Genomic DNA, 56,888 nt, shown 5'->3' on the forward strand with positions numbered 1-56,888 from the left:
ATGCTCGCCACCCTGCGCCGCCGCAGTCTGCGACAAAAGGTTTTTGAACTACGCCTGGCCGGCCCGGGCTCGCGAAAAATACGACAACTACTGGAATACACCGTCACAATGGCGGCGTAAAACTGCAAAAGTCGAACTTAGGGGCTCTGATTTTGGCCCTAGTCCACGGCTATGACCACGGCTTCGGAGAGGCCGCTAAGAGCGACCTGACCGGAGCAATAATCGGCGCATGCATTGGAGCCCTCGCGGCTTGGCGATACGTTGATCGTAAACCGCCTTGACTGCAATAACGCACTGCCCCGCATTCTCTTGAAATTCTCAAACGGCATCACTACCAGGCTTCGGGTAGCGGATGATGCGCGCATCAATTTGATCGTGGCAGAATCGGTGGGAAGCCGAGGGCCGCGAGAATGAACAGGCAATATGCCACTGCTGCGACAAAGCCCAGCAGCGAGAAAAGCCGCGGTCGCTCTACAAGTAATCCGATGCCAAGGCCGAGTATCGTGCCCACAACGGGCAGCGCATACCATAGTGGCATGAGAATCACCGGACGATCGAACGGTCCCCGTGATTGGCGAACGCAAGAGGCTACAATTGCCGCGTCTATAGAGAGGCAGATGAATGCGGAGATCATCTGAGCCAGTCCGAACTGGAACCAGCGGCGGCGGGGCGGGGGCGTTACCATGCATTTGATTCTACCGTGATGGTGCGCGGGTGCGGGAAAGTGGTTGCGCCTACCAACCGTTGCATGAAGTCCACACGAGGTTGTGGATCCTGTGGTGATGTGCACGGCTGGGAAAGCCAGCCGTGGCACCCGGCACAGAGCGGATTGCTGTGCATGGAGATTACCGCACCGCATGCCGGTGGTCCGCCCGGCAGCTTGGCCGGTGGCTTCTCCGGCGGCCCGCAAAGTTGGGCCCGCCAAGTTGGGTTTGCCTCGAACGCCCCCCGCAACGTAGGCTTGAGGGCGCGGCGGAAGGGCCTGAAACACCGCTAGCCACGCCCCGGCACCTGCTGTGGTCGGCCGCACTTTTGATGACATACACCATGCTTGCCTCCTGCCCATGATTCGCGTCACTGTTCACAACAGCAAGCAGCAGCGGCAATTGTCGCACGCCAGCGGCCCGCTGGAGTTTGGCCGTGTGATGCAGGGGGACACAGCCCGCGTGATCGTGGACGATCCCTTTGTATCCCGTGATCAATTGCGCGTGACCGAGCGGCAGGGGCGGTTGCACGTCGAAAATATCAGCCGCCACACGCCCATCGAATTGGTGGGCAAGGGAAGCAGTATCGACGTGGGCACGACCGGCGAGTTCGATCTGCCGCTGGAAATGCGAATTGGTACGACACGGATCACCATCGAATTCGAGCAGGGCGGAAAGCAGGGGCCCGATTCGTGGCAGACGATTCTTAAACCGGCTCCGTTGGACAAGGCGGCCATCGTCGCGCCGTTGAACCTGGTTGACGCCCGCGAGCCGATTACACCCGAGCGGCTGACGCAATGGTTCGAGACGGTGATCTCGGTGCAACGTGCGGCCGCGGGCTCGGCGCAGTTCTATCAAGAGACGGCGCAGGCCGTGGTGGGGCTGATCGGCTTGGACGGGGCCCAAGTGTTGCTGCGGCGCGGCAACGATTGGGAAGTCATGGCCAACCACGCGCGGCGTGCGGGCAAACCGCTAGAGTACAGCCGCACGGCGCTTGCGCATGTTGTCGAAGAGCGGCGTACGTTCTATCGCACGCTGGACGTGGCCTCGACGCAGAGTCTGACCGGCATCGAATCGGTCGTGGTCTCGCCGATCGTCGACCCCTCGGGCGAGGTCGTCGGCGCGGTCTACGGCCAGCGCTATCGCAACCTGGGGAGCGAAGGGCCGGCCATTCATCCGTTGGAAGCGCAGTTGGTGCAATTGCTGGCGGCGGCGGTGGGGGCCGGACTGGCGCGGCAGCATCAAGAAGCCGAGGCGGCCCGCTCGCGCGTGCAGTTCGAGCAGTTCTTTTCGTCAGCACTGGCGAACCAATTGCAGGCCGATCCGACGATGCTGGAGGGGCGCGATTGCCAGATCTCGGTGTTGTTCAGCGATATCCGCGGCTTCTCGGGATTGTCAGAGAGATTGTCGCCGACGGCGACCTGCCAGTTGGTCGGCGACGTGATGGAAAGGTTGACCGCGCGGATCGTCGAGCATGGCGGTGTCGTGGTCGACTACATCGGCGATGGCCTGTTGGCGATGTGGAATGCCCCGGCGCCGCAAGCCGATCACGCCGTGCTGGCGTGCCGGGCGGCGCTGGCGATGCTCGACGAGTTGCCATCGCTCAACGAATCGTGGCAGCAGACGCTGGGTAAGCCGCTCGACCTGGGGCTGGGAGTCAACACCGGCGTCGCGCGGGTTGGCAACATCGGCAGCCGGCGACGTTTCAAATACGGTCCGCTGGGGCACACGGTCAACCTCGCCAGTCGACTGGAGGGGCTGACCAAGCATTTGGGTGTGAAAGCGCTGGTGAGCGAATCGACGTGGAAGGAGCTAGCCGGCTCCTTTGCCACCCGCCGGCTATGCCGAGTGCGCGTGGCGGGCATTGCCACGCCTCTCGATGTGTTCGAACTGCATTCGGCCGCGCCAGACGATCCGCGCTGGAAGCGGCAGTGCGAGGGCTACGAAGCGGCGCTTACGCAATTCGAGTCGCGACGCTGGGACGAGGCCTGCCGGACTCTGTACGCTCTGGTCGAAACTCAGGGCGATCGCTACGACATCCCCAGCCTGACGCTCATCGGTCGCGCGGTGGAATGCCTGAAAAGCCCCCCTGCGACATTCGAGCCGGTGCTCGACTTTGTTCAGAAGTAGCGGCCCGGAAATGCCAAAGCCGTCTTCTGCCACCGTGAGGACAGAATTCGAAAGAGATTCTTGCCACCGAGGGCACAGAGATCACCGAGGTGGAAGGATTTTATTTGCGCGTCGGCCGTATCGCGGTGTGCAACGCCATCTGTTGCTCCGTAATTTCTCTCTACCCTTTGGCCCTTTTTCCTTCTTCTTCTCTGAGTCCTCGGTGCCCTCGGTGGCAAATCGTATTCGCCGCAGGCGCTTTGGCCTTGTCGAGCAACTGCGGGAATTCTCTGTGTTCTACGGCAGCTCCTTCAGGTAGATGTTCTTGAAGTACAGCGTGTTGCCGTGGTTTTGCAGCTCGATCTGGCCGGTGGGGAAGAGTGGCTTGTCACGCTCCCAGAAGTTTTCCAGCACCACGTTGTCGGTGACCAACTCGCCGTTCAGCCAAACGCTGACTTTGTCGCCGACCATCTTGATGCGAAACGTGTTCCACTGGCCGACGGGTTTGTCGGCCTTCTTGGTGGGCTTTGAGGGATTCTTCTGGTTGTTGTAAAGGCCGCCCGAGCCTACGCCGTCCGCCACTTTCAAATCCGGATCCCAGATTTGCACTTGTGGCGTGCCGCGCAGGTAGATGCCGCTGTCGCCATCCTTGAGAATCTTCCAATCCAGCAGCAGCTCGAAGTTGCCGTAGTCCTTGGCCGTGCAGAGGCTGCGTCCCTTGCCATCGAAAACGAGCGCGCCGTCGGCAACGTTCCAGTGGGCCCGCATATCCTCGTCGGCCGCCTTTTGTGCGGCGGCCAATTCGCCGGCAGGCGCCTTGGCCTGCTTGGCGGGATTATCGAGCGGGCCAGCAGGCAGACCCTTCCAACCGGCCAGATCTTTGCCGTTGAACAAGGCGGTGAAGCCCGCGGGTGGTTGATTGTCGGCGGCCTGCGCCAACGAGGCCTGACAGCACAGTGCCCCGATAGCAATGAGGAGCGTGGGCAGAATGGAAAACTGTTGGGTGCGAGTCATGCGAAGAGTCCAAGACGATTTTTTGGCGGCCGACGCCGGCCCAGGCACGTGCTTAAGCGCGAGCGTACGACTCGAGGAATCGTGGGCCATCCTAAACGCGGCGCCGGCGGCGAGCAAGTTGGCGCTCGCAGGGCCCCGTTCCTTGGGGCGATTACACGTCGGCAGGCACCCCGCCTGTCGCGACGAGCACGCCGCGATGGCACGGCTTGCCAGTACAGGTCCCCAAGGCTTGGACATCCATTTAGTTGAAAGGACTTGAGGAACGGCTACAATCTCGGGCACTCTTGTGGCGAAGTGCGTCGGCGGTGGCTCTTAGGCATCGACTTTCATCTTTGACCCGCGGAGGTGCTCTGCTATGGCGGATCAACGACCCTTCTCCGGCGGCGGCAGCAATGTCAGCCGTCGCGCGTTCTTAAAAGGCTCTGGTGCCGCGGCGGCGGCCACGGCGCTGGCAACTGGCTCGGGCGTCGCCGAAGCGGCCGACGAAAAATCGAAACTCGTCGGCCCTGGCGCCACGCCGATCAAGTTGAACGTCAACGGCCGCGAGCGCGTATTGCCGGTCGAACCACGCACGACGTTGCTCGAGGCGTTGCGCTACAAGTTGAATCTCACTGGGGCCAAGCCGGTGAGCGTCGACGATTCCAGCGGCGCCAGCATGGTGATCATCAATGGCAAGCCGGCCAGTGCCAACACCGTGTTCGCAATCGCCTGCGTCGGCAAGAAAATTCAAACCGTCGAAAGCCTGGGCGGCGACAAACCGGACGCCGTGCCCGTCGCCTTCTTGCACAACGACGCCATGCAGTGCGGCTTTTGCACGCCGGGCTTTGTCGTGGCGGTGCGGGCCTTTTTGGACAAGAACCCTAAGGCGACCGAGAAGCAAATCCGCGAGGGGCTGAACAGCAATCTCTGCCGCTGCGGCACCTACGCCAATGTGATCATGGCCGCCGTCGAGGTGGTGAAGGGAGGCAAGCGTGGCTAAGAAATACAGCTGGCCCGAGCGGGGCACGGCCTCGCTGATCGGCAAACCGCACGATCGCATCGACGGCATGGCCAAGGCCACCGGCGTGGCGAAATACACCTACGATGTCGCGCCCGAGCGGATGTTGCTGGCCCGCGTCTTGGGTTGCCCGCACGCGCATTGCAAGATCAAGTCGATTGACCTAAGCGGCGCCGAGAAAGTGCCCGGCGTCGTCAAGGCCATGGCGATGAAGGTCGAAGGGAACGAAGTTCGTTGGGAAGGGGATCCCATCGCGGCCGTGGCGGGCGAAAGTGAAGCGGCCGTGGCCGAAGGACTGAAGGCGATCAAGGTCGAGTACGAAGCGCTCGATATCTTCGTCAAGGACGAGGATCTGGCCGCCGCAGAGGCCGCCAAGCGCACGGGCAAACCGGCCAAGAATACCCAGCTCGAAAAAGAAGCCCCGGACGACGCCGACGAAGAGAAATTCGCCGATGAAGAGATCGCCCGACTGCTGAAAGAGTCGGATGTGGTCGTGGAAGGGCATTACGGCATCGACGTCATTACGCACATGTGCTTGGAGCCTCATGGCGCCACGTGCCAATGGGATGGCGACAAGCTGAATGCGTATCTGTCGACGCAAAACGTCTCGGGCACGGCCGGCCAGTTCGCCACGCCGCTCGGTTTGACGGCCGGAGACGTGACCGTGATCTGCGATTTCATCGGCGGCGGCTTCGGCAGCAAGTTCCAGGTCGACAATTTCAACGTCACAGCGGCCAAGATCGCCAAGGAAGTCGGTCGGCCGGTGAAGCTGATGTTGGATCGCGATATCGAGCTGAAGACGGCCGGCTGCCGCCCCAGCGGATATATCAACGTCAAGATCGGCGCCGACAAGAACGGCGTGGTCAAGGTTTGGGATTCGGAACATTGGGGGACCTTTGGCGCTACGCTGGGGGGCGTGGACCAGGGCGTGATCCCGTACGTGTTCAATCCCAAGAATCGCCGCCGCCGCGCGATTCCGATCATCACCAACGCCAGTCCGTCGCGCGCCTGGCGCGCTCCCAATCATCCGCAGGGAAGCGCGATGACACAGGTCGCGTACGACGATATCGCGGGCAAGCTCGGCCTGGACAGCTACGACGTTTTCTTGCGCAATTTGCCGACCGTCTCGAACGAGAAGCAAGAAATCTACAAGGCCGAGATGGAGATCGCCGCCAAGCTGATGGATTGGAAGGCCAAGTGGCACGCGCACGGCAAAGGCCCTGCCAAGGGCTCGGTCGTGAGTGGCCTCGGGATGGCCATTCACACCTGGGGTGGTGGCGGTCAGCCGTCGAACACCAACATCACCATTCACCCCGACGGCGCCGTCGAAGCCACGCTCGGCAGCCAGGATCTGGGGACCGGCACGCGGACCGTGATCGCTTTGGTCACGGCCGAGACGTTCGGCCTGCCGCTCTCGGCCGTGAAGGTGAATATCGGCAGCTCGAAGTATCCGCCCAGCGCGGCCTCGGGCGGCAGCGTCACGATCGCCAGCGTCAGCGAATCGACCCGCCGCGCCGCGCAAGACGCGCTGCGACAGGTCAACGATTTGGTGGCCAAGAAGTTGGGCGTCGAGGCCGACACGCTCGTGGCCAAGGACGGCAAGATCTCGGTCGAGGGAGACGCCAAGAAATCGCTGTCGTGGAAAGACGCCTGCAGCTTGTTGGGCATGATGCCGCTAGAGGTGAAGGGAGAGTTCAAACGCCGCGACGATCAGGGGCTTTCCAGCTCGCAGGTCGGCGGCGTGCAGATGGCCGAAGTCGAAGTCGACAAGGACACCGGCGTCGTCCGCATGCGAAAGTTCGTCATGGTCCAGGATATGGGCCTGGTCATTAATCCCAAGACCGCCAAGAGCCAGATGTACGGCGCGGCGATCATGGGAATCTCTTATGCCCTTTTCGAGCAGCGGATCATGGACCCCACGACCGGCGTGTTTTTGAATGCCGAGATCGCTGACTACAAACTGCCGCGGCTGGGGGACATTGGCGAGATTGTCGTGGAAATCTACGAGCCCGATAGCGAATACAACCGCGGCGTCGTCGGATTGGGCGAGCCTCCGGTCATCAGCCCCGGAGCGACCATCTCGAACGCCGTCTGCAACGCATTGGGCGTGCGTGTGCCGGTTTTGCCTCTAACGCCTAAACGAGTCCTTGACGCTTTGGCGAAAGCGAGGAAAGTCTGATGAAAGCCTTTGAATACGCGGCACCGACTCATACGTTGGGCGTGCTGGAGCTATTGAGCGACGATGCCGAATCGACGGCGATATTGGCCGGCGGCACGGACCTTGTTCCGCTGATGGCCAAGATGATCGTCACGCCGCGGCGCGTCGTGAATATCACCGAAGTAGCGGGCCTGCGCGGTATCGAGGCCGACTCGCTGGGCGTTACGATCGGCGCAGTGACCTCGCTCGACGATTTGCTCGAATCGCCTGAGCTGGCCGAGTTTCCTGCGATTGGTCAGGCTATCGCGGGTATCAACAGCGTCACGTTGCAAGCTCAAGGGACGATCGGGGGCGAATTATTGCAGCGTCCGCAATGCTGGTATTTCCGTGGCGGTCATGGGCTGTTGGCAGATGACGGTCGTTGTGTCGAGGAGGGAGACAATCGCTATCACGCGATTTTTGCCAATGCCGGGCCGGCCAAATTCGTGTCGCCGTCGCGCATCGCGCCGGCATTGATCGCACTGAACGCGCGGGCCCGGATCGTGGGGCCTGGTGTCGAGGAAGAAACCATCATTCCGGTCGAAGCCTTGTTTCGCACGCCGCGCGACGAGCGGCAGCGAGAGCACGTGATCGGTCCAAATCAATTGCTGACGCATTTCCTGTTGCCGCGTGGCGAGCGGTCGGCCAATGCCACCTATGAGGTTCGCCAGACGGCTGGCCCCGATTTCCCCTTGGCCAGCGCCGCGGTAGCACTGTGGATCGAGGATGGCATCGTGCGCGACGCCAATATCGTGTTGGGACAGGTCGCGCCCACGCCTTGGGTATCGTACGCGGCCGTGCAAGCGCTCATCGGCCAGCCAGTAAACCTTGCCACTGCGACCGCGGCGGGCGAGGCAGCAGTCGAGGCTGCAACGCCACTTTCGGATAACGGCTATAAAGTGCAATTAGCCAGCGTCGCCGTACGCAGGGCCATCCTGCTGGCGGCCGGACAAGAGACCGGAGGCATCGACCTGGTAAGTGGCTAGAAGCCGTCGGCCGCGGTAACGGACACTATGGCGGACTGGTCGCAGCGCATCACGACCGTTGAACTTCCAGACGAGGATGATCTACATGGCAATCGAAAACTTACACACCCTGCCAGACGCGGAAGCGGGGCAGGCCTCTTGTCGGCACCTGCGCTCCAAAGGAATGTTCATCACCGGCTGCGCCAATCCGGCTGTCGAAGATGGCCAAGTCGGCGATGGTCATTGCTGGTGCAACCTCACGCAGCACGTGCTCGGCCCGGACGATGATTTCGTCGAGCGCCGCATCTGCACGTCGGGCCGGTCTTGCTTCGTCGCCACGATTTAAAGGTGCCACCGGACAACGCTCACGAGGTGCGTCCGGTTGATACTACGATCGTTGAGAAAACGCTCATTTAACCGGTTCGCCTCGGAATAGTTGCTAGAATTCGCGCTTCCGCTTGCTTCCTGCCTACGCCAGACCCTGCCTGGCCCAGAACGGCGCGTTCCACTGTCATGCAGCAAAACGCCTCGCGGTGAATTGCTGTTAGCCCACCGTTTTAGATCACGCCGCATTTTTCTCGGCGTAATTCTCAAAATCGCACTGTCACAAATTACGCTGTCACAGATTACTTTTTTCAAACTGTTGGGAGTGTCACCATGCATCGCACCCTGAGTTATGTCACTTGCTTCGCAATTCTTTTGATCAGTGCCGTTTCGACGGCGCAGGCCGATGAGCCGGCCTCGGTCGTGCCCGTTCCGCGTGACGCCAAGTGGCTCGAACGGCACACGCAAATCAACGACCGCGCCAAGCAAGGCAACGTCGACGTGATCTTTCTGGGAGATTCGATCACTCAGGGCTGGAACGACAATGCTGTCTGGAAGAAGTACTACGGCGATCGGCACGCGATGAACGCCGGCATCGGCGGCGACCAGACCCAACACGTGCTGTGGCGGCTCGACAACGGCAACATCGACGGCATCAAGCCTAAGGTGGCGGTGATCATGATCGGCACGAATAACTGCGGCAGTGGGGCCAAGCCGGAAGATATCGCCGCCGGCGTGAAGGCGATCGTCGCCAAGCTGCGCAGCAAATTGCCCGAGACTAAGATCCTGCTGTTGGGTATCTTTCCGCGCGATGAAAAGCCCGATGGCGCCAAGCGGCTGGTGAACAAACAGGCCAACCAGTTGTACCGCGACGTGGCGGACGGCAAGAACGTGGTCTATCTCGACATCGGCGATAAGTTTCTGGCGGCCGACGGCACGCTTCCCAAAGAGACCATGCCCGACTTCCTGCACTTGACCGAGAAGGGCTACGAAATCTGGGCCAGCTCGATCGAAGCCAAGCTGGCCGAGTTGCTCGGCGACAAGGCGAAGAGTTAGCTCAGCCGCGGGCGCGGCCGCATTTCGCGCATGGCGGCGCACCGTGCGGCGCACAGATGGCGTGCGTAGCTCGCGCTAGTGGCGGCCGAAGCGTTCGCTCAGGCTGAGGCGAAAGATGACGCGGAGCGCGGTCCAGGCTTCGTAGAGATTGATCTTCGACTGTCCCTTGACCCGGTCCACGAAGGTGATAGCGGTTTCGCCCAGGCGGCAGTCTAGGCGTTTCATGCGCCACAACATCTCCTCGTGGAACGAGTAGCCGCGCGAGATGAGCTGGCTGAAGTCGAGCTGCGCAAGCTTGGCCACGCGGTAGCAGCGAAAGCCTCCGCTGCAATCGCGGGTGCGCATACGGAGCAGCAGCCGGGTGTACCAATTGATGCTTTTGCTCATCATCCGCCGCCGTAACGGCCAACCCACGACGCCCCCGCCGGGCACGTAGCGCGAGCCGATCCCCACGTCGATCAGCTCCGCACCGTGGTCGTTCATCGACGCGCGCAGCGGCGCGATGTAGCGCGGATGATGGCTGAAGTCGGCGTCCATCGTGATCACGTAATCAAAGCTGTGCTCGATGGCATAGCGCAGGCCGGCGATGACGGCGCTGCCTTGTCCCAGTTTGCCCGGTCGGGCCAACAAATGCAGCCGTGCGAGGGTGGCGCTTTTTTCCCGCACCCAATTGCCCGTGCCGTCAGGCGAGTTATCGTCGACAACCAGCAATTCGACATCCGGCGCCGCGGCGAATATGGCGTCGACCAGCGCGGGAAGATTCTCGATTTCGTTGTAGGTCGTCAAGGCGACCAGAGTCCGCTGCGACATCGAACGCTCGGGGGTTCCGCGATTGGCAGGCCGCTCGGACTGCGTCTTAAAAAAGAGTACCACACGGCGAGCGACGGGTAGGGGCCGGGCCCTTGGTCGAACGAGACGCCCGCGAGCAAATCGGCCGCTCTGAGGGCGAAGTTTCAGGCCTGGTCCCGGGTGGAAAAGTGGGTTTATTCTAATTCGCGCGTGGGCGCCCGTCGATCCGCGCGTGAAGTGCCGCAGGAACGCGTGCGCCACCACCCAGGGGCGGCCCCTAATCGGGCGGAATAGTTGATGGGCACATCGATTTGCCCAGCGCGCAGCGCCACCGCAAGAGCAAAGGCGGGCGGCGTGCATCGGCACACGGCGGCTGCGCGTTACGCTTTCTTTTTTGCGATCGCCTTAAGCGCCGCCGACTCAGCTTTTTGCTTTGCTTCTAGCGCCGCGATCGCGGCAATCGTGCATGCGGGGCACTTCTTTTTCAAGAAGTTTTCCAGTCGCTGCTTCCCGTATCGCTCGTTCTTTTTGAACGTATAGGGGCTGCTATGCCCGCAGGCGCGCTTGATCTGCACCGTGCCTTCCACGGCTACCTCCCAACAATCCCGCCATCTATCCCCACCTTCTTATAGGCAAGCCAGGAAACAACAGCAAGCGGAATGGCCGTCGATGCGTCCCTTAACGCAAACTGGCTCATCCCTGGGTGCGCGGCCCTGCTCTCTCTGGTGCCGGCCAGGTAAATCCATTGCCTATCTCGCGAGCCCACCCTTCGGTATGAAACCCCGCGGCGGCATTAAGTTTCGCCCTGCCCCGCCGTCGGCAGCGGTCCTATAATCGACAATTACCCGCCCTCTCGGCAGAACTCTCGCGCCAGGTACGATGATCCGCCGCGTTCCTTCGATCCATCCGCCGGCCGTCCGCGATACGCTGCCGCCGACGACGGGCGTCACGTACGACACAGCTTTTTGGCTGTCGTATGTGGCCAATCTGGCGATCATGACTGGCCATAGCCTGCTGTTCCGTTATGCCGACGTGGTTTTCTTTTTCGGCGGCGGCGAGTTGCTGTTGGGATGGATTGTCGGCATCGGCATGGTCGGCAGCCTGGTCATGCGCGTGGCGCAGGGTGTGGGCATCGATCGCTACGGTCCTCGCAAGATGTGGCTGCTCTCGTCGTTACTCTTCATTGTGAGCTGCCTGGGACATTTGTTCGTTACGCAGGCCGAAGGGCCGCTGATTTTTCTGCTGCGTATTGGGTACAACTGCTCGATCGCCGGATTCTTTGGCGCCTCGATCACGTTCATTTCCGCCCGCGCGCCGCGCGCCCGCATGGCCGAAGTGGTGGGCATGCTGGGCACATCGGGATTCCTGGCGATGGTGCTGGGCACGGCCCTGGGAGACGCGCTGTTGGGCGGGGCACCCATGACCCTTTATGGGTTGCGGTTAATGTTCGTGCTGGCGGCGGCGCTCGGGGGCGTGAACATGCTTCTTTGCGCGCTGGCCACACGGCGCGAGAGCTTCCAGCCGCGCTCGCGGCATGTTTCGCCGTTCGGTCTGATGCGCCGGTATCATCCGGGCGCGGTATTGCTGGCCTCGGCGGCCACGGGCTTTGGCCTTAGTCTGCCGGGGACGTTTTTGCGCCCTTATGCAGAATCGATCGGCATCCCGGGCATTGCCCTGTTCTTTGCCGTCTATTGTCCCACGGCCTTCTGCTCGCGTTTTCTCGCGCGGGGGCTGCCGGCGCGGATCGGCAACCGGCGAGTGTTGTATCTGGGGCTGACGGCGATGGTGGCTGGGATGCTGCTGTTCACGGTAGCCACGAACCAGTGGCTGTTGTGCCTGCCGGCGGCTTTCTTGGGCGTGGCCCATGCGCTGCTGTTTCCGTCGGTCATCGCGGCCGGCACGGCTCCCTTTCCCATGCGGTATCGCGGGCTGGCGACGACGCTGGTGTTGGCGATGTTCGATCTGGGGACCTTCGTCGGCTCGCCGATCGCGGGAGCCATCCTGTCGTATTCGTTTTTGGTGGATCTGCCACCGTTTCCCACCATGTTCGTATCCGTGGCAGGCATGATCGGGGCCTGCGCGATCGCGTACGCGCTGTCGCGTCCGCGGGTGGCTTTGCCAGACACGCGCAGCGGAATCACGGTGCTGGGGCCGCCGGCAGGGCAGGCGGCGGGCCGGACGATTTCGCGTTAAGCCCATTGCTGCGTTGCTGCGTTACCTCCTGCGGCCAGCCGCGTCGGGAACCTGCATCGAACTCCGGGCGGCGGCTTGTCAAAGTTAAGGTGGAACGACTCGATTTGTTCGTTTTTATGATTTTTTATGTCTTTTGTATTGAGTTTGTTAATTTCTGTTGCTATAGATTATTGAGAAAGTGAAACCAGCATGGCCGACCGCCTGCCTGTCAGCAATGAATGCCCCTACTGCGGCACCGCGATGACCGTTACGCAGATGGCCTGCGGTGCCTGTCGGGTGGCGATCATCGCGGATTTTCCCATGTCGCGGATGGCCGGGCTGCCGATCGAGCATCAGCGGTTTATCGAGATGTTCGTGCTGGCCGGTGGCAATTTGAAAGAGATCGCCGAGCAGGTGGGGGTTTCGTATCCCACCATCCGTTCGCGGCTGGACAAAGTGATCGAAGCATTGCGGGGCGAGATCGCCAAAACCCAACGTGTACACGGCAACCTGTTGGATGCCGTCGACCAGGGGCAGACCACAGCGGCAGACGCTGCACGGCTCATCAAACGAATCTGACTGCGGAGGTATGGCTATGACGCAAGGCAGTCTCGGCCAGTCACGTGACGACGGTCCGCGCGGCAATAGCGGTTACGTCGAAGGATCGCGTGGCAGTGCAGGAAGTGGATCGTTCGATGAACAAGCGCGTCTCGACGATGCGATGCGGCGCGCGGATCAATTACTTGTCAGGTCGCTCAAGGACGACGAACGGCGTCGTCACCAGCGGCGATTGCTTCTTTTTTCGTTAGGAGGGGCTCTCATGTTGGCGACACTCTGTGCAATTGTGGCGGCCGTGGCGATCGATCGGCCGGTCGGTACGACAAACAACGATCAGGCTAAGACAGACCAGCAATTACAACTGGCCGCGGCTGCGCCCGATGCCGCGCCGGCCGAAAGTGCGGCCCCCGCGCCCAACCCCGAACAAGCGGCGCAGTTTTCTATGACCGGCTGGCAACTGTTTCAGAGTCAGAATTTCGCCGCCGCGCTCGGCAAATTCGAACAAGCCGTGAAACTCGATCCGCAGAACGCCGGAGCCTGGAACGGCTTGGGCTGGGCCAGCTTCAATTCCGGCGATCACGAGCGGGCCGAAAAAGCATTCCAACGTGTCATTAAAATGCAGCCGAAACATTCCGCGGCCCTGAACGGCCTGGGCCAATTGGCACTCCTGGAACGCAAATACGACAAGGCCGAGAAGTATCTGCTGAAGGCGGCTGCTTCGCCCGGCGCGTCGGCGGCCTGGTACGGCTTGACCCGCATCTATCTCCTGGAAGGGAAGTTCGATCAGGCAGCCAAGTGGGGGCGAAAAGCGGCTGCCGCGGATGGAGCGGACGAGACGTGCGAAGCGATGCTCAAAGCCGCCAAAGCGAAGAAGCTGTCCGACGAATTGCGTGCCGAGATCGAGCCGCCGGAAAGTGCTCCTATGCCGGTAGCGGCCGCGAAACCAGGTGTCGAGGGGACGGCCACGGTGGGGCGTGGCTGGCAATTGATGAATCAAGGTCGACGCGACGAGGCAAAGGCCGTCTTCGAGGCGATCCTCGCCAAAGCACCAAAGGATGCCAACGCACTGAACGGAATGGGCTGGCTGTTGCTCGGCGGCGGCGACGCATACGAGGCCAAGCCCTACTTCGAGCGAGCCCTGGCAGCCGATCCAAAAGCGGCCGGCTCGATGAATGGACTGGCGCGGGTGCTGATGAGCCAAGGAGACGACGACGGCGCAATCAAGATCTGGCAAGAGATGGTGGACAAGGTGCCCGGCCCACATGCCGGCACGTCGGGCCTGGCTGATGCCTATCTTGAAAAGGAAGAATTCCAGAAAGCAGTGCCGTTGTTGGAGCAGTTGGCCAAAGCCAACCCGAGCGACGGGCAACTGCAGAAAAAGCTGGCCCGCGCCAAGGCCGGCGGCAGCGAATAGCCACGATCCCAGCAGTCCGACCGTGATGGAACAACTTTCCAACCCTGCGAGACAAGTGGAGCACGTTCCCATGTCGTGGGGCAGACGAGGAGGATTGATCGCGGTCGGACTGCTGCTGGTTCTGAGCGTCGCTGTCACGCTTTTGTTTAAGGCGCGTCCCATAAGCACGAAGTGGCCGGCAGGGAGCGACGAAGAACGCTTTGCACGGGCCTTTGCGGCCCACGACCGCGAGCGGCGTCTCGACACGCTTAGCCAGGTGCTGCAAGTCGTGGGCATCGACATCGACGATCATGAAACGCCGCCTGTGGGCAAAGTCGCGCAAGAACTTCTCGTGCGCGACGGACCGAAGGCGATCCCGATACTGATCGGCGTGATCGACGCCGACAATTCCTACGACACGGTCTACAACGTTGGCTACCACGTGCTGCGCGGCCTGACGAACGTCGAGTACAGTCCGTTTCATGATGGCCCGTGGTGGCGGCGGTGGTGGGACTCGCACAAGCAGGATTTTCCCGCCGACGCGCAGGCGATTGGCATTCCCGAGTTCGACAAGTCGGACAACGGACGGGCCTATACGTCGTTTCCCGCAGATACGGACACGCTGCAGGGAAAGTTACGACTGGCGCCGGAAATTGTGCGCGAGTGGGCCGCGTTTCCGAAGACCGGCAAAATGCCGCGCGCTCGCGAGCAGGAATATGCCATGGCATTAGCTTCGCATCAGGACCCCCACGCAATCCCGTATTTGATCGGCCTGGGTAAGGTTAGTCGTCGCGGCGCCCAAGACTTTCAGAACTCGCTGGGCGAACTCATCATGGCCGGAAGCGAATTTGAAGAGGTGCCGCTAGGATCTGGAAAGTATCTCGACCGCGTGATGGGAAGGTCTTATCAAGAGCTCAGCGGAGACGTCGATTGGTGGCTGGCCTGGTGGCAGGACCATAAGAACGAATATTCGGCCGACGTCGCCGCGATCGAAATTCCCGATTACCAAACACCTTTATCGTTCGATTGGCAAGAGGCTCAGGCGGCGAGTCATGGCAACGATCCCGAGGTGCCACGGTAGCGGCGCGCCACCCAGGGGCGCGGAGCTGCGAGGAGCAATATTCTATGTCGTCAAGCGCAGGGGCCAAGGGACTGGTTGCCGGAACCTTGCTCGTTTGCGTGCTCGGTGGCGCGCTATTCTTCTGGATCGAACGGCAGGATACGAAGTGGCCCACCGGCAGCGATGAAGAGCGATTGGCGCGGGCCATGCTGGACTATGACCGCGCGATGCGTAGCGACTGGCTGAGCGTACAACTGCGCCGGTTCGAGTTGATCGACGAGGAGTTCGAATGGGTCACCGACGTCGCCGCTGAGATTTTCGCGCGCGACGGCGCGCGGGCCATCCCGCTATTGATCGGTGTGATCGAGGCCGATAACTCGTCGTCGACGCTATGTGGCATTGGTTACCACATGCTGGGCACAATGGCGAATGTCGAGCAAGACGCGTTTCACGATGGGGCCTGGTGGAGGCGTTGGTGGGAGCAGCACAAAGCCGAATACCCGGCCGACGTGCGCGCGATCCCGATTCCCCGGTTCGATAAATCGGACTTCGGCCGGCGGCGCAAGCCGTATCCCGACGACATTGACACGCTGCAAGCCAAGTTGCGGCTGGCTCCGGAGCTCGTTGCAGCGTGGAAGAGCTATAACGCCTCGGGCCGCGCCGGACCGCAGCCCGAGCCAGAAATCGGTGAATATGCAGCGGCGCTACGTGCGAACGACGATCCGCACGCCATTCCGTATTTGATCGGCTTGATTGCTGCCGTGCCGAGGAGCGACACGGCATATCGCGTGGGCTTCTTTGGTCTCGGCTACGACCCACGCCAGCCTTGGTCGCTCACGGATGTCGAATACGACGAATCGCATGACGCTGTTTGGTGGCTGCAATGGTGGCAGGAAAACAAGTACCAGTACCAGGCCGATGTGCAAGCGATCGCGATCCCCGATTTTCGGCGGCCGCTTTCATTCGCCTGGCACGAGTCCACTGACGATGACAAGTGGGATGAGTTGCACGATGTTCCCAGCATCGACACGACGGTGGCGGGCAATGACCAGATGCGCTACTTTCTGCACGGCCCTCGCGCCGCTGTCGAAGCGCCGAGCGCCGGATACAAACTGGTGGTCGCGATAACAGGCGGGAACGGCGGCCCAGCTTTTGCGCCGATGGTGCGGCGCTTGCTCAAGTACGCCATGAGCGAGGAGTTCATTGTCGCGGAGCCCGTCGCACTTCCACACAGAGGAGCCATAGTTTGGCCCACGCGCGGTCACTACATCGAGGAGATTGGCCCGCCGCTGTTTTTTAGCGAGGATTTTGTCGAAGCGGTGATCCAGGACATCGGCCGGCGGCACTCAATCGATCGTCGCTTCGTATTCACGCTGGCCTGGAATTCGAGCGTGCCGGCAGCGTTCGCGATTGCCATGCAAGAGTCAACGGCGGTAACCGGCTCCTATATTTCGTTGCTCGTATTACCTACCGAGTGGCCGGGATCGCTTGCCGCAGCGAAGGGGCGATCATTTCTGCTCACGCACACGTTGCGAGACAGCCAGGGCCGGTTTACCTGGTCGAAGCAGTCGCTGCAGCAACTTATCGACGCCGGCGCCATCGTGAAGTCGACCGACCATGGCGACCCGCGTGCTCGACTAGGTCTGGATTACGATCAAGTGCGCGAAGGTCTGCAATGGCTCGTCGGCCAGGCGGAAGTTCGCGCAGGGCAACTATCCGCGCCGTAGCTTGGCGAACAGTTGCGAGTATTCCTGCCGATACACGCGATCCGACGTCGGACGTGCGGCCGAGAGCAGCACTGGATCGTCTTCTTCGATGATGATCAGGTTGTCGTTGTCAGTATCGGCCCAGGCCACGGGGGCCGGAGGTTCGATGGGTTTGGCCGTTTGTACGTACGGCTCTAATAGCGCTGCCAACACGCGTCCCTCGGCAGAGTAAACGTGTGGCATTTGATCCCATACCGCCGCATGCGCCGAAGGGAACCGATCGACGATCACTTCCTCCTGGTCGAACCGCTCGGCGAATGGGTTGGTCGAATGGGCCACTTCGACGCTGGTCGCGCGACGCGGCGGCTCGCCTATTTCCAGCGACGCCAGGCGATCTTCCAGGGCGTCGAGCTGCTGCTCCGGATCTAGCGGCGCTGTTCGATCGAACGCGACCGCAGTATCCAATTCCTCAGCATCGTCGAGCGTAGCGGCACCGTCGAACCGCGCTAGCTCGTCTCGATCGGATTCAAGGTCGAGTTCGGATTCGTCCTGCACCGGCGCCAGCCGCAGGCCGATGTGCGGAGCATCCGAAGTTAGATCGACATCGTCGTCCAACTGCCCGAACTCGATCACAGCGTCTCCATGCGTGGCGGGCGCGGCGGCGCTCCAGGGGGTAGGCAACTGCTGCAGATCGGCCCAAGCTTCTTCGACTTCGCGTTCTCCCAATCGCTTGATGCCGCCGGCGCAGGCCAGCACCAAGGCGTGATCGCACACCTGGTTGATCAACCGCGGCACGCCGTCCGTCGCGCGGTAGATACCCTCCAGGGCGGGCTCGGAAAAAATCTGCTGCGCGCCGACTCCGGCTTTGGTCAGTTGCGCGCGAACGTATTCGAATGTCTCGCGACGATCGAGCGATTCCAGGTAACAACGCGCGGCGGTGCGCTGGCTGAACGATTCCAACTTCGGGCTGGCCAGGTGCTCTTCCAAAAGCGGGCTGCCGGCCATGACGAAGCGCACCCGCGGCTGCCCGCCGACGGTGACATTCGTGATCAGCCGGATTTCTTCCAGCACGCGGGCCGGCAGCGTGTGGGCCTCGTCGGCGATCAGCAGCATGCCGTCGCGCCGCGTCGCGGCGTGCGTCAAATGATCCACGAGCGCCAATCGCAGATCGCCATCGTCCAGACCACGGCAGGGCAATTGCAGCTCGAACAAAATCGCCTGCAGCAGAGCGCGCGGCGAATCAATGCGCGTGGTTCCCAACAGGGCCACTTCGTAGGCTTCGCCGAACTGATGTCGCAGCAACTGGCCAACGAGCGTTTTGCCCGTTCCCGACGGCCCGATCAGCACGCCCACCCCTTCGGCACGGTCGATGCAACGCACCAACGTGCGGCGGGCGGCCTCGATGGCGCGGGCCGGGAAGAATTGCTCGATTTGGGGCGCGGCCGCGAACGGGCGACGCGATAGCTGGAAAAAAGATTCGTACATCGCAGCTTGCCTTATCTTCCTCGGTCCGCCCTCTTGTTTGCACACCCCAACACGCACCGCCCCGGTGACGCCTTGGGCATAAGTACATTCGGCAGCGGCTCCCCTGCCGCTCCACGCGCGTCCGAGCATTCTGGTCATGCCCGCGGTTTCAGGGGCATGGTGAGAGGCGCATGCGGCCCTGACATGACGGATACGCCATGTGGACGTAGAATGACCAGAGCGCACGTATCGTCCACGTTTCGATCAACCCGCTGTCACCGGTTGCTATCACACCGATTGCTAGCATGTTTCGCATCAAGATCTGCGGCATCACACGACCCGAAGACGCCACGGCGGCCATCGACGCCGGCGCCGATGCGATCGGGCTGAACTTCTATCGCGCGAGCTCGCGCTTCGTCGAGGTGGGCGCCGCGAAGAAGATCATGGACGTCATCCGTGGGCGAGTGCTTGCCGTGGGTGTCTTTGTCGACGCACCGCCCGAGGAGGTGCATGCGATTACCAATGAGCTTAGGTTGGAACTCGTGCAGCTCAGTGGGAATGAAACTGCCAACCAAGTGAGCGAGCTGAAAGCACAGCTCGGCCAGACGCCTATCATGCAGGCCGTGCGCGTCGGTCCGCAGGGGGACCACGAGGTGCTAGCACATCTGGCCGCGTGCCGGGATCTTGGCTGCTTGCCACAGATGATTTTGTGGGATGCCTACGACGCCACACAGTTTGGCGGGACCGGGCGAGTGGCCGATTGGCAGTCCGCGGCCCGCTTCGCGGCCAGCGGGGGTTTTACTCCCTTGGTCCTAGCCGGCGGGCTGCGGCCCGATAACGTTGCCGAGGCGATTCGCACGGTCCGCCCCCAGGGCGTAGATACGGCCAGCGGCGTCGAAGTCCGGCCGGGTGTTAAGGACTTTGAGAAAATGCGGTCCTTCGTTGCAGCCGCGCGTGGCGCATTCGACAAGCAACGCGTGGCTGACTAAGATATCGCGGATTGCCGAACAGGCACTTCGCAAGCAAAACTCCCTTTGCATGCCCCTCACAAGGAGTATATCCGTGGCCCAGGTCGACACGCGGTTGCCGTTCAAAGTTGCAGACATGTCGCTGGCCGATTGGGGCCGCAAAGAGATCCAACTGGCCGAGAACGAGATGCCAGGCTTGATGGCGCTGCGCCACAAGTTCGGCAAGTCGAAGCCGCTAGCTGGCGCGCGGATCGCCGGCTGCCTGCACATGACCATCCAGACGGCCGTGCTGATCGAGACGTTGGTCGAGCTCGGCGCGCAGGTCACTTGGAGCAGCTGCAACATTTTCTCGACCCAAGACCACGCAGCCGCGGCCATCGCCAAGGCCGGCGTGCCGGTCTACGCCTGGAAGGGAATGAGCGCCGAGGAGTTCGATTGGTGCATCGAACAGACGTTGATCTTCCCAGACGGTCAGCCGCTGAACCTGATTCTGGACGACGGCGGCGACCTGACATGCATGGTTCACCAGAAGTATCCCGAAATGTTGGCGGCCATCCGTGGCCTGTCGGAAGAGACCACCACGGGAGTTCATCGTCTGTACCAGATGCACGCCCGCGGCGAGTTGAAGGTGCCCGCGATCAATGTCAACGACTCCGTCACGAAGAGCAAGTTCGACAACTTGTACGGCTGCCGCGAATCGCTGGCCGACGGCATCAAGCGGGCCACCGACGTGATGGTGGCGGGCAAGGTCGTCGTCATCGCCGGCTATGGTGACGTGGGCAAGGGTTGTGCCCGGGCCATGCAGTCGCTGGGCGCGCGGGTGATCATTACAGAGATCGACCCAATCAACGCCTTGCAGGCCGCGATGGAAGGTTACGAAGTAACGACCATGGACGACGCCGCCCCACGCGGCAATATCTTTGTCACGGCCACGGGCAACCGTGACGTGATCATGGGCGAGCATATGAAGGTCATGCCCAATGACGCCATCGTGTGCAACATTGGCCACTTCGACCTGGAAATCGACATGGCCTGGCTGAACGGCCAGAAGACCGTCAAAAAGATCGAGATCAAGCCGCAGGTCGACCGTTATACGTTCGCCGATGGGCATTCGATTCTGATCCTGGCCGAAGGCCGTTTGGTGAACTTGGGCTGTGCCACGGGGCACCCGTCATTCGTCATGTCGAACTCGTTCACCAACCAGGTTATGGCCCAATTGGCCCTCTGGACCGAGGCTGATAAGTTCGGCCTGGGCGTGCATGTGCTGCCCAAGAAGCTGGACGAAGAGGTGGCCCGGCTGCACCTGGACAAGCTGGGCGTGAAGCTCACCAAGCTGACGTCGAAGCAGTCCGAGTATATTGGCATCCCGACCGAAGGGCCGTTCAAACCGGACTACTACCGGTACTAAAAGCGAGAGCCGTCCAGGCCAGCATCGGCAACGACAAAGACTTGTCGGGCTGCCGCAAGGGCCCACAGGCGGACCGTTTGACAACTCGCCAGGGCTGCGGGATAACACCCGCAGCCCTGTTTTTTTTGAGCAGGCAAACCACCTTCAGCACGCGAAACCACTCTTTGCTGCCATGCCCGAAATTCAAGCTTTCCGCGGACTGCGTTATGACCTGGGACACGTTGGCTCGTTGAGCGAAGTCATCGCTCCGCCCTATGACGTGATTGGCCCGCAATTGCAGGACCAGCTTTACAAGCGGCATCCGGCCAACGTCGTGCGGTTGATCCTCAACCGGGACGAGCCGGGGGATGATGCGACGACCAGCCGCTACGCGCGGGCGGCCAAGTTCCTGAAGAACTGGCGCAGCGAGGGGATCCTTTCCACCGACCCCGATCCGGCCATCTATGTCTATCACCAGCAGTTCGACTATGCTGGCCGGACGCACACCCGGCGCGGGTTCATGGCCCGGATCAAGCTGCAACGTTTCGGGGAAGGGAACATCTATCCCCACGAAGAAACCATGTCCGGCCCTAAGCAGGACCGCCTGCTGCTGACCCGCGCCTGCAAGGCGAATTTGAGCCAGATATTTGGGCTCTATCCCGATCCGCAGAACGAGACCCAGCAGCTACTCGAAAATGCGATCGTGGCGGTGCCTCCGGTCGAGGCCACGGACCATTTGGGCGTCATTCACCGCATGTGGATGGTGACCGACGTAAACGTGATTTCGGCGGTCACCGCGTCGATCGGCCCGAAGCCGGTATTCATCGCCGACGGCCACCACCGTTACGAGACGGCCTGCAACTACCGCGACGAGTTGGCGGCCGCCGGCACGCTGACCGGCAATCATCCGGCCAACTCGGTGTTGATGATGTGCGTCGGCATGGAGGACCCCGGCATGGTGGTGCTTCCCACGCACCGGCTGTTCCGCGGCCTGCCGGCCATGAAGTCGACCGACCTGATCGCCAAGCTGGGAAATGCCTTTACCACGCGGGTTGCCGGCGAAGGGGGAGACCTGGCACCCACGATTTGGAGCGAGATCGAGGGGGAAGGAGATCAAGGAACGCTGGGCCTGTACGCGGCCGCCGACGACCGTTGGGTGCTGGCCCGAATCACTCCGGCCGGCCGTGAGCGATTGGCCAAAATCGCCCCCGAGCACAGCCAGCCCTGGCGGGACCTGGGCGTCAGCATTCTGCATCGCTTGGTGATCGACACGCTGCTGGCCGGCCCCGACCTGTCAAAGCCCCGCTACGTCCACCTGGTGGACGAGGTGGTCGAAGGGATCGAAACGGGCGAGTTTCCGTTGGCGGTCCTGGTCATGCCGGCCACGGTCGACGACATCCAGACGATCAGCCGGCACCAGGAACGGATGCCGGCCAAGAGCACCTATTTCTATCCCAAGCTGCTCAGCGGGCTGGTAATTAATCCGCTCGAGTAGCGGCCGGCCGCTGCTGGCGTGATTTCACCACAGAGGCACTGAGGCACGGAGATGCCGAGTCTTGTCTCGTGCCGGGGATCTCACGTTTCACGTGAAACAGGTTCGCGATGATTGCGCAGATGGCGTGTTTCACGTGAAACAGTCAGTGCAGGAGTTATGCGCAGTTTCACGTGAAACATCGCGCGTGGTGGAATCTGGACAGCCGGTCCTGATCGCCGTCTCCGCTATTCCGGCGCGGCATTGTCGTATTTAAAAACTCTGTGTCCTCGGTGGCAGAATTCTTACGTCGGCCAGCCTGACCTGGCGACAGGCACGGTTGGGCTATCCCTGGGCGGCGCGTCCCGATTAGAATTCTCCGCCCGGCTATGGATGGTCGGCGCGGCAAGCGAAGGGAGTCGCCCAGGTGAGCCGGATCCTCTGCGTGGCGAATCAGAAGGGGGGCGTCGGCAAGACGACCACCGCCGTGAACCTGGCCGACGCGCTGGCGCGTAGCGGCGCGCGCACACTATTGATCGATCTCGATCCACAGTGCAACGCCACCAGTGGGCTAGGAGTCGAGCCGGCGGAGCGGCATCCATTGGTCTCCACGGCACCCTTGCAAGAGTCGCTGCGCCCCACCTCGACCGCGGGGCTGGAAGTGTTGCCCGGCAGCCGCAACTTCCAAGATATCGAAACACTCAGCAAACACACCGAGAGTCAGGCCGCCACGTTGCGGCAGCACCTGGCGGGTGGGCTGACCGCCTACGACTATGTGCTGATCGATTGTCCCCCGTCGCTTGGCCAACTGACGCGCACTGCCCTGGCCAGCGCCAGCGAGGTGTTGATGCCCATCCAGTGCGAGTACTTCGCCATGGAAGGGCTGGCCCAGATGATCGACGTCATTCGCCAGGTGATGAGCGTTCATCCGCAAAGGCTTCAGTTCGGGGGCATCCTCTTGACGATGTATGACCACACGTTGGACCTGACGCACGAAGTCGACAACGAGGTGCGCGATTTTTTTGGCGAGATCGTATTTCAAACGGTGATCCCCCGCGACGTGGCCGTGGCCGAAGCGCCCAGCCACGGCCAATCGGTGCTGGATTATGCGCCGCGATCGCGAGGGGCCTGGGCTTACGCGGAACTGTGCATGGAGGTACTCGAGCGTGAGTAAAGAACGACGACTTGGACGTGGCCTGGAAGCTTTGCTCGGTCGCCCCTTGGAAAGCTACTCGGCGCGCGAGCCAGCTGCCGACGCCGCAACTCCCGCCGATGCTAGCACTGGCAGCAGCGCAGGCGAACAAGTCTTGGTACCGGTCAGCGTCTACGAGATCGATCGCAATCCTTACCAGCCGCGACATGATTTCAACGACGCCGACATTGACTCGTTGGCCGACAGTATCCAAGAACACGGCATGTTGCAGCCAATCGTGGTCCGCCGGCAAGGCGACCGTTTTCAACTAGTGGCGGGCGAGCGGCGCTTGCGGGCAGCCATCAAGGCCGGCCTGGCGCAGGTGGCTGTGCAGGTCCGCGAAGTCGATGATCGGCAGGCGGCCGAGTTGGCCATCGTCGAGAACCTGCAACGCAAGGATCTCAACCCTTTGGAAAAAGGGGGCTCGTTCCAACAGTATCTAGAGCGCTATGGCTGCACGCAGGAAGAGCTGGCCAAGCGACTGAAGATCGACCGCTCGACGGTGGCGAATCTGATCCGCCTGTTGGAGCTGCCCGAGGATGTGAAGTCCGCACTCCGCGCCGGCACGATCACCCAGGGACACGCGCGGGCGCTATTGCCCCTGTCCAGCGAGCGCGAGCAGATCGAATTATGCCAGCGCATTCAAAAGGAGGGTCTGAGCGTTCGCAGCGTCGAGGACCTGGTGCAACAGACCGTGCAGGCGGACGACGGACAGCACGCGCTGCGCCTGGTGACGGGCGAAGCGGAGGAACGCCCGGCCCGGCGACCACGCAGCCAGCACCTGGCGTCGCTCGAGCAAAAATTCCGCGCGGCTTTGGGCTCGAAGGTGGACGTCCGCGAGTCGTCCAAGGGACGCGGCCGGATCGTAATCCACTTTAAGAACCACGAAGAGTTCGAGCGCCTGAGTAAACAACTGTGCGACGCCAAGAAGGGTGCGCAGAGCCACGTGGGGTAGGTAATTTTCCTGGCGTCGCTATGCCAGTGCCACGGGTCCTCAGTTAACGTTCCGTTGGCTGCGGTGTGTCGCACGCCTGGCATGGAATCGCTCGCAGCATGCATCCCCTCGCGATTGCAGATAGAATAGGTCGCTGTGCGCGCGGTTAATATCCGCTACCGCGACGTGCGAGGGGGACGCATCATGTCACGAAGCGATTGCCGATGGGGCATGGGTTTTGTCGCGCTGGTCGTCGTGGGCGCTGGCGTATGTTTCGCGAACGCGGGCGACGATAAAGCCCTAGCTGGAAAGCCATCGTTCGCCGGTGCCAAAGCCGGCGAGGCGCGCGACGTTGCTGGCATCCAACTTTGCTGGTGCCCGCCGGGCAAGTTCTTAATGGGGAGCCCAGCGACCGAGCCGGAGCGACGTCCGGGCGAAGACCAGGTGGAAGTGACGCTCAGCCACGGTTTCTGGATTGGCAAGTACGAGGTCACTCAGGGCGAGTGGAAACGCGTGGTCGGTGAGTTTCCAGAAAAGCTCACGGCCGGCGAAGGGGACGAGTTTCCGGTCTACAGCGTCAACTTCGCCGAGGCCGAAAAATTCTGCCGCAAGCTCTCTGAGTTGGCCCATGCCTCGGGCGCGCTGCCGCAGGATTGGGAGTTCCGGCTTCCCACTGACGCCCAATGGGAATACGCTTGTCGCGCTGGGACGACAACGGCCACGTCGTTTGGCGATTCCCTCAGCAGCAAGCAAGCCAATTTTCAGGGGAAACCGTACAACGGCGCCGAGACGGGGCCGTCGCTCAAACGGGCTGCGGCGGTCGGGAGCTATCCGGCCAATGCCTGGGGTCTGCACGACATGCACGGCAACATCTTTGAGTGGTGCCGCGATTGGCATCACCTGAAATTGCCTGGCGGCGTGGATCCCGACCTCTACTTGGCACAAACCACGGCGCAGCGCAATCGAACGGGAAGCAAGTCACGGGTCCGTCGCGGCGGCTGCTGGGCCGACGAAGGATGGCCTTGCCGCTCGGCGTTCCGGCTGCGTTTCGAACCGGAACGGCGCGCAGACCACATCGGCTTTCGCGTCGTCGCCGTGCAGTTGTAGCGAGCGCCGCGCCCGGGTCACTGAGGCGGAGATGGAGATTGGGTCGGCTCGACAGTCTTCTTTTCCAGGGCACTCTTCATCGTGGCCAAGCCGCGCTCGAAGCCTTTGCCCAGCACGGCGTCCATGTCTGTGCACAGGCACATCAGCTTGCCGAAAAAATCGTTCGTGCCGGAGAGCTTCCAGGTGACTTTAGTATCCGGTTCGGCCAGTCCGTTGGGCACCGAGGCGAATCGGAACGCCATGCGCGCTTTGCCAGCAAAGGGCCTGATGAATTCCTGATCGACATCGACCGAGTCGTTCGGTTCCGATTCGACAATGGTCAAGCTCCCCGCGCCAATCTGTTCGTTGCCATCCCAGGTGAAGCTGGCCCCCTTGCCGGCCGAGGGGGTCGAGATGGTGGACTTTGCATTGGGATCGAGATCTTTCCAGGGACTCCAGGCGTCCCATTTTTGCAGATCGTTGACGCTGTCGAAGACCGCGGCCGGCGGCGCGGCGATCGTCGTCGATCGCTCGACCGAAAAATCGCTCGGTTGCACGCTGACGTAGATCACGAACAGGACGATGATGGCACAAAGTGCCACGAACGACAGCAGAATCTTTTTCCACATGAACCGACGGTCTCCCGAATCAATAGGTGCCAAAAGCCTGGGGCCAATCTACCCTGTCGTCCCGCCAGCGCCAGGGCATCGCGATCGCCGCGTCGTCTATATATCTAGAGGATATTCATCCACAGGTTTCACAGATTACGCGGAAAAATTCAGTGCTGTAACATCTTGGGCCGGTGCGTATAGCGCTTCGTACTCTCGCCCGAGGCGTGATGGGTTCATGTGGTCTGGTCTTATGATTTTGCGGCGGTTGCGGGAAACAGTTTCTCAATCCATGTTTGCCAGTGTGGTCCTTCATGGCGGGCGATTTCGGTCGCTTGGGCGCCGTAATAATAGCAGCTGACTTGTACGTAGACGGTCTCGCCGACCGTATTGACGATCAGTGAACAGGTTCCGGTCGTCGGCTCGTCGAGTCGCACCAGGGCGTAAAAATGATTTTTGCCGGCGCCCGTTTCTTGTACGATCCCGGCCGCGCGCGGCGCGTCGGCCGGCGCCCTCCAACGTTCTCCCGATTGTGCGCGGGTCAGGCCGAACGATTCGGTGAGCGTTTTCCACGCCTGCGATCGCGGGCCGGCGGCGACCGCCACTAGTGGTACGATCGCGCAGGACTGACCCGAGAAATGCGATAGATAGAGCCGCAAAATGCGGAAAAACGTCGGCCAGCCCTCTTCGACGTTTTCGAGTTGATCGTCCCAGTCGTCGCTGCTGGCGAAGAGGCTATGTACGACCCGGACGAGGCACACGCCCCCTGCGCGGGCTTCGACGAACCACTGCGTGGCCAATGCCGGCGCGCTTGGTCCCAGGTCCTGGCTGTCGGCGGCAAATTGCTCGGGCGGTTGCCAGGCGGTGATCGTGGCCAGTGAATCGAGATCCGGGCCGAAGTGTCCGACGACCTTGCCGCCGACGCGGCCTTGGACTTCGCTGGGTACGAACCAGGACGAGATGCCCGGCCCGGTCGCGATCGCCTGCCAAACTTGCTCGGGCGTGCCGGGGACTTCGATTTCGACTTGAACGGAACGACGCCCCGACGGTTCTTTGTGCAGGCTCATGACTGTTTCTCCTGCGGCAGTTTATTAGGAAGAGGATGCGCGACGACAATCAATCGATGGGCGCGACCGCCGGCGGACGACGCATCGTGGTAGCGCGCTACAAGTGTTGTCATGGTGGTGGTCAGATCGCGAGTGAAGGCGGCGCGCTCGGCGGCGCTGCGAAAGCGGATCTCGGTATCGATCGAGAGAGTCGCCAGGCGCTTGTTGGTCTCGCGCGCCCGCGCGATCAGGGCGCCGACTTCGCGCACGACCCGCGCCGCAAGCGCGATCAGATAACCGGCCGAGAGGCGATCGACGATACGACCGGGTTCGGTGGCCACTGGCCCCAGGGCCGTGGGCGAGACGAGATACGACGAGGCCGTGGCCACCAGCAATCGCTCGGTAAGACCTCCCCACTTGCGTTTTTCGGCCACGCGGACCAGGCCATGAGCTTCGAGCGTGCGCAAGTGGTAGTTGATCTTTTGACGCGCGATGCCGACGCGCGTGGCGAGCGTGGCCGCCGAGGCTGGCGTGCCCAGTTCGGCAAGCAGGCGTCCGCGGGTGGGGTCCAAGGCGGCCGACGCGGCGACCGGGTCGTCGATGATCTGCACGTCAAGCATGAGAGCGTTTGTCATGCCCCCAGTCTGCCATTGACAAATTTATTTGTCAACAAAGAAACGCTTATTCCGGCGGCTTTGTTCGAAAATCGTAGTGCCACAGAGTTGCGAAGCGCTGCTCGATTGTCGTGTTCTTTATCTGCGAGATTTGCGTCCTCTGTGGATCGAACTTGTGAGTGCAGCAGGGCAGGGCCTAGTCGCGAGCATTATGCTTGACATATTCCCATGCAGGAATAGACTTCGGAGATGCCACGAGCCGCCACCACCGCCGATGTGTTCAATGCCATTGCCGAGCCGCGCCGCCGCGAGATCATCGACCTGCTACGCAGCGGTCGCAGGCACGCCGTCGGCGATCTGGTGACGCGTTTGCAGATTCCGCAACCGGCCGTGTCGAAGCATCTCGGTGTGCTCCGCAAAGTTGGCATCGTGTCGGTGACCAAGCAGGGCCAGCAACGGCTCTATCAGCTCAACGCCAAGGAACTGAAACCCGTGCACGATTGGGTCAAGACGTACGAACGATTCTGGACGCACCAGCTCTCGCGCATCAAGCAAGCGGCTGAACGGAAAGCGCGCGAGTGATCGCGCGAACTTTTGAAAGCACCAAAGTCTCCTAGAGCATAATCATGGCAACGGTCGCTACCGAGCTGGGCATTTCATCGCTGGAAATCGTCCGCGACGAGATTATCTCTGCCCCAATCGAGATCGTGTTCGAAACGCTGCTCGAACACCTGGGTCCGCACATGGAGACCGGCCCAGGCAATGCGCTGCCGATGAAGCTCGAGGCGTGGCCCAGCGGGCGCTGGTATCGCGACCTGGGGAACAACGCGGGGCACTTTTGGGGTCATGTGCAAGTGATCAAGCCGCCCACGTTGCTAGAGATTTGCGGTCCCCTGTGCATGTCGTCCACGGCGATCAACCACGTGCAATACCGATTGACGCAGGAACCTGCGACGACGCGTCTGTCGTTCGTCCATCGAGCCATTGGAAACATCGCGGCCGATCATCGCGAAGGCATGCCTGACGGTTGGGCGCATAATCTGGCGAACATGCGGGCCGCGGCCGAGCGGCGAGCGCAAGCCGGCGGCTGACGCACCACGCCGAACGGCGTCCAGGCAATGTGCCCTCGGGCATGTGAACTGCGCGATCAAGCATCAAGCAGAGAAAAAAATATTCTTCGACGGCCACGTTGACAGAAAGCCATTGGGCATGTAGTTTACCAATCAGTTAAGTAACCAGTCGGTTAAATACAGATGCAGTCCGATCATCTCAGCACGACGTTTGCGGCCCTGGCCGACCCAACGCGGCGGGCCATTCTGGCACGGCTGTCGACGGGGGAATCCTCGGTGACCGAGCTTGCCAAGCCGTTCGAGATGACGCTGCCGGCGATCTCTAAGCACTTAAAAGTGCTGGAACGCGCCGGGCTGGTGGCGCGCGGTCGCGAGGCTCAGTGGCGCCCGTGCCGGCTCGAAGCGGCGCGGCTGAAGGAGGTGGCCGAGTGGGTTGAGCATTATCGCCGCCATTGGGAAGAAAGATTCGACCGTCTCGACGAATACCTGCAAGAGCTGCAAAAGAAGGCAAAGAAACATGGTCGCAAAAAATAATCCTGCCAACGCCGAGGTGCCCGAGCTGGTGCTGACGCGAGTTTTTGACGCGCCGCGGGCGCTAGTCTTCGAAGTCTGGACCGATCCGCAGCATGTGGCCGCGTGGTGGGGGCCGCACGGATTCACCAATCCCGTGTGTGAATTGGACGTACGGACTGGCGGCAAAATGCGGATCGACATGCGCGGCCCCGACGGCACCGTATATCCATCGCTGGGCGAGTTCGACGAGATTATCGAGCCTGAGCGGATCGTATTTCGTAGCGGTGTATCGGATGGGCAGGGGGGCTGGTTGTTCGAGATCTTGAACACCGTGACGTTTGCCGAGCACGGCGGCAAAACGACGCTGACCCTGCGGGCGCGCGTCCTGAACGCGAAAGACGGCGCGGCGCCGTATCTGTCGGGCATGAACGAAGGGTGGTCGCAATCCCTCGAGCGTTTGGCGGCACACGTGGCAACCGCGTATAGCCGAAGCCTGGCAAACGTCCCCGCTGCGGCTGCCGGCACGGATGGCGCCAACGAAACGGATCGCGAAATCGTGCTCACGCGCGTGATCAACGCGCCGCGCGACCTGGTTTACGAGGCTTGGACCGATCCCCAGCACGTGGCGCAATGGTGGGGACCAGACGGCTTTAAAACGACGGTCCATGAGATGACGGTCCGCCCCGGCGGCGTGTGGCGATTCACCATGCACGGCCCGGACGGTACGGACTATCACGACAAGGTTGTATACAGCAAGGTCGTGAAACCCACGCGGTTAGAGTATTCGCACGGATCGGATGACGATTCTGGGTCCCCCCATTTTCAGGTGACGGTGACTTTCGACGAGCAAGGGGCGACGACGCGCGTTACGCTGCGGACGCTCTTCCTGACCCGTGAACAACGCGATTACACGATCGGCTTTGGAGCTGTGGAACTTGGCCATCAGACGCTCGCGCATCTCGAAGAGCATGTGGCGCGGATGAAAAATCAAGCGGCAAAGAGCTGAGACGCCAGAATTCCAGAAAACCAATTCTAGAGGGATGGCGGGCCGAGTTTGGGACGAAACGCGATGATGGGCGGCAAGCGTCCTGATATGTTTATTCACAACCGCAGCACGGGAGACACACCATGCAGATCAGTCCGTATTTGAACTTCGATGGTCGTTGCGACGAGGCGATCGAGTTTTATCGCAAAGCGATCGGCGCCGAAGTAACCATGCTGATGCGTTTCAAGGACAGCCCTATGGCGGCCGAGCCCGGCATGCTGACGCCTGGATCGGAAAACAAGGTGATGCATGCCAGCCTGAAAATCGGCGAATCCGATGTTATGGCTTCCGACGGCCGCTGCCAGGGTAAGGGGGGATTTCAGGGAGTAACGCTGTCGTTGAGCGTCGCGACCGACGCCGAGGCCGAGCGGTTGTTCAACGCGCTGGCCGACGGCGGACAAGTGCAGATGCCGCTGGCCAAGACGTTTTTCTCGCCACTATTCGGCATGCTGGCCGACCGGTTTGGCGTGGCTTGGATGGTGCTGGTGCGGCAGTAAAGAAAATATGAGCTAGCGAGCAGCATCTGCGCTACGGCCGATGCGCGCTACTGATGGATCGTCGTTCATTGATTATTGATCGTCGATCATCGAGAAACGGTCATCGGTCAAAGTTCGTGACTTAAAACCCTCTCCACTTGCGGGAGGGGGCAGGGTTAGGGGCAATCACTTCGAAACTTTATTGCAAAGGCGCATGGCGATGTGGATAAAAATCCTCGCTGGCGTGGTTCTGGTCATCGTGTTGTTCATCGTCGTGGTGGCGTTGCAGCCGTCGTCGTTTCACATCGCTCGGTCAGCGAGCATCGCGGCGCCGCCGCAGGTGGCCTTCGAGCAGGTGAACGTGATCCGGAACTGGGAGCCCTGGAATCCGTGGCTGAAACTCGACCCGAATGTGAAAACGACCTACGAGGGTCCTGCCGAGGGAAAAGGTGCGATCTCGCGTTGGGTGGGTGATAAGAATGTGGGCGAAGGGAGCATGACGATCATCGAGAGCCGGCCCGACGAATTGGTGCGGCTGCGTCTCGATTTTCTCAAACCCTACGAATCGACCTGCACCGCGGAATTCGCCTTTCAGCCTGAAGGGGATCACACCATGGTGACCTGGAGCATGGATGGCGAGAAGAACTTCGTCACTAAGATGATCGGACTGTTCATGGGCATGGACAAAATGATCGGCGAGCAGTTCGCCAAGGGGCTCACGGACATGAACGCCACGGTCGCGGCGAAAGAAAAGCAGTAGCGGCGTTGCCAGACGCAGTCTACCGGCTGTCCGAAAACCTGGCGCGCATGTGAACTCATTCCTGCGAAAGGACAAACGATGGCGACCGTGAACAAGAAATTGATGTGGGCCGGCTGGGTGGTTTCCGGCCTGGTGACGCTGCTAATGCTGTTTAGCGCCTCGGGCAAGCTGACTGCTTCGGAGGAACTGACCAAGGACTTTGTCGAGAAGCACGGTTACCCGGCGACCGTGCTAGTTCCGCTGGCCATTACCGAACTGGTTTGCGTGGTGTTGTACGTCGTGCCGCAAACCGCGGTCCTGGGGGCGATTTTGCTTACCGGATATCTGGGAGGCGCGGTGGCGACGCACGTCCGCGCCCAAGAAAACTTCGCACCGGCCGTGATTGCCGGCGTGTTGGTGTGGCTAGCGCTTTACCTGCGCGAGCCACGTGTTCGCGCCCTGGCGCCGCTGCGGCAGGTAACGCCCCCCGTTGCATGAGCGGGGAGAACATCGCCCGAGACCAGCGAACGAAGCAATCACCCGCGGCATCCTCTCAAAGCTCCGCAAGGAATTCTCTATGAGCAAACTACGAGTGTTGGTGGGCACGCGCAAAGGAGCGTTTGTGCTGACGGCCGACGGCACGCGCAAGCGGTGGAGCGTCAGCGGCCCGCACTTTGCCGGCTGGGAGGTCTATCATCTGAAAGCCTCGCCCGTGAACCCGGACCGCATATATGCTTCGCAATCGAGCGGCTGGTTTGGCCAGATCATTCAACGTTCGGACGACGGCGGGCAGAGTTGGGCGCCGGTCGGCAACAAGTTTGCCTACGACGGCGTGCCCGGCACGCATCAATGGTACGACGGTACGCAGCATCCGTGGGAGTTTGCGCGGGTCTGGCACCTGGAGCCATCGCTCAGCGAAGCGGAATCGGTTTATGCCGGCGCGGAAGACGCGGCGTTATTTCGCTCGGTCGACGGCGGCACCTCGTGGCATGAGTTATCGGGCTTGCGTCAGCACAAATCCGGCCCGCAATGGCAACCGGGCGCCGGCGGCATGTGTCTGCACACGATCGTGCAGGATCCCAGCAATGCGCAGCGCCTGTTTGTCGCGATCTCGGCCGCCGGCACGTTTCGCACCGACGATGGCGGCCAGTCGTGGCTGCCGATCAACCGCGGTTTGCATTCGGCGCAAATTCCCAACCCAACCGCCGAGGTGGGTCACTGCGTGCATCGCATCGCGCTGCACCCCTCGCGCCCGCACGTGCTGTTCATGCAGAAGCATTGGGACGTAATGCGCAGCGACGACTTTGGCGACAGCTGGCACGAGGTAAGCGGAAACCTGCCGACCGACTTTGGTTTTCCGATCGACGTGAATCCGCACGAGCCGGACACGATCTATGTCGTACCTATCAAGAGCGACGCCGAGCACTTTCCGCTGGACGGCAAGCTGCGCGTCTATCGCAGTCGCACTGGCGGGAACGAGTGGCAAGCTCTGACAAATGGCCTGCCGCAGGAGAATTGCTACGTCAACGTGCTGCGCAACGCCATGTCGACCGACGCGCTCGAACCGAGCGGCATCTATTTCGGCACGACCGGGGGACAGGTCTATGCTTCGGCGGATGCGGGCGAGCATTGGGCGCCGATTGTTCGCGATCTTCCGGCGGTGCTTTCGGTCGAGGTGCAGACATTGCCATGATTCGCGTGATGCTGCCGACGCCGCTGCGGATTCTGGCGCACACCTCGGCCGAGGTGGAGCTCGACGTCGGGACGCCAGTCACGCAGAGTGCCGTTCTCGACGCGCTCGAAGCCCGCTACCCGATGCTGCGCGGAGCGATCCGCGACCAGATCACGCGCCGGCGGCGCCCGTTCGTTCGGTTCTTTGCCTGCGAAGAGGATCTGTCGCACGAGATGCCCGATGCACCGCTGCCAAATGCGGTTGCCCTGGGAAAGGAACCGTTTGTGATTATCGGGGCGCTGGCGGGTGGTTAGAAGTTGTAAACAAGCAAAGCAGTTTTCATCGGACACTACTTTGGTGAGCACTCACGCGATGAATGGCGGAAAGACTACTGGCGGTGGCCTGTCGAAGTCACGGCTTGGCCGGCTTCACGATTGCATGGCTGGATATGTGGCTCGTGGCGAGGTGCCTGGCCTGGTGACGCTGGTCAGCCGGCGTGGCGAAACGCAAGTCAATACGATTGGCGCGAAGACGCTCGGCGGCGATCCGATGCGCCGCGACACAATCTTTCGCATCGCTTCGATGACTAAACCGGTCACTGCCGCGGCTGCCATGATCCTGGTCGAAGAGTGTAATTTGCGGCTGGACGACCCGGTCGATCGTTGGCTGCCCGAGTTGGCAAATCGTCGCGTGCTCACGCGGCTCGACAGCCCGCTCGACGATACGGTGCCCTCCGTGCGGCCGATCACGCTCCGCGATTTGCTGACGTTTCGGCTCGGATCGGGCATCGTGATGGCCCGGCCCGGAACGTATCCGATTCAAAAGGGGATCGATGAAGTACTGCGAGGTCTTGCGCCGCCCCATCCCCAATCGCCTCCGGCGCCCGACGAATGGATCCGCCGTTTCGGCGCGCTGCCGCTATTGCACCAGCCGGGCGAGCGGTGGACGTATCATATCGGATCGGACGTGCTGGGCGTGTTGGTCGCGCGGGCGGCGGGCAAGCCGCTGGACGTTTTTTTGCGCGAGCGCATCTTCGAGCCGTTGGGGATGAAAGACACGGGCTTTAGCGTGCCGACAGCACAGATCGATCGCCTGGCGACAAGCTATGCGGCGGATCCCGCGACGGGCGGGCTGACCGTTTATGATTCGGCCGTGGGAGGAGATTGGGCCAAGCCGCCTGCGTTTCCGGCCGGCGGCGGAGGATTGGTGTCGACGGTCGACGATTACCTGGCCTTCGCGCAAATGCTGCTCCATTACGGCAAGGTCGGCGCCGAGCGGATCCTTTCGCGCCCGTCGGTCGAATTGATGACGGCCGATCATTTGACCCGCGAGCAGAAGGCCCTCTCGGGCCTGACCGCGGGCTATTTCGATAGCCACGGCTGGGGATTCGGCGTTTCGATCGTGACGCGGCGTGACGATGTAGCCGGCAGCATCGGCACATACGGCTGGAACGGCGGGCTGGGGACGACTTGGACTTCGGACCCGTGCGAGCAGATGATCACGATCCTGTTGACGCAGCGCGCGTTCACGTCGCCCGTCCCGCCGGACGTGTGCCTCGACTTCGCCACAATGGCCTATCAATCGATCGACGATTGACGGATGCCCGATCTGCATCCTGGGCGGGGAAGGGTTGGGAGCAGTTCGAAGCGTTTTCCTAGCGTGGCGCTCAGCATGGCGGAGCGTTTTTGCCCCTCACCCTGTCCTCCGTCGCAAGGGGAGAGGATTCTTGCGGGGCGCTAGAGTCTTTTCTTCTTATGTTTTTTATCGAGATGTTTCTCCAGAGCGTCGAGCCGCGCGGCGAAGAAGTCTTGGAACTCGTTCGCCCAGGCCCACACCTCTTTGAGCGGTGCTGAGCGAAGGTGATAGATCCGCTGGCGTCCCTCGCGACGTTCGGAAACGAGGTCGGCGTCCTTAAGGATCTTCAAGTGTTGCGATATGGCCGAGAAGGAAATGCCGAACGGCTCGGCCAGGTCGCTCGCCCGACGTTCCCCCTGCCTGAGCAGGGCGAGCATCGTGCGGCGGGCCGGATGCGCGATCGCATGGAATACGTCATTCTCTTGAGCGGGGCGCATGCGTTACTTCGTCCATTCCGGATAGAGCGCGAGAAGTTCCTCGAAGAGCGGCATCCAGTTCGGCAGCGGCCGATGGTCCAACTGCGCCTCGAGCCGATCGAGCAACACGTGCGTGCCGGGGGCAAAGCCGCGGGCCGTCTGCTGCGTAAGTCGGCGGTAGGTAACCGTCAGCAGCGTATCGCTTCCTTGCGGCATTAATTCGTAGCGGAAAATCGCGTTCTCGCCGTTGGGCATGGGAGGCACCGGGGCGACATTCCATTCATGTTCGTAGATGCGCGGCGGCTGCCAGGTGAGAACTTTGCCGGTCACGTGAAACTGGGCGGGTCCGGCCACCATATCGACCGCGCCGCCGACGCGCCCCTCGATCGTGGCCGACGAACACATCAGCCACTCGCGCAGGTCGGCGGGATTGGTGATGGCTTCCCAGACCAGCTCCGGCGCGTGATGCAGCAGACGCTTGAAGACGATCGTGGCGCGATCCCCTTCGATGAATACGTGTCCTCGGCGCGTCGTATCGTGCGATTCGGTGGGCATTTTGTTGTCCTCACATAGGCGATTCAGCAGAATAAGTACTTGTCGCTGTGGCACGTGCGCGGCTTGGTCCGCCCCTGTTGTTCGCGGTTTACTGGCCGTCGCATGTGCCGACTGAGAAGCATATTATTTAGTAATAACTAAAATGTCAAGCCGAGAGGCGAGAATTCCATTCGTGCGGATTACACGCGAATGGAATGCGGTGACCGGCGCCGCGCTAGAAACCGCTGCGTGAGTATTTACAATCTGAGATACGGCGCGCCCGATGCGTCGACTGTGGAGGGCGTTTGTAAATGCCCGTCAGAAGCGCGCCTTTTGGCGGCGCGGAAAACTACCGTGTAACACCCACTGAAGAACGGTGCTAGACGATGCTGCGGTTACTCAGATTCCTTGAGCCGTTCATTAACGACCCCAACTACCGCTGGTTGAAAGTGCCGGCCGTGGCGTTTGTCGTCGGTCTGATATTCCTGACATCGATGATTCGCACGGTCGTCGATAATCCGGCCAAGCCGGGCTGGTCGGCAGATAAGCTGCCGATGGTGCTAGGCGTCGCCCTGGTCGGGGCCGTGCTGGGCGCCGCACTAGGTTCGGCGCTCGTGCTCAAGGACATCACGACCGAGCGGCTTGTGGCCGGCGAGCCAGTCAACTTGTTCTTGAAGCTCTGCTTTGCAAACGGGATCGTTTCGTTGCTGCTGTGGAGTGTGGTCGCGGTCGTGGCGATTATCACGGGCGTTGTAGTTTTTGCGCCGCTCTAATCCTGTGCCGTGGACGAGGGAGTGCTGCTGGCAAGCGTTTGCCGCCGGCAAGACAGTGCTGCCAGCGAGTGAATTGACGTGCACTCCCGGCGTCGACCTGACACTGAGTGAACTCCGGCCCGGCGCGCGTTCGGCTTAGCGGCGCCGTTCGTTGGACTCGGTCGTAACGTCATCAATCTTGATCCCGGGGAATGCCTCGAGGGCTTTCAATCGGGCGGCAGCGGTATTGAGCTGGCGGTGCGCCTCTTCAAGTTGTTGTGACGAGATGGCGCGTTGCGAGGCCAGCAACTTTGTGCGAGCGACGAGCTTGCGTTGGTCGCCCAGCTCGCGCATCGCTTCATCGTACGCCGTCTGGACGATCTTGGTCAGAAAATCCAGCTTCTGTTTGGCCGTCTCGCGTTGGATTTTCGCGGCCTTTATTTCCATGGCGGAGGTGTTCGTCCCGACGTGTTCGTACTTCTCGGCCAGACCGCTCACCTGATTTTCGGCAAGGTTCAATTCGCCGCGGGCTTCGATCAGCGCGATGCCCAAGCTCGTGACGTCAAGCTGTTCGACCGATCCTGCGGCCGCCGCCACGACCGTCGTGGTTTTGGCCGACGGTACGGGCTGCGCGCTTTCGACAGCAGGAGTCGACAGCTGAGTGGGGTACGTTGCCGATTCCAGCGTGACAGCGACCGGGGCTTTCGGAGCAGCCGGCTGTGCCCCCGCGAGGAGCGCCGTGGACGAGCCGGAGCGCGGCGCTGCGGCGGCCGCCACGACAGGGTTTTTCAATACGATGCCGGTTGACTTCAATAAAATGGTGTCGACGTCCTGCGGATTCTTGGCCGCCGTCTGGACGACAACATCGAACGATTTCAGATTGTTCTCGTCGTCCCACAAGTTCAGCGTGGTCGAACCGATTTTGCGCCCCTTGAGCTCAATTTTATGGACGGCAGTCTGCGTGACAGTGGCGATGGCTAGGTCCAAGATCTGAGCCCGGGAGATCACTTTTTTGGGCGTGACGATCTCGCTGGTCGTGCCGACGATGACTTTGATCTTGGGTTCGTCGGTCGCTGCCGGCCAAGGGTCGGCGTCAGAGTTAGCGGCGGGCGTAGTGACAGGCTCGGTGGCACCGTCAGTTTCAACGGCGGCGAGGGTCGAAGCGGCCGGGGCCGGGGTTGCACTTGCTTGTGGGCCGGCGGATGGATTTTCGGTTACTGCCGGTAGCACTGCTGCGCCCAAGTAGCCCGGTTCTTCCACTATCGTTGTGACAAGTGGCACGTTCGATGCGGGCCCCACTGCCTCCACCGTTGGTGCCGTGGGCTTGCTTGCCGGTTCGACCTGGCCACGCGTCCAACTGGGCGCCGCGACAATCGCCAGCACGGCAACCGTGACCAGCCCCGGCAACGAGATCTTGCTGACCACACGGTGAGAGAGGATCATCGACAGCCTCCTTTCAAAGGATTTACGGTCGCGCGAGCGCACGCCCAACGCGGGCACAGGTTCCAACGAGCAGGGGGGCAGCGAGAGTGCCAGAAAGGCCTCGGCATAGGCACGTCGCCCGTCAGGCAGCGTGCTGACGGCCAAGGCATCGCAGGCGATCTCCGCCGATTCGCGCAGCCGCCGGCGCGTGAACAGGTAGAGCGGGTTCCACCACCAGATGATGCCAGCCGTGAGCTCGAGCCAGGCTGTCCAGTGATCGCCACGGCGTACGTGGGCCAACTCGTGGGCCATGATGCCCTGCCAGCGCGCGAACTCGGTTTGGTCGGCGAGCGTCGCTGGCCAAATCAACTTCAAACGGCCCAAGCACCACACGAACGGCGACGAGTTCCCGTCGACGACGAAGAGTGGAATCTGCCGCACGCCAAACTCGCGGGCCAGCCGCACGCTCTCGGCCGACAGGTAATCAGGCGCGGCCGTGGCCTCGCGCACCAAGCGGGCGTAGCGTGTGATCATGCGCATATGTCGGATCGACACCACGACGCTGCCAACCAGCCACGCGATGCACAGCAAGCGAACGGGCGTGAACTCTGTACCCCAGGATCGTAGGGCCAGCGCGACGGCCGAGCGTGGCGCATACGGCTTTGTGTCGTACGTGACCGTGTCTGCTGAGACATCCGCCGCGGGTCCGATCGCGTTTGGGGATGTTCCGGCGACGGCAAACTCGGAAGTCATTGCTGCCGCCAAGGGTTTTGCCGTGGATGGTTGCTCGGCCAGATCGACTTCGTGACCAGTGTCGCTCGGCTGCCCTGCCAGGCGTGATTTGTTATCGGACCGCGGCGCTCGTTCTGGCTGGATTTCCGACGCATTGATGTCGCCTGTTGGTGTAAGCGATTCCACGCGATCAGCCAACAGCGACGGGAAATCGGGGGCCGCGACGGGCCACACAACCACGGGCGGCAGCAGAAACTTCAACAGCACGACCAGCCATAAGGCATGCTCGAGCGCGGGGCGCGTAGGAATCAGGCGACAAACAAGCGCGACCGCGGCCACCAACAGAGCGGTTGTTGCCACGTGCTGCGCGACCCACCACCAGATAGTCATGTTGGCCTCGAGGGGCGAAAGGTGACTCACTTGCCCGGCTTGCGCCGCGGGGTACGTTTGGCTTCCATTTGGTCGATCATCTGGCGAAAGCGCTGAATCTCTGCGGCGGTGAAGCGATGCCGTTCGGCAAAGGCCAGCACCAAGGGAGCTGCTTCGCCGGCGGAAAGCTCCTGGGCGACTTCGGTCAGTCGCTGGTGCATGACGTCCTCGCGCGAGACCGCTGCGCGAAACACGAAGGCGAATTGGCTGCGGTCGCTGGCCACGTAGCCCTTGCGTTCGAGCCGCTGCAAGAGCGTGATCACGGTCGAGCGGGTCCACTGCTGCCCCTGCCCGCTGAGCAGCTCGTGAATTTCACGAACGGTATCCGGCCCGTGATCCCAGAGGGCCATGAGGACCTGGCGTTCTGCATCGCTGAGCGCCGGTCGCGTTTCGTGGGTCATGTGATCCCTCCTGCGCTGGGCTCCGCTACCCGGCGGTCCCATCCGTTTACACCGCGTCAATAAGAAGCAATTTATCGACGTGCTGTAAACAAGTCAAGAGCCGTGGGGAAAAAGGCGCGCGCGAGGGGGGGGGGCGAGTAAGAGACGCCAAGCGCGGGCGAAAGATCAATGCGGCGGCAGGGCCGCTTGGCTTACCGGACATCCGGGGCGTCTGGGTGCGACATTGGCAATTGAATCCGTTGCTCAGGCCGAGTCCAATGAGGATCTAGTCACTCGGTCGCAAGTCAGTTGGGAAACAACCACGGCCGAAGTCGGAACGAACCGTCTCGTCGGACCATTGAATCTTGTGATGCACACCATCTGCTCGGCCGCGGCGCGGCGTATTCTCTCGGTCGTGGCGGCACTGTTGATACTTAAGGTTACCGGCAGTGTACTGCTGAATTATCGCGATTATATTCCACCGAACTTCGATTCCGGTTTTCTGCGCGGGCGGGAAGCATACTTCGCAGGCAGTTATCATTGGGTGTTCTATGCCCATATCGTGTCCGGGCCCCTCGCGCTCATCCTGGGACTGGTGCTGCTCAGTGAATATGTTCGGCAATGGTTTCCTCGATGGCATCGTGTGCTGGGGCGTTTGCAAGTCCTCGGAGTCTTATTGTTCGTGGCGCCCAGTGGTCTGTGGATGGCGTTTCATGCCGAGGCGGGGCCGATCGCGGCCTGCGGATTTGCTACTTTGGCCATAGCCACGGCAATTTGCACGGCCATGGGATGGCGATCGGCAGTGAAACGGCGATTTGCTGAACATCGTCGCTGGATGTGGCGGAGCTTCTTGCTCCTCAGTTCAGCCGTGGTGCTCAGAATGCTCGGCGGGCTTGCCACCGTGACCGGTGTTGGGGCACTGTGGATCGATCAAGTGACGCCGTGGGCCAGTTGGCTGGTACCGATCGTGGTGTTTGACTTGTGCGATGGTGGGAATCGATTGCGCAATCGAGCATTCATTCGATCCGTCCGCGCGAGCGCCGAACAGTAGTAGATCGTTCGTGCGGTGGAATCGACGCGGGGCGTCGAGCCACTCTCGATACCGAGTCCCTCAGGTTACGACCTGAGATCACTACTCGTTATCGTCTGCAACGTGGTCCCCATCGCTAATCGAAATAACGACGCGGCGTGCAGCAGCAGGCAAATTAGCGTTAATAAAAACGACTCTGCCATCGCAAAATGCCGCATTCACTCCACCGTTGTGTGCCAGCTTGGATGCCGGCCTCAGACCCATCACGAGCGATTCATCAGCATCCGTGGGAGCCATCCAAGGGACCGACTGCTGAGGCGCGACTTCGATCACCATCAGCGTTTCCGGCATTCCGTCGCTGATTTCAGACAAATGCCTGGGCTCTGTCAGACGAAAGCAGCCGTTAGTTGCCACGCTTGCCAGGTAAGTGGTGTGGTTCTGTGGAATGTCGGCTGCGGGACAATGAAACATCGTTAGCGGGGTTTGGCAGGCTTCCGCGTTCGCAGGATCGTCCCAGGCTTTCGACAGGTCGATCGTCTCGTAGAGGTTTCGCTGCTCAAGATAGGGCAGGATCAGCGTTCGCCAACTATGCAGGGGCCTGCCGACTGCGTCGACTGTGTAGGCAGGTGGCAAGGCATGGTAATCGCGTTCATAACTAAGCAGCGCGAGCGCAATTTGCTTGAGATTGTTTCCGCATTGTGCGCGGCGGGCGGCTGGCCGCGCGTTGCGTACGGCCGGCAATAGTAAGCAGGCGAGCAAGGCTAGAATACCGAGCACGATCAACGCAGTGAGCCAGAATCTTGGCTTCTGCTGCGCAGATTCGTTGAAGTTGTCCGGGCTTGTGCCTGAATTTATGGACATTGTCCTGCCTCCGGACTTGTCACGCCGAACGACGACGGGCAGTCCTGTCGAACGCGGTACGCAAGCAGATTCTACGTCTAATCACAATTTAGGGCTAACCAGCCCACGGCGATGGGACGGCAGCGGTAGATATGAAACGCCCCTCCGCATACCTGCTGGTCGCGGGTAAGGCCTTCCATAACGCTGGGAGCAACGATGCAAACTGCCGCTCCCTGCGTGACGCGCAATTAAGTCGAACGGGCCGAAATGCACGACTTTCTTGCGGGATCAGGCGACGTCATGACCCGTCGCCGAGATGGCATGCTATTTAAGACCCCACCATTAGCCGTTTCGTCAAATCGTTTCGCATAGAGAGACGCGCGTGCGACCATCACTACCGGCACGATTCGCTGCGGAACCGGCCAACCGAGTGCGGCGACCAAGTTTGAAGGCGGGTGCCGAGGAATATGTTCGGCACGACGCCGATCGCCCGAGGGCACAAAGAGTATGAGACCCTGGCGGGCGCGGATTTCTGAACCGGTGCCGCTGGTCGATGCCGGATATGGATACGTCCGACCTGGAGCGATCCGGCGCTAGGCCGACCGGTTGCGGCGGCGCCAGCTGGTGCCGCCGATGGTCAGACCGAGGAGCGACCAAACGATCAGGCTGCCCGGCTCGGGAGCAACCGTCAGGCCGACGGCCGAGGGATTGGCTTGGCCTCCCGCATAGGCGACGTTGTCAAACTCGAATGCGTACTGAGTACTTACGGCCACAACGGTATCAAACGGTAAGGCCGAGTTGATATTCACGTAGTAGGTTCCATTCGCACCCTGATCGCCGTTCGCTACGGCGTTGACGTCGCCACCGCTAATGGATCCGACGAACGTGCTGCCATTGTAGAAATTCAACGTGTTGTACAAATCGACCGATCCCCACAGCAGCCCCAAATACTCCTGAGGACCATTGAACAAAAGAGTGACGGCAGAGCTTGTCGTACCGTCGCCGTCGCTGCCACTGGTGATGTACTGGGTACCGTCCTGGCCCGCACCTTGACCAAAGGCGGTTCCGTTGTCGCCAGAAAGATACGGTGCGGCGTAATAGCCGGAGGAAGAACCGCTCACCGCTTGGGCGTCGGGTGTGAACGCTACTCCAATGCTTCCGCCATCCGCCGAGCCTGATGCATTGGCGGCCGTACCACCAACGGCCCCCGCAGGCAGGTCGTCGAATGTCACATAATCGGCCCCGGAGGCCGGACCGCCCCCGACCAGCGGAAGGATCGTCAGAATGTCGGCTTGGGCAACCTGACCGAAGCCCAGCATCGCCGCCAAAGCAACCGCCGGCAAAAGTGTCTTCATGTGCATGGTCGGGCCCTTTGGATAGGACATGCCGGGTGAGGCACGAATTGGTCAAAAACTCTCTTTTCATCCGTATGTAGGCCGCCGTGGACCCGATGCTGACGTGCGGGCGACCAAGAATAGGGGAATTCGCGCCAGGCGGGGGATGAAAAAATGCGTTCCCACCTTCAGGATCTGAAACGCAGCTACCCTATGGCCAGCGGGGTGTTCGAGGCGACGTACCTGGTCGCCGTATTCACGCCCGGCCAAACGTCATGGTGTTGCGGCCAGTATGCTGACCAAATATCAAACGTTTTGCGCCCCAGCAACAGGTCAAACGGCATGTTCATTTGGCTTTTGACGGCCGCTGTGACCAGGGGATCCGAATAGGGAGCGAGCCACCCGCCATATGCGAAGCCGCCACTGGTATCTTCGCCAGGCCCGCCCGGGGCTTGTATGACCCCATCGAGCGAGACAAAGGCAAGCGCAACGACTTTTCTCATGACACTAGTTGCTCCGACGTGCGCTGATCGCCGAGGCGGCGGAAATGATCAAGGCTGCAGAGATGCCGCGGACAGCGCTCATGCTACGAAGCTACACGTTGCTGTATCACGACCATCATTAATGCATCTGAGGCGATCCTTATCTCAGATTTTGCAACGGTCCAACGAACTTGTAGCAGTTGGCGAGTATGCCCGTTGGCGAAGTTTTCGTGCTCTCGAACGCAAATGCACGCGCCGGAGTTCCGGCCGCGAAAAGACGCTTCCCTTGGCCCAGCAGGACAGGATTGACTAGCAGCAGCATCTCGTCCGCGAGCCCATGCTCGAGCAGCGCCGAAGTCAGCGTCGAGCTGCCCGACAGGATCAGGTCTGGCCCGTCCTTCGCCTTGATGGCGCGAACACTTTCCACGAGGTCAGGACCAATGCCCTTGAACGGACCCCATTCCAGGCTCTCTGGCCGGTGGGTTACGACATACTTCGTCGCCGCATTCAGCCTGTCCGCCATCGGGCTCTTCGGTGCCTTAGGCCAAAAACCCGACCACATATCGTAGGTTCGGCGGCCAAGCAGCAGATCGAATCTCTCGCCCCATTCCGAAAGGATCATCGCTAAACCAGCAGGAGTGCGATACGGCCCGCTCCAGTCGCCATAGGGGAAATTGCCGTCGGTGTCCGTACCGGCCTGGATCACGCCGTCGAGCGAGATATGTTCGATGAGTTTCAGCTTTCGCATTTGAAATCCTCCGTCACACTGGTTTCTAATCACAGCACGTCATGGCTGGAGCTTCCAGCCTGTCGCGAAGCGATCCTCTGACTCGCCTGGGGATTGTATGACACCATCAAGGGAGACGAATTCGATTCAACGAGCTTTTCTCAGGACGTCTTCCTCAACGGTCTTCGGGCGGACCGATTGCCTTGCCTTCACCGTGTAGTCGAATGGCGGGATCGAGATTAGACAAATCATCCAAAGAATTTTCGAGCCGGGTTTGCCTTGCCCAAATTGGCAACCGGATTTGAACTCGTCAGGTCAGGACGGGCAAAGCGAGTGTGACGAATTGCACGACGTGCTCCTCGACCTTCTGGAACGGGTTCGCGATCGCCGGAAGGACTAGCGACTCAGCGATGTGGTTTGGGCCGCAAGTATTGATTTGGAACGTTTCCTAGCGGCGGAACCTTCCGCCCCGATGCTTCCAATAAACATTTCAGGTTGGAATAGATCTCGCCTTCGTTGCGGTGGACTTGAGGCAACAGGCCCATTTGAGCGTACGTAATGGGCGTGACGTCAAAAAACGTCGTTTCCCACTCGTATCCTTTGCCCCAAGTGATGCCGGCAAGCCGGGTATCGGTGGTGGCGCCAGTAGTGAGCAGCAATCGCATGATCGGCTCGGAGCGGTTATGGATTGAGTTCACGGTGTGGAATAGCGGCGTGTGCCCGTTGAGGCCGTGTTCGTCAACTTCTGCCCGCGCGTTGACGTCGGCTCCGGCTTCGACGAGCGCGCGCGCGGCGTTGAAGTTTCCATATTCCGCTGCCACGTGAAGCAGTGATACACCGACGAGCGGGGTGAACGCAGAGACCAGCGTCGTCCTGTGTTGCAGCAATGATGGCGTTGCCTGGATGGCAGCCTTGATTGCCTCGACATCGTTCAAGAGCACGGGCGCGACCACTGGGTCTCGAAGCGTAGCCCCCCGCGCGAACAACAAGCGAAGGCAATCGCCGAGGCGGTCAGATCGCTCATATTGTTCGAGTAGCCAGTCGACCGGCGATTTGCCGCGGATCGGTTCAACAGGGTTCGCCCCGGCCTCGAGTGCGATACGCACTTTGTCGACGTGATGGCCGTCGAACGCAGACAGTAGTTGTTGGTCGGCTGTATTCATGTGAGCAATCCGGCACCATCCCCGACACTCTTGCTCGGGTCTCCGAGCTTGAACGCCAAGCACTCACAATTCTATAGAAAGTTCAAATCGCGTCGCCAGTCGCCTTGGCAACGAACAACGGGAGTTGAAGTTGTGATGAGTCGTGGTAACAAGACACCGTTAGAACTTTTCCTGGCCGGCGTCATAGGCTGGCCGACGGCTTTACACTCGACCGCAACGCCACCTATTGCACGTCCGGCGCGTCAATCGAAATGTCCACGCGTCTTAGCTTCTAGGACATAGTCGTCGATGCCATCCGTTGCCGCATTGCGCGAGGTCGTTTCTCAACAACCATCGGATTTCGGATTTACGCGATTTCAGGGCGTTGAATTGCGAGATGGCAAATCGAGACTCCCGCCTGCGAGTTCGGTACGTCACCCACCGCAGGCACGACTAACAGCAATGAAAGGGTTTGCGGAACCGATTCGGAATTTGTCGCACCGCGGGTCGCCAACAAACTGGGCGGAGCCCACGTTTTGCTTGCAGATTTGCATTCGACACGAAGATTATTCAGAATCGGGAAGTCCGTAGCTCGCCCTCTCGGCCGAGTCAGCAATTCAAGATCGACTAGCGAAATCCTGGCTGAGAGATTTTCTGGGTTTCTTCGACGGCCGATTGGCGAGCGCCGGCTCAAATATAGGAAGACCGCTAATGAAGTCGAAAGCAGCTTCCGTTCTCCAAATCGTAGCGCTGGCCGTCGCGACCGTTGGATGGTCTCTATCCGCAATTGCCGGCGAAATCTATATCGTTGACGACAACACCATTGGCGCCTATCCCACCTCGGGCGCGACAGTGCAGAACACGCTGGTCACGGTGGTCCCGAGCGAGCCGGGGATAACGGGCCCGCCTGTAGGCGTCGCGGTGTCCGGAAACAATCTGTTTGTCCTCAGCCCCGGCAGTTCGCTGGGGGGCGCACAGCTTGGCGCCTATAACGCCACAACCGGAGCGACTGTGAACGCCTCACTGCCCGTTGACCTGGGACTCGTCCTCGGGGTCGCTGCGTCTGGAGGGAATCTGTTTGTGGCGAACACCCAAAACAACAAGATTAGTGAGTACACGACCTCAGGGGCGACCGTGAAAGCCTCACTGGTCACGGGGTTGAACAACCCGTCCGTCGTTGCGGTGTCGGGAAATGATCTGTTTGTGGCGAACGCCGGTACTTTTGGCAGCAGCACGGAATTTGTTCCGGGAAGCGGATCGATCGGCGAATACAACGCCACGACGGGCGCCGTGATTCACAAGACGTTGGTTACGGGGTTGACTTCTAACGGGAACAATTATCCGGTTGGAATCGCCGTCTCGGGCGGGAACCTGTTTGTCACCAACCTCAATTCGGTTGCCGAATACAACGCCAGCACGGGGGCCCTCGAGAGTTCGTCGCTCATCCCCGGAGTAGTCGCCCCTTACGGCATCGCCGCGTTCGAGGGAAATCTGTTTGTGGTCGACGCGGCTCAATCCACGATCGGCGAATACACCACCTCGGGAAGCGCCGTGAATGCCTCGCTGATTACCGGCTTGGGCTCCCCGACTGCCATCACCGTGGCGCCTGAACCGTCGACTTGTGTATTGCTGACGACATGTGCTGCCGCGCTGCTGCTGTTCCGCCGGCGCGCGATTGCTCGCTCTCATCGGTGAGCCAGTCGGTTTACACGCACTATTGACGACCCGCCGCCAACGCCCCACCAAGCGCAGCCTCAGAGCGGCCCACGAGAATCACCGCAGCGATCTAAGGTCTCATTTATTCCTCATGTCGGTGAGACTCCCGCAATACGACCGTTTGTCGGCCGAGATCAGACGTTGGCCCGTTTGCGCTTGCGCCAGGATAGCACCCAGGGACTCACGCTCAGCGGCGGATGGCTTTAACGGCCCGCGGGCAGAAGTCACTAACGCCGCCCGTGCCGCAACAGAAACGGCCCGTCACAGACTGCCGTGACGGGCCGTATATCGGTATGTCGGGGCGAGAGGATTCGAACCTCCGACCCCCTGCTCCCAAAGCAGGTGCGCTAGCCAGACTGCGCTACGCCCCGAATCGTGGGCTGTGAACCGGATGGGTCGTGACAGCCAGTTAGGATGGTAACCGACGCCCCCCGATCCGGCAAACGCCTCCTAACGCCGGGCCATTACTGCCCGGCGGAGCGGCATGAGCATCGGCCCTGGCCGCGCCGGTGCACCTCCCGCGAGATCACGGAACATGCGGTCACGCGTGGCATGCTTCGGCAGCGACCAGTTGCTGATCGTAACGCCGTTGTAGATCCGCGAGCGCCGCGGTGTCTAGCGTTGCTGCCGCGAACAGTTTTTCCAGCAACCGGAAATACTCGTCTTGCGATCGAGCGGGGCTGAACGTGATCAGCACCCGGGCGCGCTGCGGGCCATGATTCGTGAAGCCGTGATGGACGCCGCGCGGGACAAAGGCCACCGAACCGGCCGGGCGTGTGAATAAATCGCCGGCCAGGTTGAATTCGACCTCTCCTTCGACAACGCACAGCGTCTCGTCCATCGTGTGGTGGACGTGATAGTCGACCGTGGCCGGGCCGATCGTCAGGTCGTACAGTTCGAAGGCCTGCGCTGATTCGTCGCCGTGTATCCGGGTGACAATATGAAACGGGCCTGCGTCAAACGTTTCGCCTTCGTTGGGTTCCAGGGCGAATGCGGTGCGCGGCATGGCGGATCTCCTGGATGTGAGGAGCGGAAGCGTCGCGGAACTGCAGATGCATTGCTTTCGCTTACTACGGGAAGCATACCTCACGCCCGCCGCCGCCGGCGGATGTGGCCAGCGACGAACGGATTTGCGCTGCCGTGTCGGGCTGATAGCAAGCGAATTCGATCTGGGCGCGGCGGTCCGTTTCGGTTAATAACTGCGACCCACTTCCTGCGTCCTTCGGCCGGGCGTGCCAAGGACGTTGCCGATTTACGATGCGTCTGCTCGGAGCAATTCTGCATGGCCAAGTCGAGAAAGAAAGACAAGTCGGTTGCCCAAGCCGTGGTGAGCACGGCCGCTTATAGCTTGCCGGCGCCCGTGCGGGCGATCGTCAGCACCCGTTGGGGTGCGCGGCTGGCGGTCCTGATCGTGCTGGCGCTGTTGGGGACTGGAATCGCCACGGTCGATTGGACCAGCGGACGCCCGCGGCTGAAGTTCGACAAGCAGCGCGCCCAAGAGGTGCGGCAGGAAGTGCGCGAGCAAGTCGAATCGGTTGCCCACCGCAACCACGAAGGTGGGCTGTTGGAGAGCCACAGCGGCGAGCCAAAGAAGATCGGCGCCAGAATCTTCAAAACTGGGCCGAAATAGACCCTCGCGAAGGATGGCCTTGGCATGACGCGATTTGCTAGCCTGGCTGACTCTTTGCCCTTGCTGCGCGGACGCTCATTCGTTCCGCTGGCAACCGTGCCGGTGGGTTTGTCGATCGCGGCCGTGATCGTGGTGAGCATCGTTTTGCTGAGTGTGCTGGGCGTGGGGTGGTATCACGCCGTAATGCCTCGCGGCCGCTGCGGACGAAAGCACGCCAGGCACGGCTGGTTGTATGTGGCCCTGATCGGATTCATCGCTAGCGCCACACCGCTGATTCCGACAGTGATCTTTGCCGGCATGCAACGTTATGGACGCGTGCCGATGGCGCCGTTCGTGGTGTTGCTGAAGCTGTAGGCGCCTTGCTCGGCCGAATTCGCAGCAACGCTGGACCGATTCTGCGCGGACCTGGCGTTGCCGGCTCTCCAACGCTGGCATAGTTCGCGCGCCCCCGCAGGCCAGTGCGGGAAATCGAAGGCGAACCCCGCCTCGAGCAAACGCCCGGGCACGACACGCCGGCTTTTCAGGATCAATTCCGATTCGGTCCGCATCAGGCGTGTGCCGATCGCCAACATCCATTCCGTGGCCGGCAAGCCGAAACGCGCGCCCCACGCCGCGCGCAGCCCTCGCATGAAGTCGGCATTAGGCAAGGGATTCGGCGCGGCCAGATTCACCACGCCCTCGATTTCCGAGTGCTCGATCAGCCACTCGACCGCGCGGATGAAGTCTTGTTCATGAATCCAGGACATGTACTGCCGGCCATTGCCCGACTTGCCGCCCAGGCCGTGACGCACGAGCGACAGCAGCAGATCGAATGTGCCGCCTCGATCGACGTTCATCAACATCGCCAGTCGAAGCTTGAGGCGGCGGGTCTGAGGTGTGACGAACTCGTCGCACGTTTGCTCCCAGGCACGGGCCACCTCGATGCTAAAACGCCAGGTGTCGGGCGCGTGCGGTTCGTTACCGCCGAGAATGCCCGTCAGTTCGTCGTTAGGGGCGTCGTAGCGGTGCGCGTAGATCGTGGCCGTACTCATTTGCAACCACGCGCGCGGCGGCTGCTGGCAGGCGTTGATCGCCGCGCCGACAGCCCGCACCGAGCGCACGCGAGATTCCATGATCTGCCGCCGATGGCGATTGTTATACCGGCAATTGACGCTGCGGCCGGCCAGATTGATCACGGCGTCGGCCTGTTCGAATTCCGCGGCCCAGTCGCCGACGGTCTCACCGTCCCAATAGACGTTGCGCCAAGCGGCGGCTCGTGGCTGCCGACTTAGGACGACGACATTATGTCCGGACTTATGGAAATACCGGGCTAGCACGTTGCCTACCTGGCCCGAGCCGCCGGGGATGACAATTTTCATCGCGCGCCTCTATGAATCGCGTTGTGATTCGGGGTCGTTGCGTCTTTTGGAGTAACCGCGAATAATTGCGATCTTTAACTCACCCTCAACTGCTGATGGGTCACCATGTTTGAAAAGAACGTCTTCCTGACTGCTCAGCAACACATTCAAGACGAGCAGCGACGCCACCGACCGCATGCCAGTGGCGAGTTCTCGTGGCTGCTGTCGGGTATCACGCTGGCGACCAAGGTGGTCGCCGCGCAGATCCGTCGCGCCGGGCTGGTCGACGTGCTCGGTACCACCGGCACGACCAACGTGCAGGACGAAGTGGTGCAAAAGCTCGACGTGCTGGCGAACCAGGCGCTGCTCACATGCTTGGGCAATCGCGGCAACGTGGGAGTGCTGGCCTCGGAAGAAAATGAAGACCCGGTGGTCGTGCTACGCGATCCGGCTTATGGCAAGTACGTGGTGATCTTCGATCCGTTGGATGGTTCGAGCAACATCGACGTGAACGTGAGCGTGGGGACGATCTTTTCGATCTTTCGCCGGCAACTCGACGGCGCGGCCTTGCGCAGCCCGGAAGATGACGTGTTGCAACAGGGCCTGAAGCAAGTGGCCGCGGGTTACGTGGTGTACGGCGCCTCGACGATGTTGGTCTACAGCACCGGCTATGGAGTGCACGGCTTCACGCTCGATCCCAGCTTTGGCGCGTATGTGCTCACGCACCCCAACATGACCATGCCAGAGAGCGGACCGTACTATTCGGTGAACGAAGCGAACATGGCCAGTTTCCCCGACGCATATCGACGCTTTCTTACGCATTTGCGCGAAGGGAAAGCGGGCCGCACGTATTCGTCGCGGTACGTCGGCAGTTTAGTGGCCGACTTTCATCGCACGCTGCTCAAAGGAGGCATCTTTCTGTATCCTCCGACCGAGCGTCATCCGACGGGTAAGCTGCGCCTGATGTACGAGGCCAACCCCATGGCATTTCTGGCCGAGCAGGCAGGTGGCGTGGCGACCGACGGCAGTCGACGCATCCTGGAGATCAAACCTGAGAGTCTGCACCAGCGCACGCCGCTGATTGTAGGGAGCCGTAAAGAGGCGACGCTGCTCGGTGAAATGCTGGGCAATAGCTAGACGGCCGCGCCATATAGTCCGCAAGCCCGCTCAACTGCGGAAATCGCCGTGGCAGGCGTCGCAAGTCTTGTTCATCTGACTGGCCGCGCTTTGTGCTTTGGGCAGCTCGCCGTTCTTCGTGGCCTCGATGATTTCCTGGCATTGCCGTTCGAGCTGGTCGACGTATTCGCGATACGTCGCGTCGTCGGCGTACTCGTAGCCCTCGGTCTTGATGACCCGGGCCAGCACGGCCAACAGCTCGGCCTCGTGCAGGATCGCGTCGCGATGTTTGGTGAATTCCCCCTTGCTGCCGGTCCAGGGGCCCAGTCGTTCGCGCAGCGAACGCTCCATCCGCTTCATCAGCGGCGGCCGATTGGCGACCTCGGGCCATTGGAAATCCTCTTTGGCATCGCGGGCTTCCAGCGTGCCGCCGCGAACCAGTTCGCTGAGATCCTGACTGCGCAGCTTGGCTTCGTTAAATGAATTATCGGTGCCAACTTTGCAGTTGGAACCGGCCCGCCCGAACAGGTCGCGCAGACTGTTGGCGTCCTTCTGCCAGCGCACCTCGCCGTCGTATTGGCCAATGACGCCGAACAATACCCCCAGCAGCGTCAGTTCCTCGCGCGCGGCCTTATAGGCGCCCCCTTTGAATCCGGTTGGCGTCTGCACGGCTGTTGCGAGCGGCTGTACTTGGGCTTTGACCTCGTTTTCCAAAGTGGTCGACGAGACCAGCGGCGACCATCGTGACCCACTGGGGACCGTGGACGGAACTTTTAACGAGGGAGCGGACGGTGTGGCGTCGTCGGCCGCTTGGGGCGTTGCCTCACCTGGCGCGGGGCCGGTGCCCAGGCGCTCTCGGGCATCGGTGAAGAACGTTTCCAAAACGGCGCGCTCCCACTTGGGAGGTGGGGCGAGCTTGGCAGCCGGGCGACTCCCCTTGGGGCGGTTTAACGGCTGCTGGGCGACCGTCATATTGCACGGCGCGACAAACGTCACGACCAGCACCGTCAGGAGAATTGTCGTTGGATTTGACATGCGGAAACTTCGCGATCGACGACCCATCGGCTTGTTTGTGCCCAAATGCGGCGGAACGGAGACCGTCCGCTGGTCCCACCATCGATTATTGGTCCACTGGCGAATCGCAACAAGTCTGGCGGACGTTTCGCCACAGCCAAGCGTCGCTTCGCACAATTAGACAAGCCAATCGCACCCGGTCGATGCTTATGGTCGTCGCGTGGGCCAAGTAGAGCGGGGCAGGATATAATTCGGTTGATGTCGCGACCTACCAGCAATCGCCGTGAGTTCCTGCAAGGCCGCGCCGCGGCCGATGCACTGGCCGCGGCTATTGATAGGGTTCTTCCCGCCCCGCAGGCGGATCCATCGGCCGCGCCGGCAGCTTCGGAAAGCCAGGACGGCGACCGCTATTTGGTGCAATACGCACGGCAGGCCATGGCCTGCCAGTTCGCGGTGCTGCTCAACGCCGGGCAGTACGACGAGGGGGCCGAATCGGCGATCGCGGCGCTCGATCTAGTCGAGCAGTTGGAAGAACAACTGACCGTCTATCGCGACACGAGCGAGGTCATGCTCGTCAATCGGGAAGCCGCAGCCCGTGAAGTTGTACTCGAGCCGGGCGTCTATGCCCTGCTTTCGAACGCAGTGCGCATGGCGCGCGAGACGGGCGGGGCCTTCGACATAACCGCCGGTCCCCTGGTAAAGACCTGGGGGTTCTACAAGCGGGCCGGGGCCATCCCCAGCGAACATGATCTGCAAACGGCGCTCGCGCGCGTGGGCAGTCAGCATATTGTTCTCGACGACGCGCGCCACACGATCCACTTTGCCAAGCCTGGCATGGAGCTGAATCTGGGGGCGATCGGCAAGGGTTATGCCCTCGATCGGTCTGCACAGCTTCTGGCCGACGCGGGCGTGGCCGACTTTCTGCTGCACGGCGGACAAAGCAGCGTGCTGGCGCGGGGATCGCGCGGCGGAGCGGCAACCGGAGGCTGGTCGGTGGGCCTGCGCGATCCGCTGCGGCCCGAGCGTCGCCTGGCCGAAATTCGGTTGCGCGACCGGGCCCTGGCCACGTCGGGTGCCACCCACCAATTCTTTCGGCATCAGGGGAAGCGCTACGGGCATATTCTTGACCCGCGCACGGGGTGGCCGGCTGCCGGAGTCTTCTCGTCGACGGCCCTGGCTCCCACGGCGGCCGAAGCGGATGCCCTCTCGACGGCGTTCTATACAATGGGGGTCGAGGCGGCGCGGGCCTTTTGTGCCGATCGAGCGGAAATCGGAATGGTACTACTATATCCTGATAAGCAGGGAAGTTCGGTCGAAGTTGCCACGGCCGGGCTGGAAGCCGGCGATTGGCGGTTACTCGACTAATCGGACCTGTTTTCGACTAGGCATGAGGGCCCTCTCCTCTATAGATTATCCAGCCTACATATACTGAGCCGGTTGCCTACGAATAGAATGCGTGGGCCGAGTGCGCTTTCCAGGCGGCCACGATCGCGGCCCTGACATGCATGTTTGACATCCTCCAATTAGAGCACGCTTCGTACCTCGGCATCATCGCCGTCCTGATCCTGACGGGATCGGGGCTGCCCGTGCCTGAAGAGGTGCCCATTGTCGTAGCCGGGGTGGCCGCGTATCACGGCCAATTGAACCCTTGGCTGGCGCTGGCCTCGTGCTTCGTCGGCGCCATCTTGGGCGACTGCGTGATGTACTCGATTGGCTATCATTTTGGCCATAGCGTGCTGCGCGAGCATCCTTGGTTTGCACGGTTTCTCAAGCCCGAGCGCGAAGCCCACATCGAGCAACTCATTAATCAGCACGGTTGGAAGATATTCTTTCTGACGCGGTTTCTGGTCGGTCTGAGGTCGCCCGTCTATTTGACGGCGGGGATCCTACGGATGTCGTTCCGTCGCTTCGTGCTGGTTGATTTGTTTTGTGCGGCGATCGTCATCTGCACGTTCTTTGGGCTGAGTTATTTCTTCGCCGAGCGGATTACGGATTGGTTTCAGAGAATTCGCAACGCCGAAGTGGCGTTGACCGTTTGCCTCGTGGCGGCCGTGGGAGCGGTGGCGTTGTTCTTTTACGTCCGCCATCGGCGACGGCTGGCGCGGATTCGCGTGCGCAGGCAATTGCGTTCCGTACGATTGGATGCGCGGGAGCGCGGGCCCGAGAGAAAGACCGCCGGCTGAACTGCCCGCTGCTACACGCGTCGATACCCAGAGGGCTCATCATTGTGACGCTCTTGGCCGAACTCTGGACGAGTAGGTATCGTGCCACAATTGTGGCGGCGCTGCTGGCGGGAGTCGCCGCGCCCGCCTGGGGCCAATCGCGGCAGATGGATGGCAGCCTGGTCGGCCAGCTGCGCATGTTTCAGTTGCGCGCCCTGTCGGGCCGGATCGCGGCCACGTCGCGGGCTTCGCAGCAGAATCTGACTTCGAACCGCAACAACGGTCCCCGACGCGAGAAGTTGGCGATCGACCTGGCCGGCGGAATGCCCAACGTCAGCTACGAATGTTCCACCAGCGACGAGAAGCTCAGCTTCGAGATCGTCGGCGGGAACAAGGTCACTATCGAAGTCATGCCGCGCTCGGCCAGCAACCATCCGACCATCCGATTCGTACAGCCGGCCGAAGGTTCGCTATCGTTGACGGTCGATGCCGCCGGGCACGTGACGACTTACCATGCCCCCACGTTGTGGCATTTGCTGTTGATCGAGTCCGAGGTTTGCCACGAGCACCTGATTCCTTTCCTGGAAATCATGCGGCCGAGCTGGCAACTCGAGCGGCGAGCGCGACAAGTCGAAGAGGCGCTCTGCCGGGCCGATTCGAACCAGTTCCGGCTATACCACGCGGCCTGGGGGCAAAGCGTGGCCGCATTGACCAACGATCGCTATGCCCAACGCGAACGGGCCGAGCAGCAGCTTTTCGGGTCGGGGCCTGCCGTGCTCCCCTATTTGCGGAGCCTGGAACGGGCGGACCTGGACGCCGAGCAACGGTTCCGCATCAAGCGCGTCATGCGCAGCTTATCGTCCGAAGGGGACGAAGACACGCCCGAGCGCGTCACGCTTTGGCTGTCGGGTGACCCGCGGACCTGGTACGCGTTGCTGTCGCGCCGCGATCTGGCTGTGCGTCGCACGGCACTTGCGAGGCTGTCGCGGTTGCTCGAGGCGGCCGTGGATTTCACGCCGGAAGCGTCGCTAGCGGAACGGAATCAACAACTGGCAATACTGCGCGAGCGATTTGCCGATGTATTGGATCCGCCAGCGCCCACACAGATTAGCGCCCCGCAATAGGCGTCGAGGCACGCGCGCTCGTGGAACGAGTTTGCTCCGCGATGCCGATCTAGTATTCGCGCTTCTCGTCCGCGAAGTACAGATTCAGGATCGAGTTGCGTACGCCGGCGCCGCTGGGCAACTTCTCGCGACCGTGCCAGCTTTTGCGCCACAGCGAATTGGAGACGGCAAAAGCGTAGCCGCTATTGGGGGCGAACGGGAACTGCTTCACCTTGGCGAATCGTCCATGCCAGGAGACCAGTCCCCGCAGCGACGTTAGGCGGCGCTTGTACAGCGCGGTTCCCAAGGCAAGCTGCGTGCGATCCTTCGGCAGGTACAGCTGCATGGTCACGATCTTGGCCCGGCCATCAGGATGGGGGGGGATCTCGTAACCTTCCAAATCGCGCAGCAGACAAGGTCGGCAGTAGGCGACCAGACGCTCGACGTCGGACTCGGGCATGGCGAATCTGAGGGCCAGATCCGGCGCTAGTTTGCGAAAGATGGCTGATTTTAATTCCGGGGCGGAAAGTGCGCGGGAGACGCTGTCCCAGATCGTGCGCTGTCGCTCGGGCAGTGCCGCCAGGTCATCGTCCACCAACGGCAAGACGTCGCGGGTGCTGACGCCGTCGTCGCGAGAATGCTTGTAGGGATGGATCGCGCGATAGCAAGAACCGTCCGGCAACTGCGCCATCATTTCGGCGTAAACGTCGGCTGGAAAAAGGCCCTCCAGGTAGATGTGCGAGAAGGGCTTGTGCTCGGCCGGGGTCTCGTCGACCACGCGCAGCATGTGGGCGAGCATCTCGCGGCTTGTGTCCTTTGGCACGGCAACCCCAACCATCTTGTGGATCCTTCCCGCAGTCGTCCAATTCACGTAACTCGCCGGGTCAGGGATTGTCGACAAAATGGGCCTCGCGATCTAGCCGAACGTGGTAGAGAAAAGAATAAAAATATCGCGCGCTGTCTCCTCAAAGAGCGCCCTGTCTGCGAAGCCTTATCGGTTAGCTAAGTGGTAGGACGTGAGTCGGCGTGACATTTCCGCATTTTTTAGATAGGCAACTACGCTAGCACTCGAGGCTTAGATCCGACACCTGTTGGCGGCTGGCAACGAACGATCGCGAAATCAAAATCGAGCGCCTCCACGGGCGGCGCATCCGGCTGGCTTCGGCCGGGATTAAAGGATCGTAAGGCCGCACTGACGCAAGCACCCGTTTCTTGACGGTCCGATGCGGCACTGCTAGACTCACCCGACTGTACGTGACGGCCCCACCTCGACCGGTTCGCCTTCGATAGGCACGCCCGGCAGCCGCTGCAGGCTCGGCGACCGTTCTCTTTCCATTCTCGCTTTGCGCGAAGGATGCCTACCATGGCTAGCAATGTGAAATATGTCTATTCGTTCGGCCGCAATGGCAGTGATGGCGACGCCAAGTTGCGCGACCTGTTAGGTGGTAAAGGGGCGAATCTGGCGGAAATGACCAAGATCGGTCTGCCGGTCCCCGCCGGGTTCACCATTGGCACGAACGTCTGCACCTACTACTACGATCACGATAGGAAATATCCGCCCGAGCTGCGCGACGCGGTCACGGCCGCTATGGCCAAGATCGAAGCCGAGATGGGAGCCAAATTCGG

57 protein-coding genes and 1 tRNA gene (1 of these 58 running past the window's edge) are annotated in these 56,888 nt (G+C 61.3%); 37 read left to right on the top strand and 21 right to left on the bottom strand.

What is annotated here, in order from left to right; genetic code table 11:
* Positions 1-1,064 precede the first annotated feature (1,064 nt).
* Positions 1,065-2,834 carry an adenylate/guanylate cyclase domain-containing protein gene (locus VGG64_16815; GenBank protein ID HEY1601266.1) on the top strand — a complete coding sequence of 590 codons (1,770 nt, stop codon included), beginning with the start codon at positions 1,065-1,067 and terminating at the stop codon, positions 2,832-2,834.
* Positions 2,835-3,110: 276 nt separating this feature from the next.
* On the opposite strand, the gene VGG64_16820 is transcribed toward VGG64_16815, so the two are convergent.
* Positions 3,111-3,827, bottom strand: coding sequence for a DUF1080 domain-containing protein (locus VGG64_16820; GenBank protein ID HEY1601267.1), 717 nt, complete (start codon positions 3,825-3,827; stop codon positions 3,111-3,113).
* A gap of 355 nt (positions 3,828-4,182) precedes the next feature.
* Between VGG64_16820 and VGG64_16825 the strand changes: the two genes are divergently transcribed.
* The 5 genes from VGG64_16825 to VGG64_16845 all read left to right on the top strand — a co-directional run bounded on the left by VGG64_16825 (position 4,183) and on the right by VGG64_16845 (position 9,366).
* A complete protein-coding gene (locus VGG64_16825) occupies positions 4,183-4,806 on the top strand; it encodes a 2Fe-2S iron-sulfur cluster-binding protein (GenBank protein HEY1601268.1) in 624 nt (207 codons plus the stop codon).
* The gene (locus tag VGG64_16830) at positions 4,799-7,003 is read left to right on the top strand and encodes a xanthine dehydrogenase family protein molybdopterin-binding subunit (GenBank protein HEY1601269.1); all 2,205 of its coding nucleotides are present in this window, start codon (positions 4,799-4,801) and stop codon (positions 7,001-7,003) included. The genes VGG64_16825 and VGG64_16830 overlap by 8 nt, the downstream gene beginning before the upstream one ends.
* Complete coding sequence (locus VGG64_16835; GenBank protein HEY1601270.1) at positions 7,003-8,007, top strand: FAD binding domain-containing protein; 1,005 nt, start codon at positions 7,003-7,005, stop codon at positions 8,005-8,007. Before VGG64_16830 ends, VGG64_16835 begins: the two co-directional genes overlap by 1 nt.
* Before the next feature lie 85 nt (positions 8,008-8,092).
* On the top strand, positions 8,093-8,332 hold the full coding sequence (locus VGG64_16840; GenBank protein HEY1601271.1) for a hypothetical protein: 240 nt from the start codon (positions 8,093-8,095) through the stop codon (positions 8,330-8,332).
* A 311-nt stretch (positions 8,333-8,643) separates the two neighbouring features.
* Entirely contained in the window at positions 8,644-9,366 is a 723-nt protein-coding gene (locus VGG64_16845) for a platelet-activating factor acetylhydrolase IB subunit (protein ID HEY1601272.1), read from the top strand.
* 75 nt (positions 9,367-9,441) lie between these two features.
* Here the strand turns inward: VGG64_16845 and VGG64_16850 are convergent, their stop codons facing one another.
* Positions 9,442-10,176 (bottom strand): polyprenol monophosphomannose synthase, encoded by a 735-nt coding sequence (locus VGG64_16850; protein ID HEY1601273.1) that lies wholly within the window; start codon positions 10,174-10,176, stop codon positions 9,442-9,444.
* Between the two features lie 359 nt (positions 10,177-10,535).
* Positions 10,536-10,742: a hypothetical protein gene (locus VGG64_16855; protein ID HEY1601274.1), complete on the bottom strand. Its 207-nt coding sequence runs from the start codon at positions 10,740-10,742 to the stop codon at positions 10,536-10,538.
* 292 nt (positions 10,743-11,034) lie between these two features.
* Between VGG64_16855 and VGG64_16860 the strand changes: the two genes are divergently transcribed.
* The 5 genes from VGG64_16860 (at position 11,035) to VGG64_16880 (ending at position 17,065) form a co-directional block, all read left to right on the top strand.
* Positions 11,035-12,348: an MFS transporter gene (locus VGG64_16860; protein ID HEY1601275.1), complete on the top strand. Its 1,314-nt coding sequence runs from the start codon at positions 11,035-11,037 to the stop codon at positions 12,346-12,348.
* 189 nt (positions 12,349-12,537) lie between these two features.
* Entirely contained in the window at positions 12,538-12,906 is a 369-nt protein-coding gene (locus VGG64_16865) for a DUF2089 family protein (protein HEY1601276.1), read from the top strand.
* A 16-nt stretch (positions 12,907-12,922) separates the two neighbouring features.
* Entirely contained in the window at positions 12,923-14,299 is a 1,377-nt protein-coding gene (locus VGG64_16870; protein HEY1601277.1) for a tetratricopeptide repeat protein, read from the top strand.
* A 70-nt stretch (positions 14,300-14,369) separates the two neighbouring features.
* Positions 14,370-15,359 (top strand): hypothetical protein, encoded by a 990-nt coding sequence (locus tag VGG64_16875; GenBank protein HEY1601278.1) that lies wholly within the window; start codon positions 14,370-14,372, stop codon positions 15,357-15,359.
* A 44-nt stretch (positions 15,360-15,403) separates the two neighbouring features.
* Complete coding sequence (locus VGG64_16880; GenBank protein HEY1601279.1) at positions 15,404-17,065, top strand: hypothetical protein; 1,662 nt, start codon at positions 15,404-15,406, stop codon at positions 17,063-17,065.
* On the opposite strand, the gene VGG64_16885 is transcribed toward VGG64_16880, so the two are convergent.
* Positions 17,051-18,529, bottom strand: coding sequence for an AAA family ATPase (locus tag VGG64_16885; GenBank protein ID HEY1601280.1), 1,479 nt, complete (start codon positions 18,527-18,529; stop codon positions 17,051-17,053). The genes VGG64_16880 and VGG64_16885 overlap by 15 nt on opposite strands.
* A 284-nt stretch (positions 18,530-18,813) precedes the next feature.
* On the opposite strand from VGG64_16885, the gene VGG64_16890 reads away from it, so the two are divergent.
* The 6 genes from VGG64_16890 (at position 18,814) to VGG64_16915 (ending at position 25,567) form a co-directional block, all read left to right on the top strand.
* Positions 18,814-19,497, top strand: a complete 684-nt coding sequence (locus tag VGG64_16890) for a phosphoribosylanthranilate isomerase (protein HEY1601281.1) — start codon at positions 18,814-18,816, stop codon at positions 19,495-19,497.
* A 73-nt stretch (positions 19,498-19,570) separates the two neighbouring features.
* Positions 19,571-20,884, top strand: coding sequence for an adenosylhomocysteinase (ahcY, locus tag VGG64_16895; protein ID HEY1601282.1), 1,314 nt, complete (start codon positions 19,571-19,573; stop codon positions 20,882-20,884).
* 172 nt (positions 20,885-21,056) lie between these two features.
* The gene (locus VGG64_16900) at positions 21,057-22,358 is read left to right on the top strand and encodes a DUF1015 domain-containing protein (protein HEY1601283.1); all 1,302 of its coding nucleotides are present in this window, start codon (positions 21,057-21,059) and stop codon (positions 22,356-22,358) included.
* 403 nt (positions 22,359-22,761) lie between these two features.
* The gene (locus VGG64_16905; protein ID HEY1601284.1) at positions 22,762-23,508 is read left to right on the top strand and encodes a ParA family protein; all 747 of its coding nucleotides are present in this window, start codon (positions 22,762-22,764) and stop codon (positions 23,506-23,508) included.
* Entirely contained in the window at positions 23,501-24,481 is a 981-nt protein-coding gene (locus VGG64_16910; protein ID HEY1601285.1) for a ParB/RepB/Spo0J family partition protein, read from the top strand. Before VGG64_16905 ends, VGG64_16910 begins: the two co-directional genes overlap by 8 nt.
* A 183-nt stretch (positions 24,482-24,664) precedes the next feature.
* Positions 24,665-25,567: a formylglycine-generating enzyme family protein gene (locus VGG64_16915; GenBank protein HEY1601286.1), complete on the top strand. Its 903-nt coding sequence runs from the start codon at positions 24,665-24,667 to the stop codon at positions 25,565-25,567.
* 17 nt (positions 25,568-25,584) lie between these two features.
* On the opposite strand, the gene VGG64_16920 is transcribed toward VGG64_16915, so the two are convergent.
* The 3 genes from VGG64_16920 to VGG64_16930 form a co-directional block, all read right to left on the bottom strand.
* The gene (locus VGG64_16920; GenBank protein HEY1601287.1) at positions 25,585-26,175 is read right to left on the bottom strand and encodes an SRPBCC family protein; all 591 of its coding nucleotides are present in this window, start codon (positions 26,173-26,175) and stop codon (positions 25,585-25,587) included.
* Positions 26,176-26,405: 230 nt separating this feature from the next.
* Positions 26,406-27,221, bottom strand: coding sequence for an SRPBCC domain-containing protein (locus tag VGG64_16925; GenBank protein HEY1601288.1), 816 nt, complete (start codon positions 27,219-27,221; stop codon positions 26,406-26,408).
* The gene (locus VGG64_16930; GenBank protein ID HEY1601289.1) at positions 27,218-27,835 is read right to left on the bottom strand and encodes a helix-turn-helix domain-containing protein; all 618 of its coding nucleotides are present in this window, start codon (positions 27,833-27,835) and stop codon (positions 27,218-27,220) included. Before VGG64_16930 ends, VGG64_16925 begins: the two co-directional genes overlap by 4 nt.
* 228 nt (positions 27,836-28,063) lie before the next feature.
* Here VGG64_16930 and VGG64_16935 point away from each other — a divergent pair, with 228 nt between their 5' ends.
* From VGG64_16935 to VGG64_16980, 10 genes are all read left to right on the top strand, one after another.
* Positions 28,064-28,396 (top strand): metalloregulator ArsR/SmtB family transcription factor, encoded by a 333-nt coding sequence (locus VGG64_16935; GenBank protein HEY1601290.1) that lies wholly within the window; start codon positions 28,064-28,066, stop codon positions 28,394-28,396.
* Positions 28,397-28,440: 44 nt separating this feature from the next.
* Complete coding sequence (locus tag VGG64_16940) at positions 28,441-28,905, top strand: SRPBCC domain-containing protein (GenBank protein HEY1601291.1); 465 nt, start codon at positions 28,441-28,443, stop codon at positions 28,903-28,905.
* A gap of 162 nt (positions 28,906-29,067) precedes the next feature.
* The gene (locus tag VGG64_16945) at positions 29,068-29,418 is read left to right on the top strand and encodes a metalloregulator ArsR/SmtB family transcription factor (GenBank protein HEY1601292.1); all 351 of its coding nucleotides are present in this window, start codon (positions 29,068-29,070) and stop codon (positions 29,416-29,418) included.
* Positions 29,402-30,403: an SRPBCC family protein gene (locus VGG64_16950; protein ID HEY1601293.1), complete on the top strand. Its 1,002-nt coding sequence runs from the start codon at positions 29,402-29,404 to the stop codon at positions 30,401-30,403. Before VGG64_16945 ends, VGG64_16950 begins: the two co-directional genes overlap by 17 nt.
* A gap of 122 nt (positions 30,404-30,525) precedes the next feature.
* On the top strand, positions 30,526-30,939 hold the full coding sequence (locus VGG64_16955; GenBank protein ID HEY1601294.1) for a VOC family protein: 414 nt from the start codon (positions 30,526-30,528) through the stop codon (positions 30,937-30,939).
* A 199-nt stretch (positions 30,940-31,138) separates the two neighbouring features.
* Positions 31,139-31,678, top strand: a complete 540-nt coding sequence (locus VGG64_16960) for an SRPBCC family protein (GenBank protein ID HEY1601295.1) — start codon at positions 31,139-31,141, stop codon at positions 31,676-31,678.
* Positions 31,679-31,756: 78 nt separating this feature from the next.
* Positions 31,757-32,155 carry a DoxX family protein gene (locus VGG64_16965; protein HEY1601296.1) on the top strand — a complete coding sequence of 133 codons (399 nt, stop codon included), beginning with the start codon at positions 31,757-31,759 and terminating at the stop codon, positions 32,153-32,155.
* Between the two features lie 79 nt (positions 32,156-32,234).
* Positions 32,235-33,350, top strand: coding sequence for an exo-alpha-sialidase (locus VGG64_16970; protein HEY1601297.1), 1,116 nt, complete (start codon positions 32,235-32,237; stop codon positions 33,348-33,350).
* Positions 33,347-33,643: a hypothetical protein gene (locus VGG64_16975; protein HEY1601298.1), complete on the top strand. Its 297-nt coding sequence runs from the start codon at positions 33,347-33,349 to the stop codon at positions 33,641-33,643. The genes VGG64_16970 and VGG64_16975 overlap by 4 nt, the downstream gene beginning before the upstream one ends.
* 43 nt (positions 33,644-33,686) lie before the next feature.
* A complete protein-coding gene (locus tag VGG64_16980; protein HEY1601299.1) occupies positions 33,687-34,925 on the top strand; it encodes a serine hydrolase domain-containing protein in 1,239 nt (412 codons plus the stop codon).
* 140 nt (positions 34,926-35,065) lie between these two features.
* On the opposite strand, the gene VGG64_16985 is transcribed toward VGG64_16980, so the two are convergent.
* A complete protein-coding gene (locus VGG64_16985) occupies positions 35,066-35,401 on the bottom strand; it encodes a metalloregulator ArsR/SmtB family transcription factor (protein HEY1601300.1) in 336 nt (111 codons plus the stop codon).
* Positions 35,402-35,404: 3 nt separating this feature from the next.
* On the bottom strand, positions 35,405-35,935 hold the full coding sequence (locus VGG64_16990; GenBank protein ID HEY1601301.1) for an SRPBCC family protein: 531 nt from the start codon (positions 35,933-35,935) through the stop codon (positions 35,405-35,407).
* A 365-nt stretch (positions 35,936-36,300) separates the two neighbouring features.
* Between VGG64_16990 and VGG64_16995 the strand changes: the two genes are divergently transcribed.
* Positions 36,301-36,687 carry a hypothetical protein gene (locus VGG64_16995; GenBank protein ID HEY1601302.1) on the top strand — a complete coding sequence of 129 codons (387 nt, stop codon included), beginning with the start codon at positions 36,301-36,303 and terminating at the stop codon, positions 36,685-36,687.
* 135 nt (positions 36,688-36,822) lie between these two features.
* On the opposite strand, the gene VGG64_17000 is transcribed toward VGG64_16995, so the two are convergent.
* Together VGG64_17000 and VGG64_17005 are read right to left on the bottom strand one after the other, a co-directional pair.
* Entirely contained in the window at positions 36,823-39,210 is a 2,388-nt protein-coding gene (locus VGG64_17000; GenBank protein HEY1601303.1) for a M56 family metallopeptidase, read from the bottom strand.
* Positions 39,211-39,236: 26 nt separating this feature from the next.
* A complete protein-coding gene (locus VGG64_17005) occupies positions 39,237-39,650 on the bottom strand; it encodes a BlaI/MecI/CopY family transcriptional regulator (GenBank protein ID HEY1601304.1) in 414 nt (137 codons plus the stop codon).
* Between the two features lie 223 nt (positions 39,651-39,873).
* On the opposite strand from VGG64_17005, the gene VGG64_17010 reads away from it, so the two are divergent.
* Entirely contained in the window at positions 39,874-40,680 is an 807-nt protein-coding gene (locus VGG64_17010) for a DUF2306 domain-containing protein (protein ID HEY1601305.1), read from the top strand.
* Positions 40,681-40,761: 81 nt separating this feature from the next.
* Here the strand turns inward: VGG64_17010 and VGG64_17015 are convergent, their stop codons facing one another.
* The 5 genes from VGG64_17015 to VGG64_17035 form a co-directional block, all read right to left on the bottom strand.
* Positions 40,762-41,520, bottom strand: coding sequence for a DUF1559 domain-containing protein (locus tag VGG64_17015; GenBank protein HEY1601306.1), 759 nt, complete (start codon positions 41,518-41,520; stop codon positions 40,762-40,764).
* 572 nt (positions 41,521-42,092) lie between these two features.
* Positions 42,093-42,860 (bottom strand): hypothetical protein, encoded by a 768-nt coding sequence (locus tag VGG64_17020; GenBank protein ID HEY1601307.1) that lies wholly within the window; start codon positions 42,858-42,860, stop codon positions 42,093-42,095.
* A gap of 179 nt (positions 42,861-43,039) precedes the next feature.
* Positions 43,040-43,336: a hypothetical protein gene (locus VGG64_17025; protein HEY1601308.1), complete on the bottom strand. Its 297-nt coding sequence runs from the start codon at positions 43,334-43,336 to the stop codon at positions 43,040-43,042.
* Between the two features lie 139 nt (positions 43,337-43,475).
* Entirely contained in the window at positions 43,476-44,063 is a 588-nt protein-coding gene (locus tag VGG64_17030) for a dihydrofolate reductase family protein (protein ID HEY1601309.1), read from the bottom strand.
* A gap of 383 nt (positions 44,064-44,446) precedes the next feature.
* Entirely contained in the window at positions 44,447-45,205 is a 759-nt protein-coding gene (locus tag VGG64_17035) for an ankyrin repeat domain-containing protein (protein HEY1601310.1), read from the bottom strand.
* A gap of 690 nt (positions 45,206-45,895) precedes the next feature.
* Between VGG64_17035 and VGG64_17040 the strand changes: the two genes are divergently transcribed.
* Complete coding sequence (locus tag VGG64_17040; GenBank protein HEY1601311.1) at positions 45,896-46,879, top strand: hypothetical protein; 984 nt, start codon at positions 45,896-45,898, stop codon at positions 46,877-46,879.
* A gap of 317 nt (positions 46,880-47,196) precedes the next feature.
* On the opposite strand, the gene VGG64_17045 is transcribed toward VGG64_17040, so the two are convergent.
* Together VGG64_17045 and VGG64_17050 are read right to left on the bottom strand one after the other, a co-directional pair.
* A tRNA-Pro gene (locus tag VGG64_17045) sits at positions 47,197-47,271 on the bottom strand.
* A 170-nt stretch (positions 47,272-47,441) separates the two neighbouring features.
* Entirely contained in the window at positions 47,442-47,906 is a 465-nt protein-coding gene (locus VGG64_17050) for a cupin domain-containing protein (protein ID HEY1601312.1), read from the bottom strand.
* A gap of 276 nt (positions 47,907-48,182) precedes the next feature.
* On the opposite strand from VGG64_17050, the gene VGG64_17055 reads away from it, so the two are divergent.
* Positions 48,183-48,530, top strand: a complete 348-nt coding sequence (locus VGG64_17055) for a hypothetical protein (protein ID HEY1601313.1) — start codon at positions 48,183-48,185, stop codon at positions 48,528-48,530.
* Positions 48,531-48,554: 24 nt separating this feature from the next.
* Positions 48,555-48,884, top strand: coding sequence for a hypothetical protein (locus VGG64_17060; protein ID HEY1601314.1), 330 nt, complete (start codon positions 48,555-48,557; stop codon positions 48,882-48,884).
* Here the strand turns inward: VGG64_17060 and VGG64_17065 are convergent.
* Entirely contained in the window at positions 48,836-49,888 is a 1,053-nt protein-coding gene (locus VGG64_17065; GenBank protein HEY1601315.1) for a TIGR01777 family oxidoreductase, read from the bottom strand. The two genes, VGG64_17060 and VGG64_17065, sit on opposite strands and share 49 nt — an antisense overlap.
* Positions 49,889-49,993: 105 nt before the next feature.
* On the opposite strand from VGG64_17065, the gene fbp reads away from it, so the two are divergent.
* Positions 49,994-51,004: a class 1 fructose-bisphosphatase gene (gene fbp, locus VGG64_17070; GenBank protein ID HEY1601316.1), complete on the top strand. Its 1,011-nt coding sequence runs from the start codon at positions 49,994-49,996 to the stop codon at positions 51,002-51,004.
* Between the two features lie 30 nt (positions 51,005-51,034).
* Here fbp and VGG64_17075 read toward each other — a convergent pair whose 3' ends face one another.
* On the bottom strand, positions 51,035-52,018 hold the full coding sequence (locus tag VGG64_17075) for a cytochrome c (GenBank protein HEY1601317.1): 984 nt from the start codon (positions 52,016-52,018) through the stop codon (positions 51,035-51,037).
* A 237-nt stretch (positions 52,019-52,255) separates the two neighbouring features.
* Between VGG64_17075 and VGG64_17080 the strand changes: the two genes are divergently transcribed.
* The 3 genes from VGG64_17080 (at position 52,256) to VGG64_17090 (ending at position 55,283) form a co-directional block, all read left to right on the top strand.
* Positions 52,256-53,362, top strand: a complete 1,107-nt coding sequence (locus tag VGG64_17080) for an FAD:protein FMN transferase (GenBank protein ID HEY1601318.1) — start codon at positions 52,256-52,258, stop codon at positions 53,360-53,362.
* A gap of 140 nt (positions 53,363-53,502) precedes the next feature.
* A complete protein-coding gene (locus VGG64_17085) occupies positions 53,503-54,180 on the top strand; it encodes a DedA family protein (GenBank protein HEY1601319.1) in 678 nt (225 codons plus the stop codon).
* Positions 54,181-54,224: 44 nt separating this feature from the next.
* The gene (locus VGG64_17090; GenBank protein ID HEY1601320.1) at positions 54,225-55,283 is read left to right on the top strand and encodes a hypothetical protein; all 1,059 of its coding nucleotides are present in this window, start codon (positions 54,225-54,227) and stop codon (positions 55,281-55,283) included.
* A 49-nt stretch (positions 55,284-55,332) separates the two neighbouring features.
* Here VGG64_17090 and VGG64_17095 read toward each other — a convergent pair whose 3' ends face one another.
* Positions 55,333-56,100 carry a hypothetical protein gene (locus VGG64_17095; protein HEY1601321.1) on the bottom strand — a complete coding sequence of 256 codons (768 nt, stop codon included), beginning with the start codon at positions 56,098-56,100 and terminating at the stop codon, positions 55,333-55,335.
* Between the two features lie 525 nt (positions 56,101-56,625).
* Between VGG64_17095 and ppdK the strand changes: the two genes are divergently transcribed.
* Positions 56,626-56,888, top strand: the beginning of a protein-coding gene (gene ppdK, locus VGG64_17100) for a pyruvate, phosphate dikinase (GenBank protein ID HEY1601322.1). 2,464 nt of this gene lie beyond the right edge of the window; 263 of the gene's 2,727 nt are visible here — the first part of the coding sequence; its start codon is at positions 56,626-56,628; its stop codon lies off the right edge, out of view.

This window comes from Pirellulales bacterium (assembly GCA_036490175.1).
Lineage (GTDB): Bacteria > Planctomycetota > Planctomycetia > Pirellulales > JACPPG01 > JACPPG01.

Coding starts and splice junctions, on each gene's coding strand:
- VGG64_16815 (HEY1601266.1), top strand. CDS start 1,065: ATGATTCGCGTCACTGTTCACAACAGCAAGCAGCAGCGGCAATTGTCG.
- VGG64_16820 (HEY1601267.1), bottom strand. CDS start 3,827: ATGACTCGCACCCAACAGTTTTCCATTCTGCCCACGCTCCTCATTGCT.
- VGG64_16825 (HEY1601268.1), top strand. CDS start 4,183: ATGGCGGATCAACGACCCTTCTCCGGCGGCGGCAGCAATGTCAGCCGT.
- VGG64_16835 (HEY1601270.1), top strand. CDS start 7,003: ATGAAAGCCTTTGAATACGCGGCACCGACTCATACGTTGGGCGTGCTG.
- VGG64_16840 (HEY1601271.1), top strand. CDS start 8,093: ATGGCAATCGAAAACTTACACACCCTGCCAGACGCGGAAGCGGGGCAG.
- VGG64_16845 (HEY1601272.1), top strand. CDS start 8,644: ATGCATCGCACCCTGAGTTATGTCACTTGCTTCGCAATTCTTTTGATC.
- VGG64_16850 (HEY1601273.1), bottom strand. CDS start 10,176: ATGTCGCAGCGGACTCTGGTCGCCTTGACGACCTACAACGAAATCGAG.
- VGG64_16860 (HEY1601275.1), top strand. CDS start 11,035: ATGATCCGCCGCGTTCCTTCGATCCATCCGCCGGCCGTCCGCGATACG.
- VGG64_16865 (HEY1601276.1), top strand. CDS start 12,538: ATGGCCGACCGCCTGCCTGTCAGCAATGAATGCCCCTACTGCGGCACC.
- VGG64_16870 (HEY1601277.1), top strand. CDS start 12,923: ATGACGCAAGGCAGTCTCGGCCAGTCACGTGACGACGGTCCGCGCGGC.
- VGG64_16875 (HEY1601278.1), top strand. CDS start 14,370: ATGTCGTGGGGCAGACGAGGAGGATTGATCGCGGTCGGACTGCTGCTG.
- VGG64_16880 (HEY1601279.1), top strand. CDS start 15,404: ATGTCGTCAAGCGCAGGGGCCAAGGGACTGGTTGCCGGAACCTTGCTC.
- VGG64_16885 (HEY1601280.1), bottom strand. CDS start 18,529: ATGTACGAATCTTTTTTCCAGCTATCGCGTCGCCCGTTCGCGGCCGCG.
- VGG64_16890 (HEY1601281.1), top strand. CDS start 18,814: ATGTTTCGCATCAAGATCTGCGGCATCACACGACCCGAAGACGCCACG.
- VGG64_16900 (HEY1601283.1), top strand. CDS start 21,057: ATGCCCGAAATTCAAGCTTTCCGCGGACTGCGTTATGACCTGGGACAC.
- VGG64_16915 (HEY1601286.1), top strand. CDS start 24,665: ATGTCACGAAGCGATTGCCGATGGGGCATGGGTTTTGTCGCGCTGGTC.
- VGG64_16920 (HEY1601287.1), bottom strand. CDS start 26,175: ATGTGGAAAAAGATTCTGCTGTCGTTCGTGGCACTTTGTGCCATCATC.
- VGG64_16925 (HEY1601288.1), bottom strand. CDS start 27,221: ATGAGCCTGCACAAAGAACCGTCGGGGCGTCGTTCCGTTCAAGTCGAA.
- VGG64_16930 (HEY1601289.1), bottom strand. CDS start 27,835: ATGACAAACGCTCTCATGCTTGACGTGCAGATCATCGACGACCCGGTC.
- VGG64_16935 (HEY1601290.1), top strand. CDS start 28,064: ATGCCACGAGCCGCCACCACCGCCGATGTGTTCAATGCCATTGCCGAG.
- VGG64_16940 (HEY1601291.1), top strand. CDS start 28,441: ATGGCAACGGTCGCTACCGAGCTGGGCATTTCATCGCTGGAAATCGTC.
- VGG64_16945 (HEY1601292.1), top strand. CDS start 29,068: ATGCAGTCCGATCATCTCAGCACGACGTTTGCGGCCCTGGCCGACCCA.
- VGG64_16950 (HEY1601293.1), top strand. CDS start 29,402: ATGGTCGCAAAAAATAATCCTGCCAACGCCGAGGTGCCCGAGCTGGTG.
- VGG64_16955 (HEY1601294.1), top strand. CDS start 30,526: ATGCAGATCAGTCCGTATTTGAACTTCGATGGTCGTTGCGACGAGGCG.
- VGG64_16960 (HEY1601295.1), top strand. CDS start 31,139: ATGTGGATAAAAATCCTCGCTGGCGTGGTTCTGGTCATCGTGTTGTTC.
- VGG64_16965 (HEY1601296.1), top strand. CDS start 31,757: ATGGCGACCGTGAACAAGAAATTGATGTGGGCCGGCTGGGTGGTTTCC.
- VGG64_16970 (HEY1601297.1), top strand. CDS start 32,235: ATGAGCAAACTACGAGTGTTGGTGGGCACGCGCAAAGGAGCGTTTGTG.
- VGG64_16975 (HEY1601298.1), top strand. CDS start 33,347: ATGATTCGCGTGATGCTGCCGACGCCGCTGCGGATTCTGGCGCACACC.
- VGG64_16985 (HEY1601300.1), bottom strand. CDS start 35,401: ATGCGCCCCGCTCAAGAGAATGACGTATTCCATGCGATCGCGCATCCG.
- VGG64_16990 (HEY1601301.1), bottom strand. CDS start 35,935: ATGCCCACCGAATCGCACGATACGACGCGCCGAGGACACGTATTCATC.
- VGG64_16995 (HEY1601302.1), top strand. CDS start 36,301: ATGCTGCGGTTACTCAGATTCCTTGAGCCGTTCATTAACGACCCCAAC.
- VGG64_17000 (HEY1601303.1), bottom strand. CDS start 39,210: ATGACTATCTGGTGGTGGGTCGCGCAGCACGTGGCAACAACCGCTCTG.
- VGG64_17005 (HEY1601304.1), bottom strand. CDS start 39,650: ATGACCCACGAAACGCGACCGGCGCTCAGCGATGCAGAACGCCAGGTC.
- VGG64_17015 (HEY1601306.1), bottom strand. CDS start 41,520: ATGTCCATAAATTCAGGCACAAGCCCGGACAACTTCAACGAATCTGCG.
- VGG64_17020 (HEY1601307.1), bottom strand. CDS start 42,860: ATGCACATGAAGACACTTTTGCCGGCGGTTGCTTTGGCGGCGATGCTG.
- VGG64_17025 (HEY1601308.1), bottom strand. CDS start 43,336: ATGAGAAAAGTCGTTGCGCTTGCCTTTGTCTCGCTCGATGGGGTCATA.
- VGG64_17030 (HEY1601309.1), bottom strand. CDS start 44,063: ATGCGAAAGCTGAAACTCATCGAACATATCTCGCTCGACGGCGTGATC.
- VGG64_17035 (HEY1601310.1), bottom strand. CDS start 45,205: ATGAATACAGCCGACCAACAACTACTGTCTGCGTTCGACGGCCATCAC.
- VGG64_17040 (HEY1601311.1), top strand. CDS start 45,896: ATGAAGTCGAAAGCAGCTTCCGTTCTCCAAATCGTAGCGCTGGCCGTC.
- VGG64_17050 (HEY1601312.1), bottom strand. CDS start 47,906: ATGCCGCGCACCGCATTCGCCCTGGAACCCAACGAAGGCGAAACGTTT.
- VGG64_17055 (HEY1601313.1), top strand. CDS start 48,183: ATGGCCAAGTCGAGAAAGAAAGACAAGTCGGTTGCCCAAGCCGTGGTG.
- VGG64_17060 (HEY1601314.1), top strand. CDS start 48,555: ATGACGCGATTTGCTAGCCTGGCTGACTCTTTGCCCTTGCTGCGCGGA.
- VGG64_17065 (HEY1601315.1), bottom strand. CDS start 49,888: ATGAAAATTGTCATCCCCGGCGGCTCGGGCCAGGTAGGCAACGTGCTA.
- fbp (HEY1601316.1), top strand. CDS start 49,994: ATGTTTGAAAAGAACGTCTTCCTGACTGCTCAGCAACACATTCAAGAC.
- VGG64_17075 (HEY1601317.1), bottom strand. CDS start 52,018: ATGTCAAATCCAACGACAATTCTCCTGACGGTGCTGGTCGTGACGTTT.
- VGG64_17080 (HEY1601318.1), top strand. CDS start 52,256: ATGTCGCGACCTACCAGCAATCGCCGTGAGTTCCTGCAAGGCCGCGCC.
- VGG64_17085 (HEY1601319.1), top strand. CDS start 53,503: ATGTTTGACATCCTCCAATTAGAGCACGCTTCGTACCTCGGCATCATC.
- VGG64_17095 (HEY1601321.1), bottom strand. CDS start 56,100: ATGGTTGGGGTTGCCGTGCCAAAGGACACAAGCCGCGAGATGCTCGCC.